The 57,153-nt window shown below is 70.8% G+C and carries 50 protein-coding genes (1 of these 50 cut by a window edge); 24 read left to right on the top strand and 26 right to left on the bottom strand.

All coding sequences use genetic code 11. The features are described 5' to 3' along the window. From MZC64_RS26875 to MZC64_RS26855, 5 genes are all read left to right on the top strand, one after another. A protein-coding gene (locus MZC64_RS26875) for a serine hydrolase domain-containing protein (RefSeq protein ID WP_247762038.1) crosses the window boundary here: on the top strand, positions 1–1,103 show its 3' portion. The gene continues 76 nt to the left of window position 1, outside the view; the window shows 1,103 of its 1,179 coding nt (coding positions 77–1,179); the start codon falls outside the window, past its left edge; the stop codon is at positions 1,101–1,103. A gap of 140 nt (positions 1,104–1,243) precedes the next feature. Continuing rightward, positions 1,244–2,065, top strand: coding sequence for a CoA transferase subunit A (locus MZC64_RS26870; RefSeq protein ID WP_247762039.1), 822 nt, complete (start codon positions 1,244–1,246; stop codon positions 2,063–2,065). Then, positions 2,062–2,811 (top strand): CoA-transferase subunit beta, encoded by a 750-nt coding sequence (locus tag MZC64_RS26865; protein WP_247762041.1) that lies wholly within the window; start codon positions 2,062–2,064, stop codon positions 2,809–2,811. Before MZC64_RS26870 ends, MZC64_RS26865 begins: the two co-directional genes overlap by 4 nt. Beyond that, a complete protein-coding gene (locus MZC64_RS26860; RefSeq protein ID WP_247762043.1) occupies positions 2,808–3,983 on the top strand; it encodes a thiolase family protein in 1,176 nt (391 codons plus the stop codon). Before MZC64_RS26865 ends, MZC64_RS26860 begins: the two co-directional genes overlap by 4 nt. 11 nt (positions 3,984–3,994) lie before the next feature. Next, positions 3,995–4,774 (top strand): IclR family transcriptional regulator C-terminal domain-containing protein, encoded by a 780-nt coding sequence (locus MZC64_RS26855; RefSeq protein ID WP_247762162.1) that lies wholly within the window; start codon positions 3,995–3,997, stop codon positions 4,772–4,774. Between the two features lie 5 nt (positions 4,775–4,779). Here MZC64_RS26855 and MZC64_RS26850 read toward each other — a convergent pair whose 3' ends face one another. From MZC64_RS26850 to MZC64_RS26835, 4 genes are all read right to left on the bottom strand, one after another. Next, on the bottom strand, positions 4,780–6,726 hold the full coding sequence (locus tag MZC64_RS26850; RefSeq protein ID WP_247762044.1) for a maleylacetate reductase and hydroxyquinol 1,2-dioxygenase domain-containing protein: 1,947 nt from the start codon (positions 6,724–6,726) through the stop codon (positions 4,780–4,782). Positions 6,727–7,128: 402 nt separating this feature from the next. After that, positions 7,129–7,278: a hypothetical protein gene (locus tag MZC64_RS26845; protein ID WP_247762046.1), complete on the bottom strand. Its 150-nt coding sequence runs from the start codon at positions 7,276–7,278 to the stop codon at positions 7,129–7,131. A gap of 227 nt (positions 7,279–7,505) precedes the next feature. Next, entirely contained in the window at positions 7,506–8,663 is a 1,158-nt protein-coding gene (locus tag MZC64_RS26840; RefSeq protein ID WP_247762047.1) for an NAD-dependent formate dehydrogenase, read from the bottom strand. Between the two features lie 107 nt (positions 8,664–8,770). After that, positions 8,771–9,694, bottom strand: coding sequence for a LysR family transcriptional regulator (locus MZC64_RS26835; protein WP_247762049.1), 924 nt, complete (start codon positions 9,692–9,694; stop codon positions 8,771–8,773). 238 nt (positions 9,695–9,932) lie between these two features. On the opposite strand from MZC64_RS26835, the gene MZC64_RS26830 reads away from it, so the two are divergent. The 9 genes from MZC64_RS26830 to MZC64_RS26790 all read left to right on the top strand — a co-directional run bounded on the left by MZC64_RS26830 (position 9,933) and on the right by MZC64_RS26790 (position 18,996). Beyond that, a complete protein-coding gene (locus tag MZC64_RS26830) occupies positions 9,933–10,910 on the top strand; it encodes an ABC transporter substrate-binding protein (RefSeq protein WP_247762051.1) in 978 nt (325 codons plus the stop codon). After that, complete coding sequence (locus MZC64_RS26825; RefSeq protein WP_247762052.1) at positions 10,907–11,707, top strand: ABC transporter permease; 801 nt, start codon at positions 10,907–10,909, stop codon at positions 11,705–11,707. Before MZC64_RS26830 ends, MZC64_RS26825 begins: the two co-directional genes overlap by 4 nt. After that, positions 11,704–12,486 (top strand): ABC transporter permease, encoded by a 783-nt coding sequence (locus MZC64_RS26820; RefSeq protein WP_247762054.1) that lies wholly within the window; start codon positions 11,704–11,706, stop codon positions 12,484–12,486. Before MZC64_RS26825 ends, MZC64_RS26820 begins: the two co-directional genes overlap by 4 nt. Before the next feature lie 29 nt (positions 12,487–12,515). Beyond that, entirely contained in the window at positions 12,516–13,292 is a 777-nt protein-coding gene (locus MZC64_RS26815; protein ID WP_247762164.1) for an ABC transporter ATP-binding protein, read from the top strand. Positions 13,293–13,311: 19 nt separating this feature from the next. After that, the gene (locus tag MZC64_RS26810) at positions 13,312–14,490 is read left to right on the top strand and encodes a 4-hydroxybenzoate 3-monooxygenase (protein ID WP_247762056.1); all 1,179 of its coding nucleotides are present in this window, start codon (positions 13,312–13,314) and stop codon (positions 14,488–14,490) included. Between the two features lie 11 nt (positions 14,491–14,501). Then, positions 14,502–15,497 (top strand): ABC transporter substrate-binding protein, encoded by a 996-nt coding sequence (locus MZC64_RS26805; RefSeq protein ID WP_247762058.1) that lies wholly within the window; start codon positions 14,502–14,504, stop codon positions 15,495–15,497. Then, on the top strand, positions 15,494–18,079 hold the full coding sequence (locus MZC64_RS26800) for a nitrate- and nitrite sensing domain-containing protein (protein WP_247762060.1): 2,586 nt from the start codon (positions 15,494–15,496) through the stop codon (positions 18,077–18,079). Before MZC64_RS26805 ends, MZC64_RS26800 begins: the two co-directional genes overlap by 4 nt. Then, positions 18,076–18,513 carry a roadblock/LC7 domain-containing protein gene (locus MZC64_RS26795; RefSeq protein WP_247762062.1) on the top strand — a complete coding sequence of 146 codons (438 nt, stop codon included), beginning with the start codon at positions 18,076–18,078 and terminating at the stop codon, positions 18,511–18,513. The genes MZC64_RS26800 and MZC64_RS26795 overlap by 4 nt, the downstream gene beginning before the upstream one ends. A gap of 111 nt (positions 18,514–18,624) precedes the next feature. Then, positions 18,625–18,996, top strand: coding sequence for a DUF427 domain-containing protein (locus MZC64_RS26790; RefSeq protein ID WP_247762064.1), 372 nt, complete (start codon positions 18,625–18,627; stop codon positions 18,994–18,996). Here the strand turns inward: MZC64_RS26790 and MZC64_RS26785 are convergent. The 4 genes from MZC64_RS26785 to MZC64_RS26770 all read right to left on the bottom strand — a co-directional run bounded on the left by MZC64_RS26785 (position 18,993) and on the right by MZC64_RS26770 (position 22,622). Further along, on the bottom strand, positions 18,993–19,691 hold the full coding sequence (locus MZC64_RS26785; RefSeq protein ID WP_247762065.1) for a TetR/AcrR family transcriptional regulator: 699 nt from the start codon (positions 19,689–19,691) through the stop codon (positions 18,993–18,995). The two genes, MZC64_RS26790 and MZC64_RS26785, sit on opposite strands and share 4 nt — an antisense overlap. 24 nt (positions 19,692–19,715) lie before the next feature. Beyond that, positions 19,716–20,588, bottom strand: coding sequence for an NAD-dependent epimerase/dehydratase family protein (locus MZC64_RS26780; RefSeq protein WP_247762067.1), 873 nt, complete (start codon positions 20,586–20,588; stop codon positions 19,716–19,718). A gap of 71 nt (positions 20,589–20,659) precedes the next feature. After that, entirely contained in the window at positions 20,660–21,502 is an 843-nt protein-coding gene (locus tag MZC64_RS26775; protein WP_247762069.1) for a LysR family transcriptional regulator, read from the bottom strand. A gap of 22 nt (positions 21,503–21,524) precedes the next feature. After that, entirely contained in the window at positions 21,525–22,622 is a 1,098-nt protein-coding gene (locus MZC64_RS26770) for a DNA alkylation repair protein (RefSeq protein ID WP_247762071.1), read from the bottom strand. Between the two features lie 67 nt (positions 22,623–22,689). On the opposite strand from MZC64_RS26770, the gene MZC64_RS26765 reads away from it, so the two are divergent. Further along, entirely contained in the window at positions 22,690–23,529 is an 840-nt protein-coding gene (locus tag MZC64_RS26765; RefSeq protein ID WP_247762072.1) for a TIGR03620 family F420-dependent LLM class oxidoreductase, read from the top strand. 14 nt (positions 23,530–23,543) lie between these two features. Here MZC64_RS26765 and MZC64_RS26760 read toward each other — a convergent pair whose 3' ends face one another. Next, on the bottom strand, positions 23,544–23,900 hold the full coding sequence (locus tag MZC64_RS26760) for a hypothetical protein (protein ID WP_247762074.1): 357 nt from the start codon (positions 23,898–23,900) through the stop codon (positions 23,544–23,546). Positions 23,901–24,172: 272 nt separating this feature from the next. After that, positions 24,173–24,550, bottom strand: a complete 378-nt coding sequence (locus tag MZC64_RS26755) for a YchJ family protein (RefSeq protein ID WP_247762076.1) — start codon at positions 24,548–24,550, stop codon at positions 24,173–24,175. 56 nt (positions 24,551–24,606) lie between these two features. Between MZC64_RS26755 and MZC64_RS26750 the strand changes: the two genes are divergently transcribed. Together MZC64_RS26750 and MZC64_RS26745 are read left to right on the top strand one after the other, a co-directional pair. Beyond that, positions 24,607–25,434 (top strand): class I SAM-dependent methyltransferase, encoded by an 828-nt coding sequence (locus tag MZC64_RS26750; RefSeq protein ID WP_247762079.1) that lies wholly within the window; start codon positions 24,607–24,609, stop codon positions 25,432–25,434. Beyond that, positions 25,431–25,910, top strand: coding sequence for a tetratricopeptide repeat protein (locus tag MZC64_RS26745; RefSeq protein WP_247762082.1), 480 nt, complete (start codon positions 25,431–25,433; stop codon positions 25,908–25,910). Before MZC64_RS26750 ends, MZC64_RS26745 begins: the two co-directional genes overlap by 4 nt. Positions 25,911–26,096: 186 nt before the next feature. On the opposite strand, the gene MZC64_RS26740 is transcribed toward MZC64_RS26745, so the two are convergent. Continuing rightward, positions 26,097–27,041, bottom strand: coding sequence for a hypothetical protein (locus MZC64_RS26740; protein ID WP_247762085.1), 945 nt, complete (start codon positions 27,039–27,041; stop codon positions 26,097–26,099). 144 nt (positions 27,042–27,185) lie between these two features. Between MZC64_RS26740 and MZC64_RS26735 the strand changes: the two genes are divergently transcribed. Continuing rightward, positions 27,186–28,310: a hypothetical protein gene (locus MZC64_RS26735; RefSeq protein WP_247762088.1), complete on the top strand. Its 1,125-nt coding sequence runs from the start codon at positions 27,186–27,188 to the stop codon at positions 28,308–28,310. Here the strand turns inward: MZC64_RS26735 and MZC64_RS26730 are convergent. The 13 genes from MZC64_RS26730 to MZC64_RS26670 form a co-directional block, all read right to left on the bottom strand. After that, positions 28,243–30,045 carry an ATP-binding protein gene (locus tag MZC64_RS26730; protein WP_247762091.1) on the bottom strand — a complete coding sequence of 601 codons (1,803 nt, stop codon included), beginning with the start codon at positions 30,043–30,045 and terminating at the stop codon, positions 28,243–28,245. The two genes, MZC64_RS26735 and MZC64_RS26730, sit on opposite strands and share 68 nt — an antisense overlap. Further along, positions 30,038–30,733 carry a response regulator transcription factor gene (locus tag MZC64_RS26725; RefSeq protein ID WP_247762094.1) on the bottom strand — a complete coding sequence of 232 codons (696 nt, stop codon included), beginning with the start codon at positions 30,731–30,733 and terminating at the stop codon, positions 30,038–30,040. Before MZC64_RS26725 ends, MZC64_RS26730 begins: the two co-directional genes overlap by 8 nt. Positions 30,734–30,766: 33 nt before the next feature. Next, a complete protein-coding gene (locus tag MZC64_RS26720; RefSeq protein WP_247762096.1) occupies positions 30,767–31,441 on the bottom strand; it encodes a GntR family transcriptional regulator in 675 nt (224 codons plus the stop codon). Between the two features lie 22 nt (positions 31,442–31,463). Beyond that, positions 31,464–33,623: an alpha-galactosidase gene (locus MZC64_RS26715; RefSeq protein ID WP_247762099.1), complete on the bottom strand. Its 2,160-nt coding sequence runs from the start codon at positions 33,621–33,623 to the stop codon at positions 31,464–31,466. Between the two features lie 24 nt (positions 33,624–33,647). After that, positions 33,648–34,985 (bottom strand): sugar ABC transporter substrate-binding protein, encoded by a 1,338-nt coding sequence (locus MZC64_RS26710; protein ID WP_247762102.1) that lies wholly within the window; start codon positions 34,983–34,985, stop codon positions 33,648–33,650. Beyond that, positions 34,982–35,965, bottom strand: a complete 984-nt coding sequence (locus tag MZC64_RS26705) for an acetylxylan esterase (protein ID WP_247762104.1) — start codon at positions 35,963–35,965, stop codon at positions 34,982–34,984. The genes MZC64_RS26710 and MZC64_RS26705 overlap by 4 nt, the downstream gene beginning before the upstream one ends. A 5-nt stretch (positions 35,966–35,970) precedes the next feature. Continuing rightward, positions 35,971–38,358 carry a glycoside hydrolase family 95 protein gene (locus tag MZC64_RS48050; RefSeq protein ID WP_282105974.1) on the bottom strand — a complete coding sequence of 796 codons (2,388 nt, stop codon included), beginning with the start codon at positions 38,356–38,358 and terminating at the stop codon, positions 35,971–35,973. A gap of 8 nt (positions 38,359–38,366) precedes the next feature. Continuing rightward, the gene (locus MZC64_RS26695; protein ID WP_247762107.1) at positions 38,367–39,260 is read right to left on the bottom strand and encodes a carbohydrate ABC transporter permease; all 894 of its coding nucleotides are present in this window, start codon (positions 39,258–39,260) and stop codon (positions 38,367–38,369) included. 9 nt (positions 39,261–39,269) lie between these two features. Beyond that, positions 39,270–40,157 (bottom strand): carbohydrate ABC transporter permease, encoded by an 888-nt coding sequence (locus tag MZC64_RS26690; RefSeq protein WP_247762109.1) that lies wholly within the window; start codon positions 40,155–40,157, stop codon positions 39,270–39,272. 10 nt (positions 40,158–40,167) lie between these two features. Further along, entirely contained in the window at positions 40,168–42,201 is a 2,034-nt protein-coding gene (locus tag MZC64_RS26685; RefSeq protein ID WP_247762111.1) for a fibronectin type III domain-containing protein, read from the bottom strand. A gap of 25 nt (positions 42,202–42,226) precedes the next feature. Continuing rightward, a complete protein-coding gene (locus MZC64_RS26680) occupies positions 42,227–43,315 on the bottom strand; it encodes a mandelate racemase/muconate lactonizing enzyme family protein (protein WP_247762112.1) in 1,089 nt (362 codons plus the stop codon). A gap of 154 nt (positions 43,316–43,469) precedes the next feature. Then, entirely contained in the window at positions 43,470–44,504 is a 1,035-nt protein-coding gene (locus tag MZC64_RS26675; protein ID WP_247762113.1) for a serine protease, read from the bottom strand. A gap of 618 nt (positions 44,505–45,122) precedes the next feature. Beyond that, entirely contained in the window at positions 45,123–46,616 is a 1,494-nt protein-coding gene (locus tag MZC64_RS26670; protein ID WP_247762114.1) for a class I adenylate-forming enzyme family protein, read from the bottom strand. A gap of 212 nt (positions 46,617–46,828) precedes the next feature. On the opposite strand from MZC64_RS26670, the gene MZC64_RS26665 reads away from it, so the two are divergent. Genes MZC64_RS26665 through MZC64_RS26650 form a run of 4 tightly spaced genes read left to right on the top strand, consistent with a single transcriptional unit; the run spans position 46,829 to position 52,118 of the window. After that, on the top strand, positions 46,829–48,415 hold the full coding sequence (locus tag MZC64_RS26665; protein ID WP_247762122.1) for an NAD(P)-binding domain-containing protein: 1,587 nt from the start codon (positions 46,829–46,831) through the stop codon (positions 48,413–48,415). Beyond that, positions 48,412–49,476, top strand: coding sequence for an alpha-hydroxy acid oxidase (locus MZC64_RS26660; RefSeq protein ID WP_247762124.1), 1,065 nt, complete (start codon positions 48,412–48,414; stop codon positions 49,474–49,476). The genes MZC64_RS26665 and MZC64_RS26660 overlap by 4 nt, the downstream gene beginning before the upstream one ends. After that, a complete protein-coding gene (locus MZC64_RS26655; protein ID WP_247797753.1) occupies positions 49,470–50,837 on the top strand; it encodes a cytochrome P450 in 1,368 nt (455 codons plus the stop codon). The genes MZC64_RS26660 and MZC64_RS26655 overlap by 7 nt, the downstream gene beginning before the upstream one ends. A gap of 27 nt (positions 50,838–50,864) precedes the next feature. Continuing rightward, complete coding sequence (locus tag MZC64_RS26650) at positions 50,865–52,118, top strand: cation:proton antiporter (RefSeq protein ID WP_247762128.1); 1,254 nt, start codon at positions 50,865–50,867, stop codon at positions 52,116–52,118. Positions 52,119–52,481: 363 nt separating this feature from the next. Here MZC64_RS26650 and MZC64_RS48045 read toward each other — a convergent pair whose 3' ends face one another. Next, positions 52,482–52,610, bottom strand: a complete 129-nt coding sequence (locus tag MZC64_RS48045; RefSeq protein ID WP_282105972.1) for a hypothetical protein — start codon at positions 52,608–52,610, stop codon at positions 52,482–52,484. Here MZC64_RS48045 and MZC64_RS26645 point away from each other — a divergent pair. Next, positions 52,609–53,421, top strand: coding sequence for a serine protease (locus tag MZC64_RS26645; RefSeq protein ID WP_247762130.1), 813 nt, complete (start codon positions 52,609–52,611; stop codon positions 53,419–53,421). The genes MZC64_RS48045 and MZC64_RS26645 overlap by 2 nt on opposite strands. A 59-nt stretch (positions 53,422–53,480) precedes the next feature. Here the strand turns inward: MZC64_RS26645 and MZC64_RS26640 are convergent, their stop codons facing one another. Further along, complete coding sequence (locus tag MZC64_RS26640; RefSeq protein ID WP_247762132.1) at positions 53,481–53,666, bottom strand: hypothetical protein; 186 nt, start codon at positions 53,664–53,666, stop codon at positions 53,481–53,483. A gap of 277 nt (positions 53,667–53,943) precedes the next feature. Here MZC64_RS26640 and MZC64_RS26635 point away from each other — a divergent pair, with 277 nt between their 5' ends. Continuing rightward, a complete protein-coding gene (locus MZC64_RS26635; protein ID WP_247762134.1) occupies positions 53,944–56,979 on the top strand; it encodes an AAA family ATPase in 3,036 nt (1,011 codons plus the stop codon). Positions 56,980–57,153: the final 174 nt, after the last annotated feature.

The following is a 57,153-nucleotide window of genomic DNA, read 5'->3' as shown; positions in this document are numbered from 1 at the left end:
GACGGGAAGCCGGCGCGGGACTCGTCGTGCTGCACCACGGGAATCCGCTGGTGGACCTGTGGGGCGGCCTGGCCGATCCGGCCACCGGACGCCGCTGGCAGCGCGACACCCTGGCCACGGTGGCATCCACGACCAAGGCGATGGCGGCGGTCGCGGCGCTGACGCTGGTCGACCGGGGGCTGGTGGAGCTGGACGAGCCGATCGCGCGGTATTGGCCGGAGTTCGCCGCGGCGGGCAAGGCCGGGGTCACCCTGCGGATGTTGTTGTCGCACAGCTCGGGCCTGGTCACCCTGGACGCGGATCCGATCACGTACCCGGACCTGGTCGCGATCACGCCGACCTTCGACAAGATCGCGGCAGCCGGGCTGGAGTGGGCGCCGGGCAGCGCGCACGGGTATCACGGGGTGACGCTGGGACACGCGTTGAGCGGACTGGTGCACCGGGTTACCGAACGGTCGGTCGGGACGTATTTCGCGGCGGAGATCGCCGGGCCACTGGGACTGGACTGCTTCATCGGGTTACCGGAGGCGGAGCTGCCGCGGTTGGCGCGGCTGGTGTTGCCCGGAATGGCCGAGGAGGTCCGGCTGGGTGAGACCGAGTTGCGGGAGTGGGCGGAGGCGGCGGTGGATCCGCTGTCGCTGGGGTATCGGGCAACGCAGGGAAGTTTGGCGATCGGGTGGGCGGAGGCGACGGATCCGAAGTTCGCGCTGGTGGAGGCGCCGTCCACGGATGGGGTGGCGAGCGCGGCGGGACTGGCCGGGCTGTTCGCGTCCCTACTGAACGGTCGGGCGGTGTCGCGGGAGTTGGTTGATCAGGCTCGGCGGCGGCATGCGAGCGGGGTTGACCGGGTGCTGGGGTGCCGGACGGACTGGGGGCTGGGATTCATGCTGCCGGGTGGGCCGATGGTGCCGGATGCGTTGCCGGAGGGGGCTTTTGGGCATGGCGGGAGCACGGGGGCGTTCGGGTTCGCGGATCCGGGGACCGGGTTGAGTTTCGGGTATGTGCCGAATCGGGGGGCGGAGTTGTTGGAGGGGGTTGGGTTTCGGGTGACGGGGTTGGTGGAGGCGGTGTACGCGGCTGTTCGGGGTGGCGGGTTGGGGTGAGAGCGGGTCGGGACCAGGCGTAGGCAAGGGGCCGCCGGCCGAGCCGGGCAGGGCCGTCCGGGGTTTGTTGACGGGGGTTTGGGCCGGGGCTATGTTCGTATGTAGAACTTTTGTGCGCAATGCGAACATTGGAGCGGGCGATGGCGGAGATCGTGTCGCTGGCGGATGGGGTCGCCGAGCTGGTGCGTGACGGGGATGTGGTCGCGCTGGAGGGGTTCACCCATCTGATACCGATGGCGGCCGGGCGCGAGATCATCCGGCAGGGGCGGCGGGAGCTGACCCTGGTTCGGATGACGCCGGATCTGGTGTACGACCAGCTGATCGGCGCGGGCTGTGCGCGCAAGCTGGTGTTCTCCTGGGGTGGGAATCCCGGAGTTGGTTCGTTGCACCGGTTTCGGGACGCGGTGGAGCACGCGTGGCCGCGGGCGTTGGAGCTGGAGGAACACAGTCACGCGGGCATGGCCAACCGGTATGTGGCTGGGGCGTCCGGGTTGCCGTTCGCGGTGTTGCGCGGCTACTCGGGGACCGATCTTGGCGCGGTGACGCCTACCATCCGGTCGGTTGACTGTCCCTTCACCGGGGAGCGGTTGGCGGCAGTGGCCGCATTGAACCCGGATGTGACGGTGGTGCACGCGCAGCGGTCCGATCGTCGGGGCAATGTGCAGCTCTGGGGATTGCTCGGGGTGCAGAAAGAAGCAGTGCTGGCCGCTCGGCGGAGTTTGGTGACCGTCGAGGAGGTGGTGGACGAGCTGTCACCGGTGCCGGGGGCGATCGTGTTGCCATCGTGGGCGGTCACCCGGGTCGCCGTGGTGCCGGGTGGGGCCCATCCCTCCTACGCGCAGGGATATTCCGAGCGGGACAACCAGTGGTACCAGGACTGGGACGCGATCTCGCGGGATCGGGAACGGTTCCGGGAATGGTTGCGGGACAACGTTTTCGCGGACTCCGGGAGCCTGGCATGAGCGAGTACTCCGCGGATGAGATGATGACGGTGGCTGCGGCCAGGGCGTTGCGGGACGGGGTTCGCTGCTTCGTCGGGATCGGATTGCCTTCCACCGCGGCGAATCTGGCCCGGCTGACGCACGCGCCGGATTTGGTGCTGATCTACGAGTCGGGGACCCTCGGATCCAAACCAGATCGGCTGCCCGCCTCGATCGGCGACGGGATCCTGGGTGAGACCGCGGATGCGGTGATCAGTGTGCCCGAGGTGTTCAACTACTGGTTGCAGCCTGGGCGGATTGACGTGGGTTTCCTTGGCGCGGCGCAGTTGGACCGGTTCGCCAACATCAACACGACCGTGGTCGGGGACTACCACCAGCCCAAGGTCCGGCTGCCCGGCGCCGGTGGGGCACCGGAGATCGCGGCCTCCTGCCGGGAGGTTTTTGTGGTGGTCCGGCAGAATCCGCGAAGCTTTGTGGAGCGGGTGGACTTCGTGACCTCGGTCGGACACGGTTCCGGGGCCGGTGACCGGGAACGGCTGGGACTGCGGGGCGCCGGGCCGACGACCGTGATCACCGATCTTGGCGTGTTGCGGCCGGACGCGGAGACACGGGAACTCACGTTGACGCAGGTGCATCCGGGTGTGTCGGTGGGGCAGGTGCGGGCGGCCACCGGGTGGGAGCTGCGGGTCTCCCCCGAGTTGAGCGAGACACCGGCGCCGACCGCAGCCGAGCTGGCGATGCTGCGGGACTTGAAGGGGCGGTCATGACCGAGGTGTTCTTGCTGGACGGGGTGCGGACTCCGTTCGGACGGCACGGTGGCGCGCTGTCGGGCATTCGGCCGGATGACCTGGCGGCGGTGGTGTTGCGGGCGTTGACCGAGCGGGTCGGATGTGATCCGGGGTCGGTGGACGAGGTGGTGTTCGGGGCGGCCAATCAGGCCGGGGAGGACAACCGGAACGTGGCGCGGATGGCCACCCTGCTGGCCGGGTGGCCGACCTCGGTGCCGGGCACCACGGTGAACCGGTTGTGCGGATCCAGTTTGGACGCGGCCATGCACGCCTCGCGGATGATCGCGGTCGGGGACGCCTCGCTGGTGGCGGTGGGCGGCGTGGAATCGATGAGCCGCGCGCCATGGGTGTTGCCCAAGCCCGCCAAGGGTTTCCCTGCGGCGGACGCGACGTTGCACTCCACCACGCTGGGCTGGCGGATGGTGAATCCGGCGATGCCGCCACAGTGGACGGTGTCGTTGGGTGAAAGCACCGAGATCCTGGCCGAACAGTCCGAAGTGGACAGAGCAAGTCAGGACGAGTTCGCGTTGCGGAGTCATCGACTGGCCGCCGCGGCCTGGGATGCGGGGCACTTCGACGAGCAGGTGGTCGCGGTACCCGGGGTTTCGCTGACCCGGGACGAGAGCATCCGGGCGGATACCACCGCGGCGAAGCTGGCCGGGTTGAAGCCGGTTTTCCGTCCACAAGGGACGGTCACGGCCGGGAACTCCTCGCCGTTGAACGACGGGGCCTCAGCGGTGTTGCTGGGTGATGCGGACGCGGCGCGGCGGTTGGGCGTGACGCCGCTGGCCCGGGTCGCCGGACGTGGTGCGGCCGGAGTTGATCCGGACGTGTTCGGGCTGGGGCCGGTGCGGGCGGCGGAGATCGCGTTGCGGCGGGCCGGGATCGGCTGGTCGGATCTGACCGCGGTGGAGTTGAACGAGGCGTTCGCGGCGCAGGCGTTGGCCTGCCTGCGGGCCTGGCCGGAGCTGGATCCGGAGATCGTCAACACCGACGGCGGCGCGATCGCGCTGGGGCATCCGCTGGGTGCCTCGGGCGGGCGGTTGCTGACCCAGCTGGCACATCGGCTACGGCGTGCGGGCGGTGGCTGGGGCCTTGCCACACTGTGCATCGGGGTCGGGCAGGGTCTGGCCGTGGTGCTGCAGGCGTGAGCGGGAGTGAGATGGACGAGCAGGCGGAGCGGGGCGCGCACCATGTGCAGTCGCTGGCGCGTGGGCTGGCGGTGATCACCGCGTTCGGCCCGGACACACCGGAGCTGACGCTGAGCGAGGTGGCCAGGGAGACCGGGATGACCAGGGCCGCCGCGCGCCGGTTCCTGCTGACCCTGGTGGACCTGGGGTACGTGCGCACCGACGGCAAGCAGTTCGCGCTGACCGCGCGGGTGCTGGAACTGGGCTACGCCTACCTGTCCAGCCAGTCGCTGCCGGAGGTGGCGCAACCGCACCTGGAGCGGTTGTCGGCCGAGGTCGGCGAGTCCAGTTCGGTGTCGGTGCTCGACGGCGGGTTCGTGGTGTACGTCGCGCGGGCGGCGGTGACCCGGATCATGACCGTCGGGATCAGTGTGGGGACCCGGTTTCCGGCCTTCGCCACCTCGATGGGGCAGGTGCTGCTGGCCGAGCTGGACCCGGCGGCGTTGCAGGATGCGTTGGCGGCCAGCGGGTTGACCCGGCTGACCACGCGGACGATCACCTCGGCGGATCGGTTGCGGGAGCAGTTGCGGGTGGTGCGGGAGCAGGGCTGGGCCGTGGTGGATCAGGAGTTGGAGGAGGGGTTGCGGTCGGTGGCGGCGCCGATCCGGGATCGGGCGGGACGGGTGGTGGCGGCGGCGAACATCGCCACGCATGCCAGCCGATTCTCCGCGGCGGCGCTGGAATCGGAGTTGCTGCCGCGGTTGCTGTTGGCGTGCAAGGGGATCGAGGGTGACCTGCGCGCCCGGCGTTGAGCGCCCTACCCGGCTGCGATGCGGAAGGTGAAGTTCAGCGACCGCCACGGGCCGGGCCGACCGTCGGGAGCCGGGCCCTGGTGTTCGGGGAAGTCGACGATCAGGCCGGTCTTGACGCCGAACACCGTGTCGGAGTCCAGGTATCGGCCGCCCTGGACGAAGAGCTGGGTCACCAGGGTGCGGTAGCCGGGCTTGGCGATCATGAAGTGCACGTGCGGGGCGCGGTAGGGGTGGCGGCCGACCGCGGCGAGCAGTTGGCCGACCGGGCCGTCCTCGGGGATGGGGTACTCGGCGGGCAGGATCGCGGCGAAGGTGAGCTTTCCCAGGGAATTCGTGTGGAAGCGAGCGCGGAGCACCGGTCCTTCCAGGTCCGGCAGCTGGACGTCGTAGAAGCCGTCTTCGTTGGCCTGCCAGACATCCACCACCGCGTCGGCGACCGGGGTGCCGCCGATGTCGGTGACAGTGATGTCGGCGAACATCGGGGTGCCGGGCAGTCCGGCGGCCAGGTCGGCGCCGTGCGGGGTCTCGGGTGGACCGTCCACATAGAACGGTCCGAGCACCGCGGACGGGGTGGTGTCGGGGGTTCTGGAGTTGGCGAGGATGTCGACCGCGCTGGAGACCCCGAGCACGTCCGAGAGCAGCACGAACTCCTGGCGGGTCGGGGTGCTGATCTGGCCGGTGCGGGTCAGGAATTCCACCGCTCGCTGCCATTCCGGCTGGGTGAGGTCGTTGCGGCCGACGTAGCCGTGCAAGGTGCGGACCAGATCACCCAGTAGCTCGCGGGTCCGCCGATCGGGGGTGTTGGCGAAGCTGGCCACGACCTCGTCGGTGAGGGGGTTGAGGTCGGGTGGACCGGAAGACTGTGGGGCGTGGCCGTTCCAGGCGTCGGTCAGCAACGCGGTGAGGCCGTCGGCGGTGACCGGGCGCGGATTCGGGTAGGGGGTGGCAGTGGCGAGTTCGACCACCCTGGGCAGGTCGGCCTGGGCCAAACCCAATTCCCGCAACGAGATCGGTCCACCCAGGTCAACGATCAGGTCGTACAGGCCGCGGGGTGCGTCGGTGACGCCGAGGGCCCCGGCGATCAGGCGCATCGCGGCCGGGGCGGCGGCAGCGTTGTAGGCCACGGCGTGCGGCAGCACAACGGTGTGGGTTTGCGCGTGCGGCAGGCCAAACGCGCCACCCAGGGTGTGGCAGAGCTTGTGATGCAGACCCATACCGACCGAGCCAAGGCAGGTCCCGGCCAGCCAAGCGCCCTGCAACGCATCCGCGCGGGCGCCGGCATCAGCCGGGTCGGCCACGATGCGAGGCAGCGCGCGGACCAGCAGGGCGATCGACTCGACCGCGAGGCGTTCGGTGACCGGGTTGGCCTGCGGGGCGTAGAGCGCCTCCACCGCGTGCGCCATCGCGTTGACCCCACTGGTCACCGACAGCGCGACCGGCAGGCCGAGGGTCAGCTCGACGTCGTAGATCACCGTCTCCGGCAGCACCTTCGGCGAGGTCAGCGTCGTCTTGCGGCCGTGCTCGGTCTGGCCCAGCACCGCGGTGACCTCGGACCCGGCGTAGGTCGTGGGCAGCACCACCTGCGGCAGGTCGGTGCGCAACGCGAGGGCCTTGGCCAGGCCGGTGGCCGAGCCGCCACCGACCGCGACCAGGCAGTCGATGTCGTTGGCCCGCAGCAGTTCCAGCGCGGACTCGGTGACCTCGACCGGCGTGTGCATGGCAGCCCAGTCGAACCGGGCGGCCAGCAGCGGGCCGAGCGCGGCCGCGGCCCGGTCGGTCCCAGTCTCGGCCCGGTCGATCCCAGTCGCAGCCCGGTCGGTGCCCGCCGCGGAGGTGCCCAGCAGCAGGGCTCTGCTGCCGCCGAGGGCGCGGACCTCCGCGGGCAGCCGGCTCAGCGTGCCCGCGCCGAAGACGATCCGGGCGGGGTTGGCGGTGTACTCGAACTCGGCCATGCGGGCAGTATCCGGCGGATCTCCGGATTCGGCCCTGCACAAACGCGCTGTCCTCGCTGCACAGAACGCGCATCACCCGGTCCGGCGAACCGCGGCGGGGCCTCGGCGGTGCGGGGCTGGGCCGGGGTCGCCGGGGTGCGGCCGCAGCGGCGGGCGGCGGGCGGCGGGGCTGGTGGGCGGCGGGGCCGGTGGAGGCTGAGTCTGAGGGGGCTGGGCTGGGGCTGGGGCTGGGGCTGGGGGCGATTGGGGCAGCGGTGCGGGTGGCGCGCTTCCTATTGTTCACGCAACGCGGGAAGTGCCGATTTGGTTCCCAGCGTATCCACAGGGGCGCCTCTGGGCCGACCGTTGTCCACAATGTGCTGGTCAGGCATGGTTCCGGGGCAGCCAGGGCGTGGCTGGATGTTACCGCAGGGGGTCGCGGGCGCCCGGTTTCTCGGGCAGCCGGGCCTCACCCGCCACCTCGCTCACCGGCGCCTCGCCCACTGTCTTCTCGCCCACCGTCTCCTCGGCCAGGTGGACGTGCACCGTGTCCTGGGGATCGCGCAGCTCCACCGTCAGTTCGTGGTGCGCGGGCTGCCAGAACAGTCCCCCGGCGGGGCGCCCCGCGCCCCGGTCGGGCCGGGGTGTGCTGGTGGCTGCGGGCCGGGGCGAACTCGGCGCGATGCGGACGTTCGTGCTGGGTGGAGAGGTGGACGTGGCTCAGCCCGAGCCCGGTGGTGGTCCGCTCGGGCTGAGCCCACGGTTGGGCGGGACTGCCGTTGGGGTCGGCGAGTCCCAGCTCAGCGGGTGGAGTAGGAGTGCGCTCCGGTGCCGGCCAGTTTGCCGCCTGCCACGATCAGGTATTCGTCGCGGATCGGGGAACCATCGAAGAAGTTCTCCAGGATCTCCCGGGTGCCTGCGGCGTAGCGGGTTTGCGCGGACAGTGAGGAGCCGGAGATGTGTGGGGTCATGCCGTGGTGCGGCATGGTGCGCCACGGGTGGTCGGCGGGGGCGGGCTGCGGGTACCAGACGTCGCCGGCGTATCCGGCCAGGTGACCGGACTCCAGTGCGCGGACTACCGCGTCCTGGTCGGCGATCTTGGCTCGGGCGGTGTTGATCAGGTAGGCGCCGCGGCGCATGGTCGAGATGAGGTGGTCGTTGAAGAGGCCCTCGGTCTCCGGGTGCAGGGGGGCGTTGACGGTGACCACGTCGCAGTGCGGCGCCATCGCGGCCGCGTCCGGGTGAAAGGTCAGGCCCAGCTCCTGCTCGACCTCGGCGGGCAGGCGGTGCCGGTCGGTGTAATGCAGGTGCACGTCGAAGGGCTTGAGCCTGCGCAGCACGGCCAGGCCGATCCGGCCGGCGGCGACCGTGCCGACGTGCATGCCCTCCAGGTCGTAGGAGCGGGCCACCGCGTCCGCGATGTGCCAGCCGCCCTCGTTGACGATCCGGTGCGCGGGCAAGTAATTGCGGACCAGGCCGAGGATCATCATCACCACGTGCTCGGCCACGCTGATGCTGTTGCAGTAGGTGACCTCGGCGACGGTCACCCCGGCCTCGATCGCGGCGGCCAGGTCCACGTGGTCCGAGCCGATGCCGGCGGTGACCGCGAGCTTGAGGTTGCGGGCCTTGGCGATCCGTTCCGGGGTGAGGTAGGCGGGCCAGAACGGCTGCGAGATCACCACGTCCGCGTCGGCCAGCTCGCGCTCGAACACCGAGTCGGGGCCGTCCTTGTCCGAGGTCACCACCAGGGTGTGGCCGCGGCTCTCCAGGAATCGGCGCAGGCCCAGCTCGCCGGAGACGCTGCCGAGCAGCGCGCCGGGGGTGAAGTCGATCGCCTGCGGGGTGGGCAGGGTCTGGCCACCTGGGTAGGCGTCCAGGTGCGGGAGGTCGTCCCTGGCGTACCCGGTCGGGTAGCCGTCGACCGGGTCGTCGTAGAGCACGCACAGCACCTTCGCCATCTCGCCGTCTCCTCGCGCTGGGGGTGGGTTTCCCTTGCCTCCCACAGCGTTCTGCCCGGCAACGGCGCAGGTCAAAGCGTTCTTTCCTGTTGATCGATAGGCGCGGGCTATGACAGGTGGCCGCGCGCCACCCGGTCCAGTTCGGCGCGCACGTCGAGTGAGCGGGCCACCTCGGCCAGGGCCGCGGCCATCGGCGCCTCCGGATCGCGGTCCGCGGTGACCAGGCCGACCCTCGGGGTCTGCGCGGTGCCGTGCAGCCGGAGTACCCGCATGCCGGCCGGCACGCCGAACATGTGCAGCCAGGCGTGCGAGATGACCGAGTACCAGGTCCGGGTGGCCACGTGGGCGTAGAGCGCGGCCACCGAGTCGGTCTCCACCGCCGGGGCCACGGTCGCGCCCGCCGCGGCGAACAGCTCGTCCAGGATCCGCCGGTTGCGCATCTCCGGGGACAGCAGGCACAGCGGCACCGCGGCCGCCTCGGCCCAGCTCGCCGACCCCTGACGAGCAAGATCACTGTCGCTCGGCGCGAGCAAGAGATAGCGTTCCTCGTATACGGGGAGTCGCCGGACCCGGCCCAGCTGCTCACCGTCCAAATAGGTCAGTCCGGCGTCCAGCTCGAACTCGGCCAGGCCGTGCGCGATGTCCCGGGAGGACAGTGCGCGCAGTGAGACCTTGGCGTGCGGATGTCGTTGGCAGAACGGGGCTGTGAGCAACGAGACCGCGGTGAGCGCGGTGGGGATGGCCCCGATCCGGACTGTCCCGGTGAGGCCCTCGCGCATGGCGGACAGGTCGTCCTGGAGTGCGTCCCGCTCGGCCAGGATGCGGTGCGCCCACAGCAGAACGCGCTCACCCTCCGCAGTCAGGCCGGCGAATTTGCGGCCCCGGTCGACCAGTGGCGCGCCCAGTTCCTTCTCCAGCGAACGGATCGCCGCGGACAGCGAGGGCTGCGAAACGTGGCAGGCCGCGGCGGCCCGGCCGAAGTGCCGCTCCCGCGCGAGCGCGACCAGGTACTCCAGTTGACGCAACAGCACACCTCAGCATGGTCCAGTCCAGCGGTCGCGGTCCAGCCCGCGCAACCGATTCCACATTGCCGCGCAACCGATTCCACATGGGGTTTTCACGGTTCTGAACCCGTCCACAATGGACAATCAGTGAATTGAGTCCGACCCGGATGGACGATTTCCCGGAAATGCGGGAACCCCTAGCATCGCCGGGGTGCTGCGGCGGCGAACCCCACACGTAATTCCCATTCCAGCGACCCGGCAGGTTGTGACCACCAGGTTTTCCCTGCGTACCACCGCTTTCGCGCTATCCGGCGCACTGGCCCTGAGCAGCTGCGCCTCCCCGGTCGCCGGTGGTGGCGACACCCCCGGCACCAGCGGCGCGACCACCTCGGTCAGCCTCGGGGTGGTCCCCGTCATCGACGTGGCACCCATCTACCTAGGCAAAGAAAAGGGTTTCTTCAGCAAACGGGGTATCGACCTGCGTTTGGAGACCGGCCAGGGCGGCGCGGCCATCCTGCCCGGGGTGATGAGCAGCCAGCTCACCTTCGGTTTCAGCAACATGACCTCGCTGCTCGTGGCCAGGGACAAGGGCCTCGACGTCAAGGTGGTGGCCAACGGCACCTCCTCGACCGGCAAGTCCGGTGCCGATTTCGGCGCCGTGGTGGTCCGCGGCGACTCCCCCGTGCAGAACGCCAAGGACCTGGCCGGCCGCAGTGTCGCGGTGAACACCCTGAAGAACATCGGCGACACCACGGTGCGTGCCTCGGTGCGCAAGGCGGGCGGCGATCCGGCCGCGGTGAAATTCACCGAGCTGGCCTTCCCGGACATGCCCGCGGCACTGGCCAAGGGCAATGTGGACGCGGCCTGGGTGGTGGAACCCTTCCTCACCATGGCCAAGAACCAGGGCGCCAGGGTGGTGGCCTGGAACTTCGTGGACACCGCGCCGAAACTGACCGTGGCGGCCTATTTCACCTCGGCCAAGGTGCGCGCCGAACAACCCGATCTGGTGCGCCGGTTCACCGAGGCGGCCAAGGAATCCGCCACCTACGCCACCGCGCACCCCGATGAGGCGCGGCAGGCGATCACCAGCTACACGAAGATCACCAAGGAGCAGGTGGCCGCGCTGACCCTGCCGGACTGGCCCGCTGAGGTGAACCGCGAATCGGTGGCTGTGCTGGCCGATCTCGCCCCCCAGGACGGCCTGGTCTCCGGCAAGCCCGACCTGACCGCGCTGCTGCCATGATCCTCACCTCCCCGGTGCGCGGCGCCGGCACCTCGGCCACCACCCTCGGCGCGCTCGGCGTGGCGGGGCTGGCGGTCGTGCTGGAACTGGCGCCGCGCCTCGGGCTGGTGTCCACTGTGTACCTGCCACCGCTGACCGAGATGCTCGGCGCGCTCGCCGCCGAGGCGGCCAGTCCGGTGTTCTGGTTCTCCCTCTACGAAACCCTGCGCGGCTGGGCCATCGGCCTGCTGCTGGCCGTCGGCGGCGGAATCCTGCTTGGGGTGCCGATCGGGCTGCTGCCCGTGGTGCGCCGGGCCACCGCCTCCACCATCGAGTTTCTGCGGCCGATCCCCTCGGTCGCGCTGGTTCCCTTGGCGGTGCTGCTTTTCGGCACCGATCTGCGCTCGACCCTGCTGCTCGTGGTGTACGCGGCCTTCTGGCAGGTGCTGGTGCAGGTGATCGCCGGGGTGCGCGATGTGGACCCGGTCGCGATGGACACCGCCACGGTGTACCGGCTCGGGCTGTGCGCCAGGGTGCGCCGGGTGGTCTGGCCCAGTGCGTTGCCCTACGTGCTCACCGGGGTGCGGCTGGGCGCGAGTGTCGCGCTGGTGCTCGCGGTCACCGGCGAGCTGGTCATCGGCAGTCCCGGACTGGGCAGGCAGATCGCGCTGGCCCAGTCCAGCGGCGCCATCGCCACGCTGTACGCGCTGGTGCTGGTGACCGGTCTGGTCGGCATGCTGCTCAACCTGGTTTTCCGGGCGGTGGAACGGCATGTGCTGGCCTGGCATCCGGCCGTGCGAGGTGACTCGGTCCGGTGACCGCCAGACTGCTCCGACGCCTCGCCTACGCGGTGGGGCTGCCGGGAGTCCTCTTCTGCCTGTGGTGGTTGTCCTCTTCGGACAGTCAGAACATCTACCTCCCCCCGTTGTCCCGGATCCTGGCCACCTTCGGCGAGGTGTGGTTCTCCGAGCGGCTGCTCAACGACGTGCTGCCCAGTCTCGGCCGCCTCGCCACCGGATTCGCGCTGGCCGCGGTGCTCGGCATCGGTCTGGGTGTCCTCATCGGACTCAACCGGACCGTGCGGCTGGCCACCGAGCCGGTGCTGGAGTTCTTCCGCGCCATCCCGCCCCCGGTGCTGGTGCCGATCCTGATGCTGTTCGCGGGCATCGAGGACACCATGAAGATCACCGTGATCGCCGCGGGCGCGGTGTGGCCGGTGCTGCTCAACACGGTGGAGGGGGTGCGCGGCATCGACGAGGTGCTGCGGGACACCGCCCGGTTGTACCGGCTGCGCGGGATCACCGTGCTGTGGCACCTGGTGCTGCGCTCGGCCAGCCCGCGGATCTTCACCGGGTTGCGGCAGGCGCTGTCCATCGCGGTGATCCTGATGGTGGTGAGCGAGATGTTCGCCGCCACCAACGGACTCGGCTTCACGATCATCTCCTTCCAGCGCGGTTTCGCGATCCCGGAGATGTGGAGCGGCATCATCCTGCTCGGACTGCTCGGCGTCGCGCTGTCCCTGCTGTTCCGCGTGGCCGAACGCCGCGCGCTGTCCTGGTACCTCGGCCTCCGGCGCGCCCAGCGGGACGACGGATGAGCCGGGACGTCACGGAGGCGAGGCAAGGCATGCTCACGGTGCGGGAGCTGCACAAGGTCTACCCCGGGGAGAACCGGACGGTGGAGGCGGTCCGCGAGGTCAGTCTGGAGGTCGCGGACGGCGAACTGGTCTGCCTGGTCGGCCCCTCCGGCTGCGGCAAGACGACCCTGCTCAAATGCCTCTCCGGCCTGCTGCCACCCACGGGCGGCAGCGTTGCGGTGAACGGGAAACCGGTCACCGGGCCGCCGGTGGAGCTGGCCATGGTGTTCCAGGAGTACGGGCGCAGCCTGTTCCCCTGGCTGACCGTGTGGGAGAACGTGCAACTGCCGTTGCGGCAGAAGAAGATGGCCAAGGCCGAACGGGAACGCCTTGGCAGACTGGCACTCTCGGCCGTCGACCTGGCCGGGGACCACGACGCCTACCCGTGGCAGCTCTCCGGCGGCATGCAACAGCGGGTGGCCATCGCGCGCGCGGTGGCCTACCAGCCGCGGGTGCTGCTGATGGACGAGCCCTTCGCCGCGGTGGACGCGCAGACCAGGGCCGATCTGGAGGACCTGATCCGCCGGGTGTGGCGGGATCTGGGCGTCACGATCCTCTTCGTCACCCACGACATCGACGAGGCGGTCTACCTGGGCGAGCGGGTGATCGTGCTCTCCAGCGCGCCGACCGTGGTGCAGCAGGAGATCCGGATCGACCTGCCGGCCGAGCGCGATCAGTTGCACACCAGGGCGTTACCACGCTTCGCCGAATTACGGGCGGAAGTGTACGAGCAGATCCAGAAAGCCAAAGCGTCCGCGACCCGCTGACCGGAAGGAGGATTAGCTCGTGCGCACCAGGGTTGGCATCGTCGGCGCCGGACCGGCCGGACTGCTCCTGTCCCACCTGTTGCACCGCAACGGGATCGACTCGGTTGTGCTGGAAACCCGCAGCCGCTCCTACATCGAGAAGCGGGTCCGCGCCGGGGTTCTGGAGGCCCCGACCGTGGAACTGTTGCGCGAGGCCGGGGTGGCCGATCGCCTCGACCGGGAAAGCCTGACCCACCACGGGATCCTGCTGCGCTTCGACGGGGTGGAGCACCGGATCGACTTCGCCGACCTGGTCGGCAAGGCGGTCACCGTGTACGGGCAGCAGGAACTGGTCAAGGACCTGGTCGCCACCCGGCTGCGCGACGGCGGCGACCTGCGCTTCGAGGTGCGGGACGTGCGCCTGCACGACCTGACCACCGAGTCACCGTGGATCGGCTACACCGACCGGCACGGCAGGCCGCAGGTGCTCGACTGCGAGGTCATCGCGGGCTGCGACGGCTTCCACGGCGTCACCCGCCCGGCCGCGCCCACCCTGACCGCGCTGGAACACCGCTACCCCTTCGCCTGGCTGGGCATCCTGGCCCGCACGCCCCCGACCCGCGCCGAGGTGGTCTACGCCGCGCACGACCGGGGTTTCGCGCTGGCCAGCATGCGCACCCCCGACATCAGCAGGCTCTACCTCCAGGTGTCCACAGAGGACACTCCGGCGGACTGGCCCGCCGAGCGGATCTGGGCCGAGCTGAGCGCCCGGCTGGGCGAGGAGATCCGGCCCGGCGAAATCCTGGAGACCATCAACACCGACCTGCGGGCCTTCGTCGCCGAACCCATGCGGCACGGGCGGTTGTTCCTGGCCGGGGACGCCGCGCACATCGTGCCGCCCACCGGCGCCAAGGGCCTCAACCTGGCCATCGCCGACGTCGCGCTGCTGGCCGATGCCTTCACCGCGTTGCTGGCCGAGAACGACGAGCGCCCGGCCGAGTCCTATTCGGACACCGCGCTGCGCCGGGTCTGGCGGGCGCAGCGGTTCTCCTCGCTGATGACCGACATGCTGCACCGCTCCCCCGGCGCGGACAAGTTCCAGCGCTACCTCCAGCTCTCCCAGCTGCACCACACCGTCAGCTCGACCGCCGCGGCGACCAGTCTCGCCGAGGACTACGTCGGACCACCCTTCGCCCGCACGATCGCCGTGCCGAGTTAGGAAAGCCCCCGATGAACCCGCGAACCCGCAGACCCCGATCAGTCGCGCTGTTACTGTCCCTGCTGCTGTTGGCCACCGGCTGTGGCGTCTTCGGCGGCAGTGCCGGCGGCAGCGGGACGCCGGTGCAGGAACAGCGGATCCGGCTCGGCATCATGCCGGTGGTCGACGTCGCGCCGGTGCACATCGCGCTGACCAAGGGCTACTTCAAGGCCGAGGGCCTCAAGGTGGAGCTGACCACCATCCAGGGCGGCGGGCCAGGGGTGGCGGGCATGCTCAAGGACGAGCTGGACTTCACCTTCGGCAACTGGGTGTCCTTCTTCGCCGCCGAGGCCAAGGGCACCGCCAAGAACGCGGGCGGCATCAAACTCGCCGCGGACGGCTACCAGGCGCGGGCCAACATGTTCCTGGTGCTCACCGGACCGGACTCGCCGATCCGCGGACCGAAGGACCTGGCGGGCAAGAAGATCGCCATCAACACCTTCAAGAACATCCTGGAGCTGACCGCGCGGGCCACCCTGGAGGCCAACAACGTCGACCCGAAAACGGTGACGTTCGTGGAAATGCCGTTCCCGGACATGCAGGCGGCGTTGCAGAGCAAGAAGGTCGACGCCGCGTTCATGGTGGAACCCTTCATCAGCAAGGCCGAACGCACCCTGGGCGCGGTCCCGGTGCTGGACGCGGCCAGCGGCCCCACCTCCGACATCCCGATCGCCGGGTACGCCACCACCGGCGCCTTCGCCAAGGCGCACCCCAAGGCGGTGGAGGCGTTCCGTCGGGCGCTCAACCGCGGCCAGCAGGACGCCGCCCGCAAGTCCACAGTGGAATCACTGCTGCCCGGCTTCGCCCAGATCGACGCGGAAACCGCGGCACTGGTGCACTTCGGGGTGTACCCGATCAGCATCGACGCCACCCGGTTGCAACGGGTCGCCGACCTCATGCGCACCTACGGACTGCTAGAGGCGCCGATGGACATCAAACCAATGCTGCTCGGCGGGAGCCCGGCATGAGCGAGCACGAGAAGCCCAAGTCCCCCAACGGACGTTCGCTGTCCCCGCGGAACTGGCCACTGCGCAGCAAACTCGCGGTGGTGCTGCTGGTGCCCGCGCTGAGCACGGTGACCCTGGCCGGGTTGCGGCTGAGCAGTCAGCTCGGCGACGTGGACCTGTTCGCCAAGGTGCAGCAGGAACTGCAGATCGCGGGCAAGGTGGTGGCCACCGGCACCGCGCTGCAACGGGAACGCGACGCCGCGGTGTCCTATGTGGCCAGTGGCAGAGCGGCGGGCGGACCGGAGCACAGCAACCGGATCTCCGCGGTGGACCTGCAGGTCGGCGAGTTGCGCGCGCTCGGCGCGGCGGCCACCGGGATCGGCGGCGGGGTACGCGGCTCGTTCGAGGTCGCGCTGGAATCCCTGGACAAGCTGGGCGCGTTGCGGCGCACCGTGCAGGGCACCAAATACCCGGTGGGCGCGACCATCACCGGCTACACCCAGATCATGGACTCGCTGACCCAGGTGCAGCGGGCCGCGACCGCCGGGGTCAACGACCCGGTGCTCACCCCGCTGGCCACCGCGGCCAAGGCGCTGGCCGATGCCAAGGAACAGCTCGCGGTGCAGAACGCGATCCTGCAGGCCGCGGCCCGCGCCGAGGAGTTCCCGCCCGGCCAGGTCACCGCGCTGCGCTCGGCCCGCTCCCGCTTCGACGCGGCGCTGGCCGAGTTCGAGAGCACCGCCAGCCTGGCCGACCGGCAGCGCTACCTGGACACGGTCAGCGGACCGCCGGTGGACGGGCTGAACCGGCTGGTGCAGCTGGCGTTGGTGCAGGCCGACGCCGGGCAGCCGGTGACCATCGACGACGTCGAGGTGCTGCGCGACGGTGACCGCACGGTCGCCCTGGTGGCCGAGGTGCTCACCAACATCCAGCAACAGGCGGAGAAATCCGTGGTGACCGTGATCGCGGACGCCCGCGCCGCGGTGTACCGGGACTCCGCGCTGGTCGGCCTGGCCCTGCTGGCCGCGTTCGCACTGATGATCATGGTGGCGCGCTGGATGCTGGTGCCATTGCGCGCCCTGCGCGGCGCGGCGCTGGACATCGCGCGGGTGCGGCTGCCCGCGGTGATCAGCCGGATCCGTGCGGAGAAGGATCCCAGGGCCTCGGCGGAGACCGCGGTCGCGCCGGTGCCGGTGCACACCACCGACGAGGTGGGCCAGGTGGCCAGGGCCTTCGACGTGGTGCACAAGGAGGCGGTGCGGCTCGCGGTGGCGGAGATGGCCTTGCGCGCCAACGTCAACGAGATGTTCACCAACCTGTCCCGGCGCAGCCAGGAGATGGTGGAGCGGCAGATCGACCTGATCGACCGCCTGGAGCAGGAGGAACTGGACCCCGATCACCTGGCCCGCCTGTTCGAGCTGGACCACCTGGCCACCCGGATGCGCCGCAACAGCGAGAACCTCCTCGTCCTCTCCGGCACCAGCCCGGAGCGGTGGGTGACCCGGCCGGTGCCGGTGTTCGAGGTGATCGGCGCGGCACTGTCCGAAGTGGAGGCTTACGCCAGGGTCGAGGTGCTGCCGGTGCCGGAGACCCTGATCCAGGGCCGGGTGGTCACCGACCTCACGCACCTGGTGGCCGAGCTGCTGGACAACGCGACCGAGTTCTCCCCGCCCACCACCAAGGTCTCGGTGCGCGCGGTGCAGACCCGCTCCGGCAAACTGGTGATCAAGATCAGGGACCGCGGCATCGGGATGAGCCAGGAGGACCTGGTCCGGTTCAACGAGCGGCTGGCCGCCCCGCCCGAGGTGGACGTGTCGGTGACCCGCGCGATGGGCTTGTTCGTGGTTGGCGAACTGGCCAAGCGGCACTCGATCACGGTGCAGCTCAAGGACGACGAGTTCGAGGGCGGTACCACCGCGCTGGTCATCCTGCCCCCGGCGCTGTTGCACAAGGCGGATGCCCCGATCCCCCCGGATCCGTTGCAGCGCAGCGGGACCGATGCGAACCCGCTCCCCCGTCCACGGGTTCGCATCGGCCGGGGGGACACCACCGTCCGGGCAGGCACCCCGCACCGGGAACTCACCCTGTCGGAGTGGTTCAGCGCCTCCTGTGGCACCGAGGAACCCCAGGTGCCCGCCCTGCCCGCGCCGCAACGCCCGGTCCGGCCGGAAACGCCCGCGGTCAGCGTCACCTCGTCCTGGGTCTCCCCCGCCGATGACGGCTGGCAGGCCGCGGCCGCGCTGTCCGCACCGGTCGAGCACAACGCGACCGAGGCCGGACTGCCCAAGCGGGTGCCGAAGTCCTTGCTGGTGCCCGGTTCCCCGCAGCGGCGGCACGCGCTGGTGGAGCAGCCCGCGCCCCGGCCGGGGTCAGGGCCGAACGCGGAGCACCTGCGGGACCGGTTCTCCGCCTACCAGCAAGGCGTCCGGCACGGCCGGGAATCCGCCGACGACCACACCCCGCCGCCAGGGACCTTCGGCGGCGGGCTCACCGACAACGGCCACCACACCTCCGGGATCCCCAGCCAACCCGGCGGTCCCCGTGTCCCCGCGGAGGATCCGCTGGCGGACGACCGAATTCTGGCGAACAAGGAGCGGCAGTGAGCAGCGAGACCGAACGGCTAGAGGACTTCCACTGGCTGGTCGACGATTTTGTCAACCGGGCGGCCGGGGTCTCGCACGCGGTGGTGCTCTCCGCCGACGGCCTGCTGCTGGCCGGTTCCAACCGCCTGCCCGGTCAGCGCGCCCAGCAGTTGTCCGCGGTGGTGTCCGGGCTGGTCAGCCTGACCAGCGGGGCGGCCCGGTGTTTCGAGTCGGGCGAGGTGAAGCAGACCATCGTGGCGATGGAACGCGGATACCTGTTCCTGATGACGATCAGCGACGGCTCCTGTCTGGCCGCGCTGGCCGCGCCGACCTGCGATATCGGCATGGTGGGGTATGCGATGGCGCGCCTGGTCGAGCGGGTCGGGCCGCAGCTGACACCGGAGTTGCGGGCGCAGTTGCACGCGGCCGCGGCGGTGCCGGCGATGCGCAACTGAGCAGGGTGGCGGTGTCGGTATTCGCGTCTCTACCGACCGGTCGGTAGAGACGCGCGGAACAAAGCGCCCGGATCCGGGGTTCTGGCCAGGAGAACCCAGTGGAGGTATGGCATGGCGGAGAAGAAGGTCCTGGAACCGGGCCCGGATCACCCGATCACCATCGAGCCGCACCGGGGCCGGGTGGTGGTGCTGGCCGGGGACACCGTGCTCGCCGACACCAGCGCCGCCCTGACGCTGCGGGAATCCACCTACCCGGCGGTGCTCTACATCCCGCGCGCGGACACCAAGGTCGAGAACCTCGCCCGCACCGAGCAGTCGACCTACTGCCCGTACAAGGGTGAGGCCGCCTACTTCAGTGTGCCCGCGCTCGGTGTGCGCGGGGAGAACTCGGTGTGGACCTATGAGACCCCGTACCCGGCGGTCGCCGAGATCAAGGAGCACGTGGCCTTCTACCCCGACCGCGTGACGATCAGCGAGTCCTAGCCGGCGAGGCGGCGCAGCCACTCGCGCAGCAGCTGCGCCTCGCCGTCGCTGAGTCCGGCCGGATCGCCGTCCAGGGCGGCCAGCAAAGCCACCGCCGCGGTCGGCACGGTGGCCTCGCCCGCGGCCGCCGGGGCGTCGGTGAGCAGGGCGTCGATCACGTTGTCCCGCAACCGGTCCGACAGCCCCAGGTCCCTGGTCGGCTCCGGCTGGGCGATCAGGCTGAGGGCGACGCCGACGTTGGCGGCCACGATCTGCCGGGCCGCCTCCGCCGGGGTCACCCGCAGCCTGCCCTGCTGGGCGATCCGGCGCAGCAGTTCCAGCAGCATGGCCTCGGCGGCGCCGGTCAGCGCGCACGGGGCGCCGGGTTCGACCTGGCCGTAGAGCAGCACGTAGAAGCCGGGGTGGTCCAGGCCGAACCGGACGTGGTTGTCCCAGCCCCGGCGCAGCGCGGCCACCGGATCGCCCTCGGGCACCGGCTCCTCGTCCAGGTACTGGCTGAGGCCGTAGTCGGCGACGCTGTCCAGCAGGCCCTGTTTGCTGCCGAAGTGGTGGTACAGCGTCGGCGCCTGCACCCCGGCCCGCTCGCAGATCGCCCTGGTGGAGACCTTGCCGTCCGGGGAATCGTGCAGGAGCTGACCGGCGGCGAGCAGCAGGCGGTCCCTGGTGACGCTGCTCCCCCGCCGCTTCTCGGTCATATAGCAACTATAGCGTTTGACTCTCTACCGACCGGTCGGTTGGGACAGTTCCGCCAGTGGATCGGTGTGCCGCGGGGTCCAGTCGAGTTCGCGGCGGGCCCGCGCACCGCTGACCCGCTGATCCAGGGCCAGTGCTTCGGCGAACGCGCCGAGCTGGGCCTCGGCCTGGCCGGGATCCAGGGTGGCCACGGTCGCGCCGACCGACTTGGCCACCGCGCCCAGCACCTCGGCCTGGGTCGGGAAGGTGTCCAGGGTGCCGCAGTAACTCGATCCGGCCGGGGCGGACAGGGCCAGGGCGTACAGCTCGGCGATGTCCTCGACGTGCACCAGCGACCAGCGGTTGCCGCCGTCCCCGACGCACGGCACCGCCCCGGTGGCCCGGCCGGGCGCGGCGAAGACCTGCTCGATGATGCCGCCGCCGTTGCCGTAGACCAGGCTGGGCATGACCAGCACCGGGTGCCCACCAGTCTCGGCGTGCGCGAGCACGGTGCGTTCGTTACCGGTCCGCCAGGCGGTGACTCGCGGCGGCCGGTGCGGGGTGGTCTCCTCGGCGATGCCGTCGGTGTCGCCGAAAACCCAGGTGCCGCCGGTGTGCACATACGGGCCGCGGCCGTCGAGTCCGGCGAGCAACGCCTGCGCGGCGGCCAGGTCGATCACCTGGGCGTCCGCACTGAACACCTGGCCGAGGTGGATCGCCGCGTCCGCGGCGGCGGCGTTGGCGCGCAACACCTCCAGGTCGGTCAGCTCACCGGGCACGGGGGTCGCGCCGAGGTCGGCGACCAGGGCGGCTGAGGAGTCGCTGCGGGTCAGTGCGGTGACCTGGTGGCCGTGGCCGCACAGCACGGGGATGAGGTGGCGGCCGAGGTAGCCGGAGCCGCCGGTCAGGAAAATGTTCATGCCAGCAGTCTGCGTCCGGACAAAGCCGCTGGTCCAAGACCTGTTCTGGCGTCTGTGATGCCCGGCGGGTATCAGACTTCGGCGGCGATGGCGGCGAACTCGGCCAGCAGCGGATTGCGCCGGGTGCTGTCCCAGGCCAGGCAGACCCGGTTGGGCGCGAGGTCGGTGATCGGGATGTGCGTGACGTCGGGCCGCTGGTAGAAGCTGACCGCGGACATCGGCAGCACAACCACCCCGTGCCCGGCGGCCACGTGTTCCAGCTTCTCCTCCATCGTGCGCAACACCGGCCCCGCGCTCGGCCCGCCGCCGACCTGGTCCCGCCACTCCGGCACGGCGGCCGGGACCTGCAGCAGGTGCTCGTCGGCGAGGTCGGCGATCTCCACCGTCTCCTTGCCGGCCAGGCGGTGATCGGCGGGCACCAGCACCGCCCGGGGATCGAGGAACAGGTCCCGGACGGTCAGCCCGGCCGGGTCGATCGGTTGGCGCACAAAGCACACGTCCACCCGGCCGTCGTGGATGACCGCGGTCTGCTCGGTCCACTCCACCCGCTGCACGTCCACGGTCAGCTCCGGGTGACGGCGACTCAGCTCGCGCACCGCGGCGGTCACGATCAGGCCGGGCATGAACCCGACGGTGAACCGGTCCCCGCGCGCGGCCCGGCCGACCCTGCGGCGCAACGCCTCCGCGCCGGCCAACAGCGGCCGGGCGTCGGCGAGCAACTGCTCCCCGGCCGGGGTCAGCTCGGTGGCGCGGCGGTCCCGGCGGAACAGCTGGACCTTGAGTTCCTCTTCCAGGGCCCGGATCTGCCGGGACAGCACGGGTTGCGCGATGTGCAGCGCTTCGGCGGCCCGGCCGAAGTGGAGGTGTTCGGCGACCGCGACGAAGTAGCGCAGCTTGCGCAGGTCGACGTCCATGCCACCTCCCGCGCCGAAGGTATCAGCCGGTGAGCCGGAAGGCGGTCCGGCCGGAGGCGGCGCCGTTGACCTGCACCTCGATCTCGTGCTCGCCCGGGTAGTACACGCGGGTGCTGATCACCTTGAAGGAATGCCTGCGGGAGAAGGTGATCCGCTCCCCCGGCGCGAGCACGCAGGTGGTCAGCTTGAACACCTTGGGGGTGCGTTTGCCGTTGGCCTTGAGGTGGTGCACCACGTAGTCCACGGCCAGGGTGGCCGGGCTCGCGCCGGTGTTCTCCAGCCGCACCGCGAACGGCAGTTCGGCGCCGATCGCGACCGTGCGCCCGGCCAGTTCCGGCCCGTGCACGAGGACTCCGGCGACGGGGGCGAAACCCAGTAGCGCCAAGGCTTCCGGGTGGCCCTTCTTGATCAGCGTGCGCAGCGCGTGCCGGACCAGCCGGGGCGTGTGCTCGGCCGGCTCGGCCAGCCAGCGGGCCGCGGTCGCCACCACCAGGTCGCCCTCGGTGCGGCTGAGGTCGTTGAGGTGGTTGGCCACCGAGCGGCGCACGTACTCGCTCTCGTCCCGGTACAACGCGTCCAGGATCGGGATGGTGCGCTCCGGGCGGTCCAGGATCGGCCGGACCTTGCGCGCCCACGGCAGGTGCGCCCGGGTGCCCTCGCTGGCCAGCCTGCGCACATGCTCGTCCGGATCCCGGGTCCAGGTCTGGATGATCGGCAGCGCCTGGTCCAGATCGGCCGACAACAGCGGGCGGATGGCGAACTCGGCGGTCAGCCGCGGGGTCAGCGCGGCGAGCAGGGCCAGGGCCTCGGCGAGGGCGGGCGGGTCCTGGGCGAGGGCGCGCGCGGACACCGCCTCGGTGACCGGCCAGACCAGCCAGCCGGTGAACCCCGGATCGGCCAGCGCGGCCCGGAATTGTCGGTCCAGGCTGGGATAGTCGCCGGGCAGGTCGGCCAGCAGCGCGTCCTTGAGCAGGTCGCTGCGCTCGCGCAGGCTCAGCCCGGCCAGTCCCTTGGCCGCGCGGCGCAGCGTGGGCAGCCGGGAACCGGGCGCGATCCGGGCGATGCCCCGGACCAGATGGGCGGCGACGTCAGGGCCGAGCAGCTCGTCCGCGGTGGGCATGCGACTCCCGTTCCAGGTGCTATGTTTGCTATACAGAGGACTATAGCAGCACCTCAAGGAGGATTCGGTGACCGCTCGACTCGGCACGCACGGCGTGTGGCTGGCCCCGCAGCACACCCCCTCGCTGACCAGCTACGTCCAGGAGGCAGAGGACCTCGGCTACGGCACCGCCTGGATCGGCCACGGCAACGCCGCCCTCGGCGAACTCGAACAGCACGACGCGCTGCTGTCCGCGACCAGCACGATCACCGTGGCCAGCGCGATCGTGAACATGTGGACCAACGAACCCGAGGCGGTGGCCCGCGGCTTCCACCGGATCGCGGACCGGCACGGCGAGCGGTTCCTGCTCGGCGTCGGCGTCGGCCACCCGGAGGCGGTGGCGGTCTACCAGAAGCCCTACGCCAAGGTCGTGGAGTACCTGGACCGCCTCGACGAGGCCGGGGTGCCCAGGAAGTCGATCGTGCTGGCCGCGCTCGGCCCGAAAACCCTGAAACTGGCCGGGGAACGCACCCTCGGCGCCACCCCGTACCTGATGCCGGTCGCACACACCGCGCAGGCCCGCGAGCTGGTCGGCGACGGGCTGCTGGTCCCCGAGCAGACCCTGGTCGTGGACGCCGATCCGGCGCGGGCCAGGGCCGCGGCGCGGGAGTTCCTGGACATCTACCTCGGCCTGCGCAACTACATGGGCACCCTGGTCAAGCACGGGCTGACCGAGGAGGAGGTGGCCCGGCCGGGCAGCGACCGGATGATCGACCTGGTGGTCCCCTTCGGCAGCCCCGAGCAGCTGACGGAACGGCTCGCCGAGCAGGTCAAGGCGGGTGCGGACCACGTCGGCATCCAGGTGGTGACCAGGGACGCGGGCGATCCGATGCCGGGCTACCGGGCCCTGGCCACGGCGCTGTGGTGAGCTGATCCGGGTGGTCAGTAGCTGCTGACCGCGCCGGCGCCCACGGACAGGTGGTGCGCGACCAGGTCCAGGACCCGGTTCAGCCGGGCCACCTCGTGGTTGAACACGGCGAAGCGCAGCGGTCCCTGCCGGGCGCGGCGGGCGAAGAGCCGGGTCTGGTGCACCACGAACCGGGCCGGGCCGACCGCGCTGTCGGTGGACAGCCCGCCGCTCTCCCTGGCCAGCACCGACTCGATCCGGTCGGCGAGTTGGTCGGCCTTGTGTGCCTGGGCGGCGGCCAGTTCCTGCAGGGTGCTCGGCGCGCTGCGTTCGGCCGCGGGCAACAGCGGCTCGAACCGGTCACGCCCGGAGAGTTCGGCCCACAACATCACCCCTAGAGCCTGGTTGGCCACCCGCAGCACGGACGCGTGCTGACCACGTGGCGACCCTCCGTTCACTTCTGGCGTCACTCCGACGGGTTAACCGTTGCTCCGATACGCCAAACTTGCCTGCCGTCGAAAGATCCATAACCCGACTGCGACCGGCCGCGCCCTTACCCTCACCCCGGCGGGTTTCCGCAGCTCACCGGGGTGAAGACGGCGACTGCGGAGCCGAGCGACCGGCAGAAACATCACCAGATGGAGTGCGTTTAGGGCTGTCCGGCTCAGCCGATCGGCGCCAGGTAGACCCACGCCCCGTCCACCCGCTCGAACCGGCTGTTCTCGTGCAGCCGGTCGTCCTTGTCCTGGTAGCGGTAGTGCGCGTTGAACTCGACCGTGCCCTCCTGGTGGAACAGCCCGCCGCCGGTGGCGCCGAGGATCTCCAGGTGGGTCCAGCGCAGGTCGGTGTCGAAGTCGACCTCGACCGGGCGGGTCCGCGGGTGCCAGCTGCGCAACAGGTACGCCTCGTCCCGGAGCGCGTATGCGCTGAACCGGGAGCGCATCAGCAGTTCGGCGGTGGCGGCGGCGCGTTCGCCGCGATGCAGCGCGCCGCAGCAGTCCGGGTAGGACGTGGGCAGGCCGCAGGGACAGGATTTCGCCATGCCGCCATTGTCCGCAGCGGTGGCCCGGCGACGGCAACCGGGCCGATACTGACCGCATGGACCGCGAGAAGGTCGACCTCACCGGTGCTCCGGCGACCATGCTGGCCACCCTCTACAGCAAGGCGGTGGACTCCCGCGCGCCCGATTCGGTGCTGCACGACGAGACCGCGGCGCGGGCGGTGGACCGGATCGAGTACGACTTCGCGCACACCGGCCTGCGCGCACGCGACGGGATCTCCGCGGTGGTGCGCTCCAAGGAGTTCGACCGCCGCGCCCAGGCCGTGCTGGACCGGCACGCCGAACTGACCGTGCTGCACCTGGGCTGCGGCCTGGACACCCGGGTCTACCGCCTGGCCCCGCCGCCCACGGTGGCCTGGTACGACATCGACTACCCCGAGGTCATCGCGCTGCGCCGCCGCCTCTACCCGGAGCGGCCCGGCCTGCGGATGATCGGCTCCTCGGTCACCGACCCGGGTCTGCTGGCCGACATCCCCGGTGACCGCCCGGTGCTGGTGATCGCCGAGGGCGTGACGCTGTACCTGCGCACCGCCGAGGGTCTGGCCACCTTCCGGCGCATCGTCGAGCACTTCCCCGCGGGCACGCTGATCTTCGACGGCTACAGCTCGGCCGGGATCTGGGTGCAGCAGCGCACCGGCGTGGTCAAGGCCTCGGGTTCCCGGCTGGAGTGGGCCATCGACGCTCCCGGGGACCTGGTGCGGGAGGTGCCCGGCCTGGTGTTCGACCAGGAGTGGTGGTTCCCCGGTCCGGCGGAGCGGCGCGCGCACTACCCGTGGTTCCAGCGCCAGGTGTTGCGGGCGCTGTTCGCCTCCCCGTTCAAACGACTCGGCCGCGGCCTGACCTACCACTTCGGGAGCCCGTCATGACCGACCCGGAATGGGAGGGCCGCCTCGCCGCGACCTGGGCCCAGCGGTACACAGTGGACGGACACGAGCTGGTGGTGCGGGTCGAGGACCTGGCCGCCGAACTCCCACCGTGCAGCCCGGTGGCCGCGTTCGAACGCGCGTGTTCCTGGGATGCCTCCGGGCACAGTGATCGGGCTGTTCCGCTGTACCGCGAGGCGCTGGAACGCGGTCTGGACGAGCATCGGCGGCGGCGGGCGGTGATCCAGCTGGCCAGCTCGCTGCGCACCCTGGGCGAGGCGGAGGAGAGCGTCCGGCTGCTCACCGCCGAACGCGAACGCACCTCCGACGACCTGGACGACGCGGTCCGCGCCTTCCTGGCCCTCGCCCTGGCCGACTGCGGTCGCGACCGCGAAGCCCTCGCGGTCGCGATGGAAACCCTGTCCCCCCACATCCCCTGCTACCAACGAGCCCTCAGCACCTACGCCCGCCACCTCTGACCCCGCGCGAGTGCGCGCGCGTGTTGGCCGCTGTCGTACGCCGAGTTGGCCAAAGTGGTACGGCGAGTTGGGCCTAATGGGCGTACGAGTTGGGCCAACTCGGCGGGCGACGGTCCGGAACGGCCAACGTGGCGTACGAGTTCAGCCAACGTGGCGTACGACAACGGCCAACACGCGGGCTGGGGGTCAGGGGAAGGCGCGGAGGGGGAGGCGGTAGGCGACTCGGCGGGCGGAGACGCGCAGGCCGAGGGCGACCAGTGCCTGCCACAGCACGCGGTCGCGGGTTTCGGTCAGCTCCACCAGGAGGACTTCCGGGTGTGCCTGCCGCAACTCCCGGACCGCGTGGCTGATCAGTGCGGCCAGTTCCAGGGGGAAGGCGCCGTGGTGGTGTACCCGGGCGATCACCGCTTTGACGCCGTCGCAGACCACGTTGAGCTGGGCCAGCACCTCGCCGGTGCCGGTGCGCAGGTCGGCGCGCAGGTCGGGGTCCAGGGCGGTCAGGTCCAGGCGGATGTCCTCCGGGGTGTGCGGGTGGGTGGTGCTGGCGGTGTGCAGTTCGGCGTAGCGGTGGAGTTCGTCGCCGGTGGGGGCGACGGTGGTGCAGCGGGTGCGGGCCGTGGGGATGTCGGCCGGGGGCTGCCAGAACTGGAGGCTGGGGATGAGCCAGCGGCGGGACAGTTCGCGGTGTTCGGCGGCGCCCAGGGCCTGGGCCAGCTGGTAGTCGATCTCGTCGTCGGTGCTGGACCACAGCAGGGCGGTGCGGTCGCGGTCCCTGGCCAGGTTCGCGGCGGCGTCGACCAGGGTGGCCAGCAGGGCCAGTTCCTGGTCGGTGAGGCCGAGGAAGAGCGGGAAACCGTTGGCGAGCTGGTCGGCCTCGCGTTCGGCCAGGGTCCAGTGCACGGTGGCCGCCGGCGCCTCGTCCACGAGCACGGCCCAGCCCACCACCTCGTCCTCGTCCTTGGCGACCAGGGTGGCCAGCAGGCCGTGGATCGGCTCGGCTTCGAGCGGTTCCAGGCCCGCGGTGCGGCGCAATTCGGCGTGCAGGGCGGCGGGCAGCGCCGGATCGGTGCTGGACTCGACGGTGTAGCGGCTCCAGGCGGCGACGGCGTATTCGATGGTGCTGGTGTTCACAAACCCAGTCTGTGCAGGTCGCGGGCTGCCAGCCAGGTTGTGCGGGGATCTGTCACGAGTTCCGCACAGGAGTCGAACAAGTTCTGCGGGTTCCGATCAGTTGACTCACGATGAGCCGGAGATCAAGAGAACGGAGCGCGGTCGATGTCGGATCAACAGCGGCGGCAGTCGGAACGATGGTTCCGGGCACAAGGGTTGCCGTGGCTGGTGCACGGGCGCAACACCTTCGGCGAGACCCTGTTGCGCGCCGCGCCCGCGTTGACGGCGTTGCTGCTCTACGACCTGATGACCACCGAGTTCGAGTTGCTGGTGCCCGACAGCGACGAGCAGTTCGACGCCTTCCTGGACGATCCGCTGTACCTGCTGCTCTACTTCGCCAACTTCGCGCTGGTCTACCTGGTGCCCGCGGTGGCCGCCTGGCAGGTGCTGCGCTGGTCCCAGGACCGCGACGCCAGCGCGCTGTCCACCGTCGCGGTGCTCGCCCTGTGCCTCGGCGAGGTCATCGGCGTGCCGGTGGTCGACCACCTGGCCGGGGTCGCCGACTGGCACTGGTCCTACGCGCTGCACGGGCTGATCTGGGACCTGGCGATCATCGCGCTGGCCGCGGCCGGGGCGGGCGCGGTGTTCGTGTGGGCGCTGCGGGTGGCGGTGCGGCAGTTGCGGGTACTGGGTTTGCTGGCCACCAGGGCGTTGCCGCTGCTGCTGTTGTTCGTCACGTTCTTCTTCTACAACGCCGAGGTCTGGCAGATCACCTCGCACCTGCCGCGGCCGATGCTGTGGGGCGTGCTGAGCCTGTTCGCCACGGTGGGCTTGCTGTTCCTGTTCGCGGTGGCCCAGGACGAACTGCGGGATCTGGCCAAGGAAACCGGTCCGGAACGGATTCCGTTGCGGCGCAGGGAGAACGCGAACCTGGTCGCGGTGCTCGCGCTGGCCCAGGCGTTGCAGGCGGCGGTGTTCGGGTTGCTGGTGTTCGGTTTCTTCCTGCTGCTGGGGTCGATGTCGATCCGGCCGGAGGTGATCAAGATGTGGATCACCAAGGATCCGAGCACCGGCAAACTGTTCAACGTGCTGCTGCCGGTGTCCCAGGAACTGGTGCAGGCCTCGATGTTCCTGGCGGTGTTCTCCGCGCTCTACTTCGCCACCGCGGTGTTCACCGACGGCAAGTACCGGGACGCGTTCTTCCACCCGCTGCTGGGCCAGATCACGGTGTCGCTGGCGGAACGGCAGAAGTACCTGACCCGCTGGCCGCGGCGGGCAGCCGCAAGGTGAACGCCGAGCCCTGACCCAGGGTGCTGGTCGCGGTGACCGCGCCGCCCTGGGCCTCGGTCAGCCTGCGCACGATGACCAGGCCGAGCCCACTGCCCCCGGTGCGCCGGCTGCGGGACTTCTCCGCCCGCCAGAACCGGTCGAAGACCAGCGGCAGTTCCTCCGGGTCGATGCCGGATCCGTTGTCCGCCACCGTGATCAGCACGTCCGGACCGTCGGCGCGGGCGGACAGCGTGACCTGGCCGCCGCGCGCGGTGTGCCGTAGCGCGTTGCTCACCAGGTTGGCCACCGCCTGCCGCAGTCGCACCGGATCCGCTTGCACGACAAGGTTTTCCGGCGCGTCCACAGCCACCGTCAGCCCCAGTTCGGCGGCCTGGGCCTGGTTGGCCATGGCCACGCTGAGCAGGGTCTCGGCCACCGGCAGCCGCTGCGGGTGCAGCCGGAGCTGACCGGATTCGGCCAGGGCCAGGTCCTGCAGGTCGTCGATGAGTTGTTGCAGGGTCAGGGTTTCCGTCAGGAGCACGTTGACCAGGTCGGGTTCCATCGGACGCTGCCCGTCGGCGGCGGCCTCCAGCCAGCCGCGCAGCGTGGTGAGCGGGCTGCGCAGCTCGTGCGAGATGTCGCCGATCATGTCCCGGCGTTGCCGCTCGGCCTGTTCCAGGTGCGCGGACAACTCGTTGAACACCAACGAGAGCCGCCCGATCTCACCGGCGTCCTTGACCGCCACCCTGGCCGAGGTGTCGCCGTCGCGCATGCGTTCGGCGGTGGCGGCCAGCGCGTGCACCGGGCGCAGCAACCGGGTGGCCAGGTAGGCGCTGACCCCGACCATCACCAGCAGCACCAGGCCGCCGGCCAGCACCAGCGGCCAGGCCCCGGCCGCGGTCAGCCCGGCCACCCCTGGCGGATCGGCCACGAACAGCAGCGCGGAGGGGGCGATGAAGGTGACCAGCTGGTGCCTGCGACTCTCGGCCAGGCAGGTCAGCAGCTCGTCCTCGTCGTCGCGGTCCCCCGGGACGACGATCTCGCCTTCCTCACCCAGTTCCAGCCGCACCGGCAGCGCCCCGCGCTCACGCAGACAGCTCTCCACCCGGCCGGACAGCTCGGCCAGCGCCGCCTTCTCAGTGGCGCTGGGCACGCGCAATTCGCCCGCGCGGCACGGGTTCTCGGTGTCGGTGTAGTAGTTTTCCGCCACCGACCGGTCGTTGTTGAGCACCTCCACCGTGGACCGCGACCCGTTGCGCCGCAGGCAGTCCACCACCTCACGGGCCCGATTCGCGGACCGTTCCCGCTCCGCCGCGCTCAGCCGGAACGGCCCCACCGCGCGCGGATCGATGCCGTCCAGGGCCCCCTCGTTGGTCAGTGCCGGGTTGAGTTCCATCGGGTCCACTGTGGACGCCGCCTTGGCCGGCAAAGGCGTGCCGGGCGCGGAGTCCACGATGACCGTGCGGTCCCTGGTGGTCAGCGCGATCCGCCTGCCGGTGCCACTGGCCAGTCCGGTGACCAGCGAGCCGACCTCGTCCCAGCGCGGGTGGGTGGCCGCGTATCCCAGCAGGGACTGGTAGATGGTGGTGTCCTCGGCCAGGGTCTGGCCCTGTTCGGCCCGGATGGCCCGGCTGGTGCTGTTCGCGGCCAGCCAGGCGGTGACCGCGACCGTGCACGCGCCGACCAGCACGGTGGCGGCCAGCAGCCGGACGAACATGCGGTGCCGCAACGGAACCGAGCGGGTCGACTCAGACATCGGCGGACTGCTCGGCGAGTTTGTACCCGACGCCGTACACCGTGAGCAGGTACTCCGGGTTGCGCGGCGAACGCTCGATCTTCTTGCGCAGGTTCATGATGTGCACATCGATGGCCCGTTCGGTAACGAACTCGTGCCCGAACACCTGCTCGATCAGCTGCCGCCGCTCGAACACCCGGCCCGGCGCGGCGGCCAGCGCGGCCAGCAACCGGAACTCCGCGGCCGCGCAGTCCACCCGCTGCCCGCGCATGGTCACCTCGTGCCGCACCGGATCCACCACCAGCTCCCCCACCCGGTACTGCGGTTCGGGCGCGGCCGCGGTGTGCCTGCCCCGCCACAGCAACGCGCGCACCCTGGCCATCAGCTCCCGCGGGCTGTACGGCTTGGTGAGGTAGTCGTCGGCGCCGGCGGCGAACCCGCGCAGCAGATCGTCCTCTGTGGACCGTGCGGTGAGCATGAGCACCGGTAGGTCGAACTCCGCGCGCAGCGACCGGCACACCTCGACGCCCTCCACCTCGGGCAGCATCAGGTCCAGCACCAGCAGGTCCGGCCGCCGGGCGCGGACCAGGCGCAACGCGGCGTGGCCGTCCTCGGCCACCTGCACGGTGTGGCCCTCCCGGCGGAGCTGGAAGGTCAGCAGCTCGGCCTGCCTGGGGTCGTCCTCGGCCACGACGATGTAGGCGCACACGAGCCCATTATGGACAGTGCGGCGGACCCGCCGTCAGAACCGGGCCAGCAACCGGTCGCGGGCGATCTCCAGGTGCTCGGTCATCGCCTTGCGCGCGGCCACCGCCTTGCCCTCGATCAGCGCGGCCACGATCAGCCGGTGCTCCTCGATGGTCTGCTCCCCCGCCGGTTGCTGGTAGGACAGCCGGAAGAAGTGCAGGTGGCAGTGGGTGCGACTGAACGCCTGCTCGACCGCGGCGTTGCCGGCCACGCGCAGGATCAGCTGGTGCAGCCGGGTGTCGTGCGCGGACAGCAGCTTGTACCCGTCATAACCGTCGCCGATGGGCGCGCTCGGGCAGCTGGCCAGCTCGGCCGCCAGCTCCGCGGCGAAAGCCTTGGTCATGGCTTTCGCCGCGGTGGCCGCGCTGGGCGGTTCCAGCAGCAGGCGGAGGCCGTACATGTCCTCGACCTCCTTGCGGGTCAGCAGCGGGGTGGTGCGGTAGCCGCGCAGTGGCAGCCTGCTGACCAGGCCCTCCGACTCCAGCCGGGCCAGCGCCTCGCGCACCGGGGTGCCCGAGACGTCCAGTTCGCGGGCCACCTCGTCGATGTTGACCCGCTCGCCCGGCTCGATCCCGTGGTTCATGATCAGCGCCCGGATCTGCTCGTACACCCCGTCCGCGAGCACCTGGCGACCCGGCAAGGCCGCCATCCGCCTGCCCCCGTCCGACACAACACCCTCCCCTAGAACGTTGTCACTCCCGCCGGAATTCGATCAGCATGGCCTGTTGCGGGTCCAAAGTCGGCAACGGCACACCGGCGGTGGTCAGGATCGCACCGGGCAGCCGCACCCAGTCCCGCTGGGCGTCGGTGAACCACCCCGGCGCGGCTACCTGCCGACCGGTCGGTAGGCCCAGCTCGGTCCGGATCCGCACCCGGTACTCGGCGGTGGCGTCGAGTCCGGGGAAGCGCACCCGCCCGGACTGGCCTTCCACCGAGCTGGCCAGGCGCGCCCAGCAGAACAGCGCCGAGTCCGCGCCGACCACGCCGTGCAGCAGGGTGACCTCGCCTTCCAGGTCCGCGCGGACCACCCGGCCGCTGTGCAGCAGCGGGCGGAACTCGCGGTACAGCCCGGCCCAGGCGGTGAACTTGGCGAGCTGTTCGGCGGACAGCCTGGTCAGGTCGGCCTCGATGCCGGCGTGCCCGAACAGCGCGGTGGCGAAGCGGAAGGAGTCGTCGGTGTCCCGGCCGGTGGTGTGGCTGTGCCGGTCGCCGACGTGCGCGCCGATCAGCTCCGGCGGGATGAGCTGGGTGGTCCAGCGCTGGATCTGCTGGCGTTCCACCGGGTCGTTGCAGTCCGAGCCCCACACCCGGTCGGTGCGGGCCAGGATGCCCAGGTCGACCCGGCCGCCGCCGCCCGCGCAGCTCTCGATCTCCAGGGCGGGGAAGCGGGCCTTCAGCTCGTCCAGCAGCCGGTACAGCGCCAGGGTCTGCGCCCTACCGGCCGGTCGGTCGCCTGCCGGATCGCGATGCACGGCCTCGTGCAGTTCCCGGTTGTGGTCCCACTTGAGGTAGTCGATCCGGTACTCCCCGACCAGCGCGATCAGCCTGCCCAGGATGTGCTCGTAGGCGTCGGGGTGGGCGATGTTGAGCACGTACTGGTGCCGGGAGGGCGCGCCGAGGCCGACGCTGGGGCCGAGCAGCCAGTCCGGGTGCGCGCGGGCCAGGTCGGAGTCCAGGTTGATCATCTCGGGTTCCACCCACAGGCCGAACTGCAGGCCGAGGCCGCGCACGTGCTCGACCAGCGGGCCGAGGCCCTGCGGCCACATCTCCTCGGAGACCACCCAGTCGCCGAGGCCGCGGGTGTCGTTGCGGCGGCTGCCGAACCAGCCGTCGTCCAGCACCAGGCGCTCGACCCCGACCTTGGCCGCGGCGTCGGCCAGGCTGCGCAGCCGGTCCAGGTCGTGGTCGAAGTAGACGGCCTCCCAGGTGTTGAGCACCAGCGGGCGCGGGTTCGCCGGGTGTGTTGCCCTGGCCCGCAGCCGGGTGTGGATACGCTCCGCGATCCCGTCCAGGCCTTCGTTCGAAAAAGTGAACAGGCATTCTGGACTTTCGTACACCTCACCGGGGGCCAGCCGGACCTCGCCGGGGGTCAGCAGCTCGCCGCCACCGAGCACCGCGGCGTGTGGCCCCGCGCCCTCGGGCAGCTGCTCGGCGAGGTAGCGCTGGTTGCCGCTCCAGGCCACGTGCACGCCCCACACCTCGCCGGTGCCGAAGTCGAAGCCCGGGGTCCCGGCCAGCAGCAGGTGCGGCGAGTCGTGACCGGGCTTGCCGCGCCGGACCTCGCGGACGTGGCTGCCGTAGTTGAGCGGGGTGCGCTGCGGGGAACGCTCGCGGCACCACTTGCCGGTGAAGTCGAGCAGCTCACCGGCCCGCCGGGGCAGCGGCAGCAGCGTGCTGACCCCGGCCAGGTCGTACGGCTCCCCTACCGAACGGTCGGTAAGGACGCTGCGCACGGACAGGACACCGGCCGCGTCGAGGTGGTAATGCAGCTCGACGTCGAGTTCGGAGACCTGGTCGGTCAGCCGCATGACCAGCGCGGTTCCGTCCAGGTCGGCCTCGGTGAGCCGTAACCGCGGGGTGGTGCGGCGGCCGGCCCGGTGGCCCTGGTGCCCTGGGGTGCCGGACCAGCCGTCGGCCTCGGTGGGCCACACGGTGAGCGTGCGCGGCAGGTCCGGCGCGTTGTTGAGCACGGCGGGCGTCGCGGTGCCGGCCAGCGCGGCCAGTCCGGTCGCGGTCAGCTCGCCGAGGTCGGCGCCCCAGTGCAGCAGCACCGGCAGGTCACCGCGCAGGTCGACCACCACGCCGACCCCGGCGGCACGCAACTGGACGATCTCCCCGTCACACCTGGGCATCGGGCCCCTTCCTCCGCAGCTCGATCACTTCTTCGCCAGCAGATCCTTGCTCTTCTGCGCCATTTCCGCGAACACATCGTCGTTGCGGGTGCCGGAGAAGTACGCCTCGAACAAGGGTTCCACAGCGGCCTGGATGGCCGCGCCGTTGCCGTAGACGACCGAGGGGTAGAGCACGCCGGTCTTCATCGCCTCGGTGAACACCGACAGGTCCACTCCTTGGGAGGCCATGGTCTTGGCACTGGCGTCCATGGCGGCCGGAATCGACGGGAAGAAGCTGCCACTGGCGCCCGCGGTGATCTGGCAGTCCACCGAACCCATGTGACTGAGCCACTTCCAGGTCGCCTCGGCCTTCTTGCTGCCTGCCCAGATGACGTTGCCGTTGGAGTTGCTCAGCACCGCCCGGGTCTGGCGGTCGGGGCCGAGCACGGTGGGCGCGAGGCCGACCTTGACGCCGGGCAGTTTGGCGAAGGTGGCCGCGGTCCAGGAGCCGCCGGTGCTCATCGCGACCTTGCCGGAGGCGAGCTGGTCGGTCTCGGTGCCGGACTTGAACTCGCCGAGTTTGGGCGCGAAGCCGCGGTCGACCAGCGAGCGCACCCAGGTCATGGTCTTGGTGAAGCGCGGGTCGGTGTAGTTGAAGGTGCTGGGCCAGGACTGGGTGTCGCCCTGCCGCCAGCCGAGGGTGGAGACGAAGCTGCTCCAGGTGGTCTGGCCGATGAAGTCCTTGGCGGCCAGCGCGCCGAAGCCGTAGACGGCGACGTTGTTCTTGTCGTAGCCGGGCTGGTCGCCGCGCACGCCCTTGCCGTCCACGCTGAGCTTGGCCACCAGTTTCTCGAAGGTGCCGCCATTGTCCGGGTTCCAGTCCAGCTGGCTGACCGCCTTGGGATCCACGCCGGCCTTGGTGAGCAGGTCGGTGTTGTGGTAGAGCCCGGTGGCGGCCCAGTCCAGGGGCAGTGCGTACTGCTTGCCGTCGGTGAACTTCCACGAGTCCACGCCGACGGAGAACTTCTTCAGGTCGAAGTTGCTGGACTTGATGAACTCGTCCAGGGATAACAACTGGTGTTGCGCTGCATAGGCCTGGAAGAACTGCACGCTGTTCTGGAAGCCGTCCGGCGCGTTCCCGGCCACGAACCCGGCGGTGATCTTGGTGAAGTAGTCCTCCACCGCGTACTGGCTGATCTTCACCTTGAGCCCGGGGTTGGCGGCCTCGAAGCCGGGCACGCATTGCTGGTAGGCGGCGGCCTGCTTGTCGTCCCAGGTCCACCACTGGATGGCGTCGCCGTCGGCGCCTGCGTTGCCGGAGCAGCCCGCCAGGGCGGTGGCGGCGAGAGCGAGCGCGGCGGCCGCGAGGGAGCGAAACCTCATTGTTCCTCCATTGTGGACGGTCGGAGCAGGGGGTCGAAGCCGGCGAGCGCGATCGCGAGGTCCGCCGCCCCGCCCGCCTCGTGGCCGTTGTGGTCCCAGACCTGGATCTGTTTGGGCCCTCGGTAGACGTGGTAGGCGCCGAAGGCGGTGGAGGGCGGGCAGATGTCGTCGCAAAGCCCAGTGGCGAACCAGGCGGCGGCGTTCGCCCTTGCCGCGAACGCGATGCCGTCGAAGTAGCCGAGGGTGCGGAAGACCCGGTCGGCGCTGTGCCTGCGGGCGGCGAGGTAGCCGGTGATCTCGCGATAGGGCGCGGTGCCGGTGATCCGCAGGGCGCGCTGGATGTCGGTGAGGAACGGGGCCTGGGCGAACAGCGCGGTGAGGTCAGGCAGGAGTCCGGCGGTGGCCAGTGCGATGCCGCCGCCCTGGCTGTTGCCGACTACCGCGACTCGCCGCGGATCGACGAAGTCCAGTGACCGCACGGTGTCCACGGCACGCACCGCGTCGGTGAAGATCCGGCGGTAGACGTAGTCGTGCTCATCCTCGATTCCCCTGGTGAGGAAACCGGGGTAGGACGGCGCGCTGCCCACGGGATCGGCGGTCGCGCCGCCAGCGTGGTCGCCGCCCTGGCCGCGGGCGTCCATGATCAGGTGCGCGCAGCCCGCGGCGGACCAGACCAGGTCGTCCAGGGGGTGGCCGCGACCGCTGCCGTAGCCGTGGAACTGCACGATCGCGGGCAGGCGGCCGGTGCGGCGACGGGGCAGGCGCAGCCAGCCGCGGATGGGGTGGCCGCCAAACCCAGCGAAGGTGACGTCGAAGACCTCGACGGTGCGCAGGTGGGTGGCGACCGGGTCCAGGCGCACGGCGAGGTCGTGTGTCCGGGCCTCGCGCAAGGTGTTGTGCCAGAAGGCATCGAAGTCAGCCGGTGCGGTGTAGTCGCTGCGGTAGGCCAGGAGTTGCGGGCGGTCCAGGTCGGTGAGCATGCCGGTCACCCCACCGTGAGCGAGTCGAGCCGGGCGGAACCACCGACGTCGAGGCGGACCTCGGTGGTGCGTTCCCGGTGCCGCACCCGGATCGGCCGGGCCGGGTTGCCGGACAGTCTGTGCACCACGCACTGGGTGAGCAGTCCGCCCCGCCATTCCAGGTCCACGGCGAGGCCGCCGCGGCAGCGCAGGCCGGTGACCGCGCCGTCCGGCCAGTCCTTCGGCAGCGCGGGCAGCAGGTGCACCGCGGAACCGTGGCTCTGCACCACAAGTTCGGACAGGGCGGCGGTGAAGCCGAAGTTGCCGTCGATCTGGAACGGCGGGTGGGTGCTGAACAGGTTGGGCAGCAACCCACCCCACTCGGAACCGTCCACCGGGGCGTTGCGGTGCGGGTCGCCGGTGCAGGGCTGACTGGCTTCCAGGAACAGCTCGCGGGCGGTCTCGCCGTCGCCGAGCCGGGCCCGCAGCGCGATCTTCCAGGCCCAGGACCAGCCCATCGCGCCATTTCCGCGCCGGTCCAGGAGATTCCGGGCGGCCTCGGCGAGTTCGGGAGTGCCGTCGGGGTCGATCTGGTTGAGCGGGAACACCGCGACCATCTGGGACATGTGCCGGTGCCGCGGGTCGACCTCGGGCAGGTCCGCAGCCCACTCGCCGAGCCAGCCGCCCGCGGTGATGGGCAATGGCCGCAGCTTGGGCAGCACCGAGTCGATCTCCAGGCACACCGGATCCTGGCGCAGGCCAAGGACTTCGGCGGCGGCCAGGCAGCGGGTGAAGACCGCGCGGATCAGCGCGACGTCCATGGTCGGGCTGTGCGTCAACGATTCCGGGGTTCCGGCGGCGGCGCGGAAGAGGTTCTCCGGGGACGTGCCGGGCAGCGTGTCCAGGTGCCCGTCGGTGCCTTCGACCAGCCAGTCCAGGCAGAACTCGGCGCAGCCACGCAGCAGCGGCCAGCCGCGCTCGCGCAGAAACTCACCGTCCACTGTGTACTCGTAACGGTCCCAGGCGTGCTGCACCAGCCAGGCCCCGCCCAGCATCCATAGCGCCCAGGACGGGTTGCCATGGCCCATCCCGGCGGGCAGCGCGTAACCCCAGGGATCGGTGTTGTGGTGGGTGACCCAGCCGCGGGCGCCGTACAGCTCGCGGGCCACCTCGGTTCCGGTCACCGCGAGCCGGTCCAGCAGATCGAACAGCGGGTCGTGGCACTCACTGAGCCCGGTGGATTCGGCCGGCCAGTAGTTCATCTGGGTGTTGATGTTGATGGTGTAGTTGGACGACCAGGCCGGGCGCGGGTCGGCGTTCCAGATGCCCTGGAGGTTGGCCGGTGGGCCCGCGCCGGGCCGGGAGGAGGCAGCGAGGAGGTAGCGGCCCCACTGGAAGAGCACGGTGGCGGCGAGCTGTTCGTCGTTGCCGGACAACACCTCGCGGGCCACGTCGACCACGCCGCCACGCCGGTCGCCGATCCGCAGGGTGGTGGCGGCCAGCAATGGGCGCAGGTCGGCCTCGTGTTCGGCGCGCAGTTCGGCGGGGCCGCGCCGGGCGGCCCTGGCGGCGATACCGGTGGCGGTGGCGATGTGGGACTGGCGGGTTCGGGCCGGCGTGCCGGTCCAGTGGTCGGCGGCGCTGGTGGCTGAGGCTAGGGTGATCAGCAGCCGGGTCAAACCGGTGACGGCCAGGCGTCCGTCCACAGTAGACACCATGCCGTCGGTGTTCAGGCGCAGGGCGAGCACGCCGAACGGGTCGTAGCCGTCGATCGGGCCGTCGGCGTAGCGGAGCGGTTCGGCGACCTCGGGTTCGTGCAGTGGCGCGCCGTCGACCGGGATCTGCACGCCGAGCACGAGCCCGTCCGAGTCGGCGGTGGCCAGGACTGTCCGGAGTGGACTGGACAGGGCGAGTCCGGCGTTGAGCCTGCCGCCGGTGACGGTGAGCGAGACGGTGACGGTGCCACTGGGCCTGCTGACCCAGGTCTCGCGTTCCACCTCGCAACTGTCCACAGTGGACTTCTCGCGGATTATTCCGTTGTCCAGGTTGAGATATCGGCCGTGGTACTCGCCATCGCCGTCCAGGGTGAGCAGCAGGTCGCCGAAGGGCAGGAACTCCTGGCTGTACGGTCCTTCGAAGGTCATCAGCAGCTTCTCGGCCAGCCGGTGGTCCCCGGCGAGCAGCGCGGTGCGCACCTCGGCCAGTCGCGCCGGTCCGGCTCCGGCGTCCAAGACGTCGGCCAGCGCGGCGGTCGGTCCGCCGGGGGTGCCGGACCACACGGTGGCGTCATTGAGCTGGATCCGGGCCGCGTGCACACCGCCGAAGACCATCGCACCCAGGCGCCCGTTGCCCAGTGGCAGGGCCTGGTTCCAGTGGTCGGCCGGGTCGGGCCAGAACAGTTCGAGGTCGGTCATCCGCTCGCTCACTTGATGCCGGTGAAGCCGATGGAGTTGACGATCCGCTTGCCGAAGGCGAGCACCAGCAGGAACATCGGCAGCGCGGCGACCAGGGTGGCCGCCATCAGCCCGGCCCAGTCCAAAGCGGACTGCGGCGAGGACTGTTTGAACACGGCCAGCGCCAGGGTCAGCGGGCGGGTGTCCTCGCTGTTGCTGACCAGCAGTGGCCAGATGAAGTAGTTCCAGGTGTTGATGAAGTTGAGCAGGAACACGGTGGCGATCGGCGCGGCCGACATCGGCAGCACGATGGTGGCGAAGATCCGCAGCGGCCCGGCGCCGTCCACAGTGGCCGCTTCCTCGATCTCCCGGTTGAGGCCGAGCATGAACTGCCGCAGGAAGAACAGGGTGAAGCCGGAGAAGATCCCGTAGGGCAGCACCAGCCCGCCGAAGGTGTCGGTCAGGCCGAGATCGCGCACCAGCACGAAGTTGGGCAGCAGGGTCAGGATCTCCGGCACCATCAGCGAGCACAGCAGGACTCCGAAGACCAGGTTGCGGCCGCGCCAGCGGAGCCGGGCGAAGGCGTAGGCCGCGGCGGCGGAGAAGAACACCACCAGCACGGTCTGGGCGGTGGCGTAGATGACGGAGTTCCGCAGGTACAGCGCGGTGTTCAGGGATGCCCCGGACCCACCCTCGGCCAGCGCTTCGGCGGTACTGGCCAATCCGAGCACCCGCTTGAACGCGCCCCAGGTGAAGCCGACCGGGAACAGCGAGGACGGGTCGGTGAGCAGCGCGAAGTTGTTGGACAGCGCGGTGCGCAGGATCCAGTAGAACGGGAACAGCGTCACCGCCATGATCACGATCAGGCACAGCCAGGCCAGGATCCGCCCCGGCGACAACGGTTTCCGCGTGCTGGTTGCCATGTCTGCTCCTCAGTCCAGATCGGACTCGTTGGCGCGGGCGAGTCGCAACTGGATGAAGGTGACCACGATGAGCATCGCGAACAGGGTCAGCGACATCGTGGCGGCGTAACCGAAATCGAACTGGCTGAACGCCTTGTGGTAGATGTACATATTGAGCACGTTGGAGGCATTCGCCGGGCCGCCCTTGGTGGTGACCTGGACGATGTCGAAGATCTGGAAAGCGCTGATGATGTTCAGGATGACCACCATCACCAGCACCGGCCGCAGCAGCGGCAACGTGAGGTGCCGGAACATCTTCAGCTCGCTCGCCCCGTCCACCCGCCCGGCCTCGTACACGGTGGGCGGGATGGCCTGTAGTCCGGCGAAGACCAGCACCGCGTAGTAGCCCATCCACTTCCACACGTTGATCACCGCGAGGGTGGGGATGGCCCAGCCCTCGTTGAAGAAGAACACCGGCTGTCCGAACAGCTCGCGCAGCCACACGTTCACGATGCCCAGCTGCGGGTCGAGCATCAGCTGCCACACCAGCGCGGCCACCACGCCGGAGATGAGGAACGGCAGGATGATCACGCCGCGGATGAGGACCGACTGGGTCAGCCGGTGCAGCATCACCGCGGTCAGCACGGACAGGAACACCCCGAGCAGCACCGAGAGCACCACGAACTCCACGGTGATGCCCAGGGCGTTCCAGAAGACGTCGTCCCGCCAGAGCTGCCGGAAGTTGTCCAGGCCGATCCACTTCGGCGGGGTGAGCACGTGGAACTCGGTGAAGCTCAGGTAGACCCCGCGCAGTGCCGGGTAGGCGAAGAACACGCCGAAGCCCAGCAGCGCGGGCGCCACCAGCAACCAGGCCACCGGGGTGTCCCGGCGCCGGATCCTGTTGCGTTGCACGGTCACCTGGCGCTCCTCAGACCGTGATCTTGTCGATGTCGGCGACGTACTCGCGTGGATTCCCGAACCGCACCGCGTTGGCACCGGCCTTGAGCCGCACCGGCACGGTGATCCGCTGGGGGCGGTCCCACTCGTTGTCGTTGCTGCCCGCCATGGGGATCTGGATCTCCTGCTCCCCCACGCCGAGCACGGCGGTGCGGCCGGAGTCGGCGGCCACGTAGTCGATGGTCATCAGATAGGTGCCGTCGGCCGGGACGGTGACCGCGGGGAAGGTGAGTGTGCCGGAAACGCCGAGGTTGCCTGCCTTGCCGCCCTGGGCACACCCGGAACAGCCCGACCGGCCCGCGCCGCCCGTGAGCACGTTGGCCTGGTCCTCACCCTCGTAACTGCTTGGACCGCCGGCGACGGTGGCCGGGAATTCGGTGCTGGGCAGGGATTTCCGGCCGTCCTTGCCGACCGCGAGCACGGTGATCCGGTGTGCGCTGCCCGGTTCCAGACCGGTGAGGGTGACTCCCGGGCCGGACACGGTGCGCACGCGGTTGCCGTCCAGCAGCACGTCGTAGCCGCTGATTCCCTTGCGGTACGCGGAAGGTTGCCAGGCCAGGGCGAGACTGCCCGCACCGGTCCCGGTGCCGCGGATGATCGTGGGGATCGTCGGCCGATCACCACGGTCTGGCGGCGTGACCCGCAGCAGCCGGGAACCGTGTGCGGGCAGCAGGGCCGAGAACCCGGCGGCGCGGCCGAGTTCCCGGTGGCTCCAGAGGTCGCGAACCCTTGCCTCGCCGGTGAAACCGACGTCCCGCCAGTCCGCGCGCACGGTGGCCGGGGCCGCGCCGAGGTTGAACAGCGCGACCGTGTAGCTGCCGTCGTCGTTGCGCGCGGACCAGACCTGCTGATCACTGGCCTGACTCACCGGGCGAGCGGGTTTCCCGGCCTGGTTAACCGCGATCACCTCATCGTTGGTGATCAGCGAGAGGCCATAACTGTCCAATGTGGTCAGATCGTCGCCGAGGTAGAGCGGACTGGCCTGGATGGCCCAGAACGTCAGATAGCTCTGGCGTTCCGCCTCGGTGAGCCCGTCCATCTCGCCGTTGCCGACGTTGACCGAGTCCAGGTTGTTCCAGTGCCCTGGTCCGGCGTCGTCGATCCACTGCACCACATCGGTCCAGCGCTGCCGCACCGACTGGTCCCACTTCACCAGGGTCTCGCAGTAGCACTCGACATCGGTGTCGATCCGCCAGCCGGTGGTGTATCGCTTCCACTCGGCGGCCTTGGTGTGGGTCAGCGCCCAGGAGATGAGGACCTCCATCGGCCGCCCGGTCCGCTTGATCGCCCGCGACCAGGCCGCCACATCGGCGGTGTTGTCGTAGTTGGGGCCACCCTTGAACGAGCCGGGTCCGACCCCGTCCAGCTTCAGCAGGTCCACGCCCCAGCCGGCCAGGTGCGCGGCGAGGGAGTCGAGGTACTTCTCGGCGCAGGGGTTGCCGAAGTCCATCCGGTAGGCGCTGTCCCAGCCGTTGGTGCGGCGCAGATCCGGGTAGACGATGTCCCTGGTGTGGCAGCCCGGCGCGCCGAAGATCGGGGTGCCGCCGTCGCGGTAGGCCGCCGGGTCGAGGCCGACCGCCAGGTAGGAGCCCATCTTGAGGCCCTTGCGGTGCAGGTAATCGCCGAGGAATTTGATGCCGCGCGGGAAGGTCTTCGGATTGGCCAGGGGCCGCCCGTACTCGTCGAACCCGCCGGCCCACCCGGCGTCCACGTTCACGTACTCGTAGCCGTGCTTGCGCAGTTTCGCGGCCATGACATCGGCCTGGGCCAGCACGTTCTGCTCGGTGAGCCAGCTCGCCGGACCGGTCGGGTTGACCCCGGGATACTTGGTGGCCTGCAAACTCCAGCTGCTCCACCCCAGATAGGGCTTCTGCGCGACCCCGCCTGCCGAGACGTCCACTGTGGACTCCTCCGGCGCCGCAGTAGCGGTGACCGGTTGCAGCAGTGCCAGGGTCAGCGCTCCCGTGCTGAGCATCGCCGCGGCCCGTAACCGACCGGCTCCCATGTCCTCGCCCTTTCGCCGCGCTGGGTCAGGCGATCCGCAGATCGTCCATGGCATCCCGGTCCCAGGCGATGCCCAGGCCAGGGGTCTCCGGCGCGACCGCGTGACCGTCCACAATGGTCAGCTCCGCCGTGGTGATCGCCCGCAACTGCGGGATGTGCTCGACGTAGCGGCCATTGGGCACCGCCGCGGCCAGGCTCACGTGCAGTTCCATCAGGAAGTGCGGGCACACGGCCACGTTGAACGCCTCGGCCAGATGCGCCACCTTGAGCCACGGGGTGATCCCGCCGATCCGGGCCACGTCCACCTGCACGATCCCGGCCGCGCCGCGCTGCAGGTACTCGCGGAACTGGGCGATCGAGTACAGCGATTCGCCCACGGCGATCGGGATGCTGGTCGCGGCGGCCAGCCGCTCGTGCCCGGCCAGGTCGTCGGCGGGCAGTGGTTCCTCCAGCCAGCCCAGGTCCACCTGCTCGAACAGCCGGGCCCGCCGGATCGCCTCGGCCGCGGTCATCGACTGGTTGGCGTCCACCATGAGCGCGAACTCCGGCCCGACCGCGGCCCGCACCGCCCGCAACCTCGCCAGGTCCTCGGCGGCGTTGGGCTTGCCCACCTTGACCTTGACCCCGCGCCACCCGGCCGCGGCCGCCGCGACCGCCCCGGCGACCAGCTCGTCCGGGCTCAGGTGCAGCCAGCCGCCCTCGGTGTCGTAGGCGGGCACCCGGGAGCGGAAGCCGCCGGCCATGCGCCACAACGGTTCCCCGGCCCGCAGACAGCGCAGGTCCCACAGCGCGGTGTCCACCGCGGCCAGGGCCAGGGAGGTGATCGCGCCGACCGTGGTGGCGCGGGTGGAGGCGAACAGCTGCTGCCACAACGACTCGATCAGCCGGGTGTCGACGCCTTCCAGCTGCGGCAACAGGTGATCGCGCAACAAGGCGAGCACCGCGGAGCCGCCGGTGCCGATGGTGTAGCTGTAGCCCAGCCCGACCGCGCCGTCCTCGGTGGTGATCTCCACGAACACGGTCTCCTGGGCCCGGAACGCCTGCACCGCGTCGGTGCGCACCCGCTCCACCTCAAGCTCGACCAGGAACGCCGCCGCCTTGCGCACCGTCGCCACTCGCAGCTCCCACCGTTCTCCATGGATCGTATAGGATCGTGGAAAACGCATTCTTGGGAGCGGGCGGGCTCGCTGTCAACACCCGGCGCGAAACCGTGCCCCGCGGGACACGGGACACGGCACGCGTTACCAGGGCGGCGGAAACCCGCCGTGATCAGCGGTGCGAGGCGCTGGCGTAGAGCTTGCCGGTGATCTCCGGGGTGAACTGCGGCCCGGTCAGGAACCGCGCGCACCCGGGCGCTGGCTGCTGCCCCGGCTTCGGCGACTCGCACCTGTTGCCCTTGCCGTCGAGGTAGCCACCCTGGGTGTTGACGCCGACCACGGCGCCCAGGCCGAGCTTGTCGTTGAGCAGGGCGATCCGCGGCCCGCCACTGGCCCCACCGCCCATATCGCAGCCGACGCCCCACATGTCCGGCGAGGAGGGCCATTCGGCGCTACCGAGATCACGTCGCGGTGTGCCCCAGCACCGGGCCGGGCGCATCCCGGTGAACTCCGGCCGTCCCTGGTGCCCCGGCTTGCGGGCGGCCCTCGGGTACCCGAACTCGGTCGCGGGCAGTCCGCCCGGCAGTCCGATCGCCAGGTTCTGCGCGATCACCCCGTCCTCGGCCTTGCGTCCCTGGGCATCCGGCCCGAGCACCACGAAGGCCTGGTCGAAGTTGCTTTGCTGGTCGTCCTCCCGCCAGGTGCGGTGGATGAGAAGGCTGCGGGCCACGAACGCGCCGTTGGGCATGGTGTTGTCCCGGAATCCGGGCGCCCACAACACCTTCTCGTGCCACTGCGGGTCCCGCCCGAGCAGGTCCGCGGAGTGCACGCAGTGCCCGCCGGTGACCAGGGTGTCGCGGTTGGCCGAGCGCACCAGGGTGGCGGTGCAGCTGGAGTCCTCGCCGCGCCCGACGAAGAAGAGCCGACCGACCGTTCGGTCGAGGGCGGTGCCCGGGGCCACGCTCGCTCCGTCCGGCCCGTTCTCCGGCGGCCCGCCCGGCCCGGGATCCCCGACCTCCAGGCGGGCGATCCGCTCCGGCGTCCAGTAGTCGCGCACGGCCTGTTGTTCGGCGGCGGACTGGGCGAGATCCTGCACCAGCACCTCCCCCGGCGCCGCGGTGGCGACCGGGCTGATCAGGCTCGCGCCCAAGGCAAGCAGGGCGATGGCCACGGTCCGCGACCGCCCCCGGAACTCGAAGTTCGTCATGTCGGGGGATGCTCGCCGACCGGTGTGTGGAACCTGTTTGGAAACGGTGATGATCTCGTCTGTCACACCATCCGGGCAGCCGGTTCCGCCGACGCCGCGAACGTCATAAAGTGCTCGCCATGTCACAGCCTGTTTCCGACCCCCAGCCCATCCCCTCCGCCCCGGCGCCGACGCCCATGGAGGACACCCTGACCATGAGCCTGGAAGAACTCCGAGCCCTGATCGACTGACCCGGCCATCGCACGCCACTGGATCCCACCTGTGTCGCCAGGTGGGATCATCCGTGTCCACTCCGGCTAGACAGCCTGCGACACAACGGAACCGCTAGTCGAGGACGATCTCGATGTCCGCGGTGGCCACGGTCCGGGGACCTTCCAGCACCGGCATCCTGGCCCCGCGCGCAGGTGCGGCCGCAGGAGTTCCGGCGCGAGGAAACCGATCAGGCAACGCCGCCAACCATCCGGTAGGCACTCGGTCTCCGGCAGCAACAGGGTGTGCGCCTCAGTCGGCGGCCGCTCGATTCGCTGCACTCCCGGATCATGCCCGGCGGCGTCATGCCTCCGCAGCCGGTTTCCGCACCCCGCCCGACCGGTCGGTAGGGACGCGATCCGCCGCAGCTCAGTGCCTCGGCAACTCCGTGAGCAACGCCCGCTTGTCCGGCTTGTCACTGGCCGCCACCGGCACCGACTCCCGCACCGAGATGGTCGCCGGCACCGCCGCCGCCCCCAGTTCCGCCGCCACCCGCGCCCGCAACGCGGCCAGGTCCGGCACCCGCCCCCGCACCGGCACCACGAACGCGTGCGCCGCCTCCCCCGTCCGCTCATCCGGCGCCCCCACCACATACGCCTGATCCACGTCCGGATGGCTCGCCAGTGCCTGCTCGATCGCGCCCGCGTAGTGGATGATCGCGTTGACGATCACCACATCTCGGGCCCGTCCGGTCAGGTACAGGTAGCCGTGCTCGTCGAGGCGGCCCAGGTCACGGGTGCGGAGCCAGCCGTCCTGGAGGATCTCCCTGGTTTGCCCGGGGTCGTTCCAGTAGCCGACCGTCTGGTAGGCGGCCTTCACCCAGATCTCGCCGGAGGTGCCGGCCGGGACGGGGTTGTGCTCGGGGTCGCGGATCTCCAGGGTGACCGCCGGGTAGGGCTTGCCTACCGATCGGATGGTGTCCGGGTGGGCGGCGACGTCGGTGGGAGTCAGCAGGGTGAGCAGGCCGATCTCGGTCTGACCGTAGGCTTGGTGGATCGCGGGCCCGATGCGTTGGTATGCCTCGGTCAGCCGGTGCGGGGCCAGCGGTGACCCGGAGATGATCAGCGCGCGCAGCGTGCTGAGGTCGACGTCCTTGGTGCGCAAGGTGTCCAGGACGTGGTGCAGGCGCGGGACGGTGAGCATGCTGGCGGTGATCCGCAAGTCCTCGATCACCGCGGGGAAGTCGGGCAGACCCTGCGGGATCACCGCGGTGCCACCGGAACATAGGCACAGTCCGAGGAACTCCTGCATGACCGCGCTGCTCAACGTGCCGAACAGCAGGAACCTGCGGAATGCCTCGGCCAGCCGGATCGCCGGGGCGGTCCAGGTCTCGGGATTCCACGACCACTGGGTGGTCAGCGCGCCGTAGGTCAGCGCGGCGCGCTTGGGTGTGCCGGTGCTGCCGCTGGTGAGGATGAGCAGCGCGACCTCCGCCGGGTCGCCGGTGGCCACCGGTTCCTCGTAGCCGCCGAGCAGGTCCGGTCCCAGGCACAGGAACTGGATGTCACCGGCGGCGGTCCGTAGGTCTGGCGTGTCGGTGGTGTGGTCGAGGACCAGTGCGTCCAGGCCGGCCAGCGCGGCCGGAAGCTGGCCGGCACTCAGGCCGGGGCGCAGGCCCAGCACCCGGCAACCGAGGGTCAGCGCGGCCAGGTGCAGGGCGAAGGCATCGGGGGTGACGGCGGTGGACACGCCGAGTCCGCTGCCCCGGCCGAGACCGGCGGCCCGCAGGCCACCGCGGAACCGGCCGACCAGGTCGAGCAGTTCGGCGCGGGTGAGCACCCGGGAACCGTGCTCGAACGCGGGCGCGTCAGGCGCGCCGGCCAGCGCGTCCAGCAGGGACTGGGGGTACACACCGCTGCGCATGAGCCGACACCTACCACCGTCGGCCGCACCCGCCGATAGCCGACAGAATGTCGACAGGAAATTAGGGCCGATCGGCCCACTCCGTAACTTGATCCCATTTGTTTCGCCACCTACTTTAGACTGTGAACCAGATCACCTGGTGTCGATAGGATGGTGTTGTTGACTATTAAAGGACCGGCACGTCATCTTGTTCACGGAAGTGGAGAAATCAGATGACCGAAGAGCGTTCGGTGGAATACCTGGTGGTGGGCGGCGGCCCGGCCGGGCTCCAGATGGGGTATTTCCTGGAGCAGGCGGGACGCGACTACCTGATCGTCGAGGGCGGCGCGGCGCCCGGCGCGTTCTTCGCCCGCTTCCCCCGGCACCGGAAGCTGATCTCCATCAACAAGGTGCACACCGGCTGGGACGACCCGGAGCTGCGGCTGCGCACCGACTGGAACTCGCTGCTCTCCACCGAGTTCTCCCCGCTGTTCACCGGCTACACCCCGCGCTACTTCCCCGACGCCGAGGACATGGTCCGCTACCTGGCCGACTTCGCCACCGAGCACAAGCTCCGGATCAGGCACAACACCCGGATCACCCGGATCAGCCGGCCGGATGCCTTTGTCGCCACCGACAGTGACGGCAACACCTACCGGGCCGAGCGGATCATCATGGCCACCGGGGTGTCCCGCCCGCACATCCCGGCCGACATCGACGGGGTCGAACTGGCCGAGCCCTACGGCGAGGTGTCCACCGATCCGGCGGATTTCGTGGGCCAGAAGGTGCTGATCATCGGTCGCGGGAACTCCGCGTTCGAGACCGCGGACAGCCTGATCGAGACCGCCGCGGTGATCCATCTGGCCGGACCGCGGCCACTGCGGTTCGCCTGGCAGACCCACTTCGTCGGGCACCTGCGGGCGGTGAACAACAACTTCCTGGACACCTACCAGCTCAAATCCCAGAACGCACTGCTGGACGGCCGCATTGTCAGCATTCGGCGCGATGGGGAGAAGTTCCTGGTGCGGGTGGGCTTTGTCAGGGTGAACGAGGTGGTCAAGGAAATTTCCTATGACCGGGTGATCCTGGCGACCGGCTTCCGGTTCGACGCCTCGATTTTTGATCAGGAATGCCGACCGGAACTGACCATTTCCGATCGTTTCCCGGCGCAGACCGACGCCTGGGAGTCGGTGAACGTGCCCGGTCTGCACTTCGCCGGCACGATCACCCAGGTCCGCGACTTCAAGAAGTCCACCAGCGGGTTCATCCACGGCTTCCGCTACGGCGTGCGCGCCCTGCACCGCATCCTGGAACAGCGCCATCACGACCAGTCCTGGCCCAGTCACGACCTCTCCCCCACCGCCGAGGCGGCCACCGACGCGATCATCGAGCGGGTCAACCGCACCTCGGCGCTGTGGCAGCTCTTCGGTTTCCTCGGCGACGCGGTGCTCATCCGACCGGACGGTAGGTTGCGCTTCACCGAGGAGGTGCCGGTGGCGCACCTGCACACCGCGGTGGCCGGCGGCGAGTTCGGCCCGGTCGACTCCTACTTGAGCGTGACCCTGGAATACGGGCTGGACCACGATCAGGTGGACCCGTTCGACATCAAGATCGACCGGATGTCGCAGCAGGACACCAGCGGCCTGGACGCGCGCTACCTGCACCCGGTCGTGCGACATTTCCGGGCTGGGGAACTGCTCGCCGAGCACCACATCACGGAGAACCTGGAGAACGAGTGGGACAGCGAGGCGGTGCACCGGGCCCCGCTGCGTGAGTTCCTGCGCCGCCAGCTCGCCCCGGCCCAGGTGGGCATGCCGTGACCGACTCGCTGGCCGGGCTGCACGAGCGGGCACGCCAGCGCCTGGACCCGGTGCACTACGACTTCTTCGCCGGCGGGGCGGGCGCGGAGGTCGCGCTCGCTGAGAACGAACGCGCCTTCGGCCGCCTCGCCCTGCGGCCCAGGGTGTTGCGCGGCAACGACATCCGCGATCTGCGCACCATGCTGCCCGGGGCACTGGCGGCACTGCCGGTGTTCGTGGCGCCGACCGCCTTCCACCGCCTCGCCCACCCCGACGGCGAACTGGCCACCGCGCGGGCCACCGCCGCGGCCGGGGCGGTGCTGATCTCCAGCATGGCCGCCACGGTGGCCATCGGCGAGGTGGCGGCGGCGGCCAGGGCGGTGGATCCGGCCGCCGCGGTGTGGTTCCAGCTGTACCTGCAACGGGATCCGGCGGTCACCGAGCACCTGGTGCGGCGCGCGGAGGCGGCGGGCTGCTCGGCGCTGGTGATCACCGTGGACTCGCCGGTGTTCGGGCGGCGGGAACGCGATCAGCGCAACGGCTTCCACGAGCTGCCAGCCGGGTTGACCACGGCGAACATGCAGGACCTGCCGGGCGGTCCACGGGAGATCGACATGTCCGCCGACTTCTCCTGGGCGCATCTGGCCAGGTTGCGCGCGCTGACCCGGTTGCCGTTGCTGCTCAAGGGAATCCTGCACCCGGCGGACGCCCGGTTGGCCGTGGAAGCCGGACTGGACGGGATCATCGTGTCCAACCACGGCGGCCGCCAGCTCGACGCCGCCCAGGCCACCATCGAGGCCCTGCCCCCCATTGTGTCCACTGTGGACGGCGAGATCCCGGTGCTACTGGACGGCGGGGTGCGCCGCGGCAGCGACGCGGTGATCGCGCTGGCCCTGGGCGCGACCGCGGTCGGTCTGGGCCGCCCGGTGCTGTGGGGACTGGCCGCGGCCGGGGAATCCGGTGTGCGCCAGGTACTCGAGCTGATCCGGACCGAACTGGACCACGTGCTCGCCCTGTGCGGGGCGAGCCGCCCGGCCGAGCTGACCGCGGACCTGGTGGTGCCGAGGGGGTGCCGGTGCTGAAACCGTTGCGCTGGCTGGCCGCGGTCGCGGTGCTGACCGCGCCGCACTGGCTGCCCAAGCGGGTGACCGCGTTGCGCGGCAAGGTGTTCACCCTGGTCAATGGCGATGCCGCGGTGACCTTCCCGAACGCCGAGGTCGGCCCGGATCGGTTCCAGGAGGTCTACTCGCACCCGGCTGCGACCGGTCGCAGCAAGGGCGCGGGCCTGTCCGACCTGTTCTGGTACTGGCTCGCACCCGGCCCGGAAATCCACCAGGAGCACCTGGAACCCGGTCCGCGCTACGACGAGGTCGCCGCCGCCACCGCGCGGATCCTGGCCGGCACCAGCGAGGAACTGACCACGCTGGCCGCCCGCTGCGCCGGGCAGGTGCTCGACGAGCTGACGCCCGGCGAGATCACCCTGGTCCGCTTGCGGGACCTGATGATGCCGGTGTGGGCGGAGTTCTTCTACGAGCTGGTCTTCCGCGAACCCTGCCCGCGCGCGGCCCGCGACCTGATCATCGGGCACGCCGACGACGTGGTGACCGCGTTGAAGTGCACCGGATTGCGCCACCCGGAACGCCGCGCCCGGCTCACCCGCTACCTGCACCACCGGGTCCGCGACGGCGACATCCCGCACGAACTCCCAAGTGGACTGTCCACACTGGACACCGCGCATTACCTGCAGGGCACCTTCTTCAACACCGCGGTCGTTCAATCCGCCGAGGCCATGGCGCACCTACTCCTTGCCCTGGCGCAGAATCCGCCGGTGCGCCAACGACTGACCGAGCGGCCCGCGGACGGCCGCTACTTCAACCAGGTGCTGGATGAGACCTTCCGGCTGTACCCGCTGTTCGGCATCGCGCACCGGATCGCCACCGCGGACCTCGAACTCGACGACGGTCCGACCTACCCGCGCGGCAGCGTGCTGTGCTTCAACTATCCCGACTATCAGGCCACCGGCTGCCCGCGGCCGGAGGTCTTCGATCCGGAGCGCTGGACCGACCGCACCACCCGGCCGCAGCATCACATCCCGTTCGGCATCGCGGCGAACCGGCCCTGCCCGGCCTGGCGGCTGTCCCCGTTGGTGATGCGCGCGGTGAGCCGGGAAGTGTTGCGGCGCTTCAGTTTGGACTCCCCGGTCAGCCACACCCGCCCACTGCCCAACCGCGCTCCCTGCCTACTGATCCGGCACGGCGCCCGGCCCCGGCACCTGCCCGCGGTCCGGATCTTCCTGCGGGTGCGGGACCGCTGCGAGGATGTGTCCCGCAGCCTGGTCCAGCTGGTGCTGGGCACCGTGATGGTCCTGGACGCCCGGCGGCAACGCCTGGCGGGCAGGTACTTCGACACCCACACCGAGCAGGGTTGCCCGGCACACCACTAGGTTTCTCTCAGCGAAGGACGGAAACCCATGTCCAACACCGAGTTAGCCCCGGCGTTCTTCCTCGCGGTGGTGGTCATCCTGCTGACCTGCCGACTGGTCGGCTGGGCGCTGCGCGCACTCGGCCAGCCGCCGGTGGTCGGCGAGATGGTGGCCGGTGTCGTGCTGGGCCCGTCGGTGCTGGGCCTGATCGCGCCCGCCGCCGAGGCCGCGCTGTTCCCGCAGCAACTGCGGCCGGTGCTCTACGTGGTGGGGCAGATCGGCCTGGTGGTGTTCATGTTCCAGGCGGGCTACGAGTTCCGGGTGGACCGGCTGCGCGCGGTGGCCCGCTCGGCCACGGCGATCTCGCTGGCCGGGGTGCTCGCGCCGCTGCTGCTGGGCATCGGGCTGACCGTGCTGGCCGACGGACTGGTGGATGTGTTCCCGGACAACGTGTCGCTGACGGTGTCCGCGTTGTTCGTCGGCGTGGCGCTGTCCATCACCGCCTTTCCCATGCTGGCCCGCATCATCACCGAACGCGGCCTGACCGGCTCCCGGTTCGGCTCCATCGCGATGGCCTCCGGCGCACTGGACGACGCGGTGGCCTGGGTGCTGCTGGCCGGGGTGCTCAGCATCGCCGGGGGCAGCGCCGGACCGTTCGCGGTGGCCATCGGCGGCACCCTCGGCCTGGTGCTGATCCTGACCCTGCTGGCCCGCGGCAGCAACCGGGTGGCCGCGCTGGCCGGGCGGGTCACCGCGGAGAACCTGGTGCTGGTACTGGTGATCGCGCTGTTCCTGGCCGCCTGGTACACCGATGTGATCGGCCTGTACGCGGTCTTCGGCGCGTTCAGCCTCGGCGTGGTCTTCCCCAGATCCGAGGCGGTGGACCAGGCCGTGCACACCCTGCGGCCGGTCGGCGCGGTGCTGCTGCCGCTGTTCTTCACCTACTCCGGCCTCAACACCGACTTCGGCCTGCTCTTCCACGCCGATCTGCTGCTGTTCACCCTGGCCTGCGTGCTGGCCGCGGTGGCGGGCAAGTTCGGCGCCTGCTGGCTGGCCGCCCGGCTCACCGGGGAGGAACCAGCGGTGGCGGTGCGGGTCGGCACGCTGATGAACGCGCGCGGGCTGATGCAGCTCATCGCGATCAACGTGGGGCTGGCCGCCGGGATCGTCACCAAGGAACTGTTCAGCGCACTGGTGGTGGTCGCGCTGGTGACCACGATGATGGCCACGCCGATGCTCAGCTTCTGGGACCGGCGGGACCGCAAGCGGCAACGCGCCGACGAACTCACCCAGGTCTCGTGATCCTCAGAGCCGCGGCAGCACCGCCTGCGCCACCTCGGTCAGCTTGCGCTCCGGCACGACCTTGGGCGCGGACAGGATCATCGTGCCGCTGCGCCTGGCCACCGCCAGCACCGTGCTCCGCCCGTTCCGGTAGGCGCAGGTGTAGCCCCCCGCCTTCCTTGTCCTCGGCGGCGCCGAGCCTGGTTCCCTTGGCGCTGCCCAGGATCCGGGTGACCTCCCGGCCTGGAGCAGCGGGCAGGCGGCGGTGAGCTTCGGTGACTGGGACGCGGCCGAGGTGGGCGGTAACAGGGGCTGCGCGGGCCGTGCGGAGCAACCGCTTGCCAGAACGACGGCGTGCCGGTTCGACCCGGTGTCAGCCGGATGTTAGAAGTCCTGCCGTTCCGGAACTTTGCGCCATCGCCCTGCCGGATAGCCGCCAACGGCCCTGCCGCGGCGGACCCGCGCTGATACCACCGAGGCGAACTCGCCCTTGCCCAGTAAGGAGTTCGTCATGGTCACACGATCGTCAACCCTGCTCGGCGCACTGCTCGCGGCGGCGCTGCTCGCGCCCGGCCCCATCGCGAACGGCACGCCGTCGGACATCCTCGGCTACTGGACGCCGGACCGGATGGCCGCTGCCACCTCGCCGGACACCGGCGAACCGGCCCTCGGCGACCCGGCCGCCGGAGTCCTGGCCGAACTGACCAAGGCCCCCCGGCCCTACACCGCGCCCGGCGTTCGGGTGCACGGCAAGGTGTTCTGGACCAAGAGCGGCCGGAACAGCTGGTGTTCGGCGAGCGTGGTCACCGCGCCGAACAAGAGCGTGGTGTGGTCGGCCGCGCACTGCCTCGCCGGCACCACCAACGTGATGTTCGTGCCCGCCTACAACTCCGCGGGCAGCGGGGACGCGCCGTACGGACGCTGGCCCGCCCGCAAGGTGGCCACCAGCGGCAACGACCACGCGCTGGCCGTGGTCGGCCAGGTCGGCGGGAAGAACCTGGAGGATGTGGTGGGCGCCAACGGGATCCGGTTCACCGGGCCGGTCGGCGGGCGCACCACGGTGTGGGGTTACCCGGCGGCGCGGATCTGGACCGGACGGGACCTGACCTACTGCAACCAGCCGACCCAGCTCAGCGGGTCCAGCGTGCGCACCGCCTGTGACACCGAGGGCGGCAGCAGCGGCGGCGGGTACATCACCGGGTCGAGCACACCGACCGGGCTGGGATATCTGTGGGCCAACCACTCGGCCGGGGCGGGGGCGACCGCGATCGGCGTGGTCTTCGGCGCGACCGCGGAACGGTTGTACCGGGCCAACATGAACTAGCCCCGCACAGCGCGGCGCCCCGCCGAACGGTTCGGCGGGGCGCCGCGTGCCGGGTGGGCTCAGCAGCTCACGCCGAGCAGGGCCGCCAGGGCCTTGACCACGGCCTTGGAGGTGCCGGCCACGGTCGCGTCCAGGTACTCCGCGATCGGGGTGATCTCCGCGGCCGAGGCGGAGCCACCGGCGATGAGAGCGACGACCGGAATGGTGAGCGCGACAGCGGCGGTGCGGCGGGCCCAGGTGCGCATGTCTTCTCCTTCAGATTCGACCAGGTGGAGCAGCGGGGGCTGCCCTGTGCGGAATACTGGCCACTACCGAACGGTCGGTAGGCGCGCTTTACCAGGGGTTTGCGCCGCGGAAACGGCGACCACACGACCGAGTGAGGCCCGGTAACCCGGCCGACACGAGCCGCGGGCCGGGCGGTGTCAACGACCGGGCGGGCGGACCTGGGTGCCGCCCTGCGTTCCGGCGCGTTGCGGTGCCACGGTGGCACCGGGGATGCTGGAGTTGGATCAAGGGGGCGGGATGCGGACACTTCTCGGCCGGGAGCTGCCCGAGGCCGAGCTGGCCGCCACGCTGGACCAGGCCGCGGCGGGGCGGGGCGGACTGGCGCTGCTCACCGGTGAGGCGGGGATCGGCAAGACCGCGCTGGCCGAACAGGTCAGCGCGAGCGCGTCCGCGCGCGGGTTCCGGACCCGCTGGGGCGCCAGTGGCGGGCCGGCGTTCTGGCCGTGGATCCAGGTGTTGCGGCAGCACCACGGCGAGCTGGGCACCGGCGGCGAGCACCCATGGCTGCGGCCGCTGCCTGCCTCGGCGCGGCCGGATGAGTTCGCGCGGTACCGGCTCTTCGACGATCTGACCGGGTTGCTGACCGCCGATGGCGTGCCGACGCTGGTGGTGCTCGACGACCTGCACTGGGCCGATGAGGGCACGGTGCGCTGCCTGGAGTTCCTGGCGCCGCAGTTGCGTTCGGCCGCGCTGCTGGTGATCGGGACCTGCCGGGAGGCGCCCGAGGGTGAGCTGGCCCGGCTGGGCACCCGGATCGAGCTGGGCGGGCTGGACATGGGCGCGACCGGGTCGCTGCTGGGGCAAGTCACCGGGTCTGCGCCGGAGCCCGCGCTGGTGGCCGCGGTGCACGAGCGCTGCGGCGGGAATCCGTTCCTGGCCACCGAGGTGGCCCGGTTGCTGCGGCACACCGCGGCCCCGGTGGCGCTGACCGCGGTGCCCTCCGGGGTGCGGCAGGTGACCGCGTTGCGGCTGGCCGAACTGTCGAGGGAGACGGTGGAACTGCTGTGCCAGGCGGCGGTGCTGGGCCTGTCGGTGGACGTCGCCGAGCTGGCCGAACTGGCCGGGATCGAGCCACCCGAGGTGTGGTCCCGCCTGGCCGAACCCCTCCGCCGCGGCCTGATTGGCACTCAAGCGGAGCAGATGCTACGCTTTCCGCACAGCCTGCTACGGGAAGCGGTGGCCGACCGGATCCCCGCACCGGAGCGAGCCGCGTTGCATCGCCGGGCCGCCACGGCGATCGCCGCGTGCGCCCGCGCCGATGAGGCGTCCGACCGGCTCGCCGAGCACCTCACCCTGGGCGACCGGCCGGACGAGGCCGCCGTGCACCGGGTCCGCGCGGGCCGCGCCGCACTCCGGGCGCTGGCCTACGAGGACGCGGCCGTCAGCTTCCAACGGGCCCTGGACCTGTTGGGCGACGACGACCGCGACCGGGTCCGGCGCGCCCGGATCCTGCTGGCGCTCGCGGAGGCACGCTCGTACTCGGGCGCGCTCACCGAAGCGGTGGCCGGGTACGAGCAGGCGTTCGAGCTGGCTCGCACGGTCCAGGACGGCGAGACCGCGGCTCGGGCCGCACTGGGCTGCTGCGTAGGCAACCAGCTCGCACTGCACGAACCCCGCCTGGTCCGGCGCCTGGAGCTGGCCCTGGACGGGCTGCCGCCAGGCGACGGCGAGCTGCGCGCCCGGGTACTGGCGCGGCTGGCCAAGGAACTGGACCCGGCGGAGACCAGCTGGGAACGCCGGGGGGTGGTGGCCGGGCAGGCACTGGCCATGGCCCGCAGGCTGAGCGACCCCGGGTCGCCGGGCGACCCGGGTGGGCAGCACGGACAGAGCAGGCAGGGCGAGCTGGACAGCGAAGGAGGACAGCGCAGCGCAGGTGAGCGGGGCAGTTCCGGTGGACGGGGCAGTTCCGGCGGGCTGGAAAGCTCCGCCAGGCAGGACAATCCCGGCCGGTGGGGTAGCTCGGCCAGGCAGGACAACGGCAGCTCTGGCGGGCGGGGCAGTGCGGCCTGGCAGGGCGAGGCGGCTGGTCAGGGTAGCTCGGGCGGACCGGGCAGCCCGGCGGGCCTGAGCCCCACCAGGTCGGGCACTCCGGCCGGGCTAAGCGGTTCGCCCGGCTCGGGCAATCCCGCCGGGCTGAGCAGTTCGACCGGTTCGGGCACTCCGGCCGGGTTGAGCAGGCCGACCAGCTCCGGCAATCCGGCTCCCCTGGGCCGCCCCGCCGGCCCAGGCACTCCGCCGAGTCCAGGCTCTCCCGACGAGCTGAGCGGTCAGGCCACCCTGGCCGAGGTGCTCGCCGTGTACCACCAGGCCATGTGGTCGCCGCACAACGCGCGGGAGCGGCTGGTGATCGCCACCGAGGCCGCTGCCGCGGCCGAACGGGCCGGTGCCGACCTGGTCGCCATGGAGGCGCATCTGTGGTGCTTGCTGGCCAATCTGGACCTGGGCGAGCGCAACGCCATGGAGTCCGGGCTGGCGGTCACCGGCGCGCTGGCCGAACGGCTGCGGCATCCGCTGTGGCTGTACTACCAGCGGCTGTGCGCGGCCACGATCCGGCACGCCGACGGCGACTTCGCCGAAGCCGAGGCGCTGACCCGTCAGGCCCTGGTGCACGGCCGCCAGGCCAACCACCCCCTCGCCGAAGCCTCCTTCCAGCACCACCTGGCCCGCCTGGCCCTGGACCGCGGCGACCTGGCCACCGCGCACGCCGCCACCGACGCCTACACCACCCTGGTGGGCGCGGTGCCCATGCTGTCCCCCGCGCTGCGTTGCGTCACGGTGTGGCTGCGCGCCCACCTCGGCCATCACGTGGAGGCCAGGGCCCTGCTCGACCGCCTGCTCGCCGACGGCGCCAAACCCCTGATCGACACCACCGTCGGCATGCCGGTGACCCTGCTCCTGGCCGAGGTGGCCCACCTCACCGGCGCGGCCGAACACGCCCCCACCCTCGCCGAAACCCTGCGCCCGTACGCGGGTCTGGTCGCCACTTCCGCGGGCTGTCCGCTGGGCCTGGTGTCGCACGCGCTGGCGAACCTGGCGGTGCTGACGGATCGGCCGGAGGAGGCCGAGTCGCACTTCCAGTCCACTGTGGACCAGGCGCGGCGGATGGGTGCGCGGCCGTGGCTGGCCAGGGCTCGGACGGACTACGCGACGTTGTTGCTGGCGGGTGGGGATCCCGCTGGCCTGGAGCAGGCACGGTTGGCCGAGGTGGAGGCGACGGCGCTGGGGATGCCGGCGGTGGTGGCGCAGGCGAAGGCGCTGCGCGAACAGCGGTAGCGGCCCGAGCAAGGAGGGTATGCGAGCGGCGGTGGCGGCTCGGGCAAGGACGTTGCGCCCGCGGCGGTAACGGCCCGAACGAAGAGGTTGCGCCCGCGGCGGTAACGGCCCGAACGAAGAGGTTGCGCCCGCGGCGGTAACGGCCCGAACGAAGAGGTTGCGCCCGCGGCGGTC

It is taken from the genome of Crossiella sp. S99.2 (assembly GCF_023094165.1).
Classification (GTDB): domain Bacteria; phylum Actinomycetota; class Actinomycetes; order Mycobacteriales; family Pseudonocardiaceae; genus Crossiella.
This window is presented reverse-complemented; position numbering and strand designations above follow the sequence as displayed.

What these genes read in the sequence shown, in the direction of transcription:
- MZC64_RS26870 (WP_247762039.1), top strand. Translation starts at nt 1,244, where the DNA reads ATGGCGGAGATCGTGTCGCTGGCGGATGGGGTCGCCGAGCTGGTGCGT.
- MZC64_RS26865 (WP_247762041.1), top strand. Translation starts at nt 2,062, where the DNA reads ATGAGCGAGTACTCCGCGGATGAGATGATGACGGTGGCTGCGGCCAGG.
- MZC64_RS26860 (WP_247762043.1), top strand. Translation starts at nt 2,808, where the DNA reads ATGACCGAGGTGTTCTTGCTGGACGGGGTGCGGACTCCGTTCGGACGG.
- MZC64_RS26855 (WP_247762162.1), top strand. Translation starts at nt 3,995, where the DNA reads ATGGACGAGCAGGCGGAGCGGGGCGCGCACCATGTGCAGTCGCTGGCG.
- MZC64_RS26850 (WP_247762044.1), bottom strand. Translation starts at nt 6,726, where the DNA reads ATGGCCGAGTTCGAGTACACCGCCAACCCCGCCCGGATCGTCTTCGGC.
- MZC64_RS26840 (WP_247762047.1), bottom strand. Translation starts at nt 8,663, where the DNA reads ATGGCGAAGGTGCTGTGCGTGCTCTACGACGACCCGGTCGACGGCTAC.
- MZC64_RS26825 (WP_247762052.1), top strand. Translation starts at nt 10,907, where the DNA reads ATGATCCTCACCTCCCCGGTGCGCGGCGCCGGCACCTCGGCCACCACC.
- MZC64_RS26815 (WP_247762164.1), top strand. Translation starts at nt 12,516, where the DNA reads ATGCTCACGGTGCGGGAGCTGCACAAGGTCTACCCCGGGGAGAACCGG.
- MZC64_RS26805 (WP_247762058.1), top strand. Translation starts at nt 14,502, where the DNA reads ATGAACCCGCGAACCCGCAGACCCCGATCAGTCGCGCTGTTACTGTCC.
- MZC64_RS26800 (WP_247762060.1), top strand. Translation starts at nt 15,494, where the DNA reads ATGAGCGAGCACGAGAAGCCCAAGTCCCCCAACGGACGTTCGCTGTCC.
- MZC64_RS26790 (WP_247762064.1), top strand. Translation starts at nt 18,625, where the DNA reads ATGGCGGAGAAGAAGGTCCTGGAACCGGGCCCGGATCACCCGATCACC.
- MZC64_RS26785 (WP_247762065.1), bottom strand. Translation starts at nt 19,691, where the DNA reads ATGACCGAGAAGCGGCGGGGGAGCAGCGTCACCAGGGACCGCCTGCTG.
- MZC64_RS26780 (WP_247762067.1), bottom strand. Translation starts at nt 20,588, where the DNA reads ATGAACATTTTCCTGACCGGCGGCTCCGGCTACCTCGGCCGCCACCTC.
- MZC64_RS26775 (WP_247762069.1), bottom strand. Translation starts at nt 21,502, where the DNA reads ATGGACGTCGACCTGCGCAAGCTGCGCTACTTCGTCGCGGTCGCCGAA.
- MZC64_RS26770 (WP_247762071.1), bottom strand. Translation starts at nt 22,622, where the DNA reads ATGCCCACCGCGGACGAGCTGCTCGGCCCTGACGTCGCCGCCCATCTG.
- MZC64_RS26755 (WP_247762076.1), bottom strand. Translation starts at nt 24,550, where the DNA reads ATGGCGAAATCCTGTCCCTGCGGCCTGCCCACGTCCTACCCGGACTGC.
- MZC64_RS26750 (WP_247762079.1), top strand. Translation starts at nt 24,607, where the DNA reads ATGGACCGCGAGAAGGTCGACCTCACCGGTGCTCCGGCGACCATGCTG.
- MZC64_RS26745 (WP_247762082.1), top strand. Translation starts at nt 25,431, where the DNA reads ATGACCGACCCGGAATGGGAGGGCCGCCTCGCCGCGACCTGGGCCCAG.
- MZC64_RS26735 (WP_247762088.1), top strand. Translation starts at nt 27,186, where the DNA reads ATGTCGGATCAACAGCGGCGGCAGTCGGAACGATGGTTCCGGGCACAA.
- MZC64_RS26730 (WP_247762091.1), bottom strand. Translation starts at nt 30,045, where the DNA reads ATGTCTGAGTCGACCCGCTCGGTTCCGTTGCGGCACCGCATGTTCGTC.
- MZC64_RS26715 (WP_247762099.1), bottom strand. Translation starts at nt 33,623, where the DNA reads ATGCCCAGGTGTGACGGGGAGATCGTCCAGTTGCGTGCCGCCGGGGTC.
- MZC64_RS26710 (WP_247762102.1), bottom strand. Translation starts at nt 34,985, where the DNA reads ATGAGGTTTCGCTCCCTCGCGGCCGCCGCGCTCGCTCTCGCCGCCACC.
- MZC64_RS26705 (WP_247762104.1), bottom strand. Translation starts at nt 35,965, where the DNA reads ATGCTCACCGACCTGGACCGCCCGCAACTCCTGGCCTACCGCAGCGAC.
- MZC64_RS48050 (WP_282105974.1), bottom strand. Translation starts at nt 38,358, where the DNA reads ATGACCGACCTCGAACTGTTCTGGCCCGACCCGGCCGACCACTGGAAC.
- MZC64_RS26695 (WP_247762107.1), bottom strand. Translation starts at nt 39,260, where the DNA reads ATGGCAACCAGCACGCGGAAACCGTTGTCGCCGGGGCGGATCCTGGCC.
- MZC64_RS26685 (WP_247762111.1), bottom strand. Translation starts at nt 42,201, where the DNA reads ATGGGAGCCGGTCGGTTACGGGCCGCGGCGATGCTCAGCACGGGAGCG.
- MZC64_RS26675 (WP_247762113.1), bottom strand. Translation starts at nt 44,504, where the DNA reads ATGACGAACTTCGAGTTCCGGGGGCGGTCGCGGACCGTGGCCATCGCC.
- MZC64_RS26670 (WP_247762114.1), bottom strand. Translation starts at nt 46,616, where the DNA reads ATGCGCAGCGGTGTGTACCCCCAGTCCCTGCTGGACGCGCTGGCCGGC.
- MZC64_RS26665 (WP_247762122.1), top strand. Translation starts at nt 46,829, where the DNA reads ATGACCGAAGAGCGTTCGGTGGAATACCTGGTGGTGGGCGGCGGCCCG.
- MZC64_RS26650 (WP_247762128.1), top strand. Translation starts at nt 50,865, where the DNA reads ATGTCCAACACCGAGTTAGCCCCGGCGTTCTTCCTCGCGGTGGTGGTC.
- MZC64_RS26645 (WP_247762130.1), top strand. Translation starts at nt 52,609, where the DNA reads ATGGTCACACGATCGTCAACCCTGCTCGGCGCACTGCTCGCGGCGGCG.
- MZC64_RS48045 (WP_282105972.1), bottom strand. Translation starts at nt 52,610, where the DNA reads ATGACGAACTCCTTACTGGGCAAGGGCGAGTTCGCCTCGGTGGTATCA.
- MZC64_RS26640 (WP_247762132.1), bottom strand. Translation starts at nt 53,666, where the DNA reads ATGCGCACCTGGGCCCGCCGCACCGCCGCTGTCGCGCTCACCATTCCG.
- MZC64_RS26635 (WP_247762134.1), top strand. Translation starts at nt 53,944, where the DNA reads ATGCGGACACTTCTCGGCCGGGAGCTGCCCGAGGCCGAGCTGGCCGCC.